This is a genomic window from Escherichia sp. GZ89 (assembly GCF_019366485.1).
GTDB classification, from domain to species: domain Bacteria; phylum Pseudomonadota; class Gammaproteobacteria; order Enterobacterales; family Enterobacteriaceae; genus Escherichia; species Escherichia fergusonii.
Map to the genome: position 1 here is coordinate 1 of NZ_JAEOHX010000006.1, position 57,671 is coordinate 57,671.

At 51.9% G+C, this 57,671-nt stretch carries 48 protein-coding genes and 1 riboswitch (1 of these 49 running past the window's edge); of the genes, 25 read left to right on the top strand and 23 right to left on the bottom strand.

Translation table 11 applies throughout. From position 1 onward, the window contains the following. Window positions 1–97: 97 nt before the first annotated feature. On the bottom strand, window positions 98–955 hold the full coding sequence (gene murI, locus K0335_RS11330) for a glutamate racemase (RefSeq protein ID WP_104920047.1): 858 nt from the start codon (window positions 953–955) through the stop codon (window positions 98–100). Further along, window positions 900–2,744 (bottom strand): TonB-dependent vitamin B12 receptor BtuB, encoded by a 1,845-nt coding sequence (gene btuB, locus K0335_RS11335; RefSeq protein WP_000591391.1) that lies wholly within the window; start codon window positions 2,742–2,744, stop codon window positions 900–902. Before btuB ends, murI begins: the two co-directional genes overlap by 56 nt. Window positions 2,745–2,808: 64 nt before the next feature. Then, window positions 2,809–2,999: riboswitch (cobalamin riboswitch) on the bottom strand. Window positions 3,000–3,112: 113 nt separating this feature from the next. On the opposite strand from btuB, the gene trmA reads away from it, so the two are divergent. Next, window positions 3,113–4,213 (top strand): tRNA (uridine(54)-C5)-methyltransferase TrmA, encoded by a 1,101-nt coding sequence (trmA, locus tag K0335_RS11340; RefSeq protein WP_000187029.1) that lies wholly within the window; start codon window positions 3,113–3,115, stop codon window positions 4,211–4,213. 39 nt (window positions 4,214–4,252) lie between these two features. Here trmA and K0335_RS11345 read toward each other — a convergent pair whose 3' ends face one another. The 4 genes from K0335_RS11345 to K0335_RS11360 form a co-directional block, all read right to left on the bottom strand. Continuing rightward, window positions 4,253–4,612 (bottom strand): YijD family membrane protein, encoded by a 360-nt coding sequence (locus K0335_RS11345; protein WP_000814368.1) that lies wholly within the window; start codon window positions 4,610–4,612, stop codon window positions 4,253–4,255. Next, window positions 4,612–5,262, bottom strand: coding sequence for an HTH-type transcriptional repressor FabR (gene fabR / locus K0335_RS11350; RefSeq protein WP_015953867.1), 651 nt, complete (start codon window positions 5,260–5,262; stop codon window positions 4,612–4,614). The genes K0335_RS11345 and fabR overlap by 1 nt, the downstream gene beginning before the upstream one ends. A gap of 103 nt (window positions 5,263–5,365) precedes the next feature. Beyond that, complete coding sequence (locus K0335_RS11355) at window positions 5,366–6,682, bottom strand: citrate-proton symporter (RefSeq protein ID WP_219393828.1); 1,317 nt, start codon at window positions 6,680–6,682, stop codon at window positions 5,366–5,368. Between the two features lie 43 nt (window positions 6,683–6,725). Next, complete coding sequence (locus tag K0335_RS11360; protein WP_219393829.1) at window positions 6,726–7,892, bottom strand: M20 aminoacylase family protein; 1,167 nt, start codon at window positions 7,890–7,892, stop codon at window positions 6,726–6,728. A 329-nt stretch (window positions 7,893–8,221) separates the two neighbouring features. Between K0335_RS11360 and sthA the strand changes: the two genes are divergently transcribed. Then, window positions 8,222–9,622, top strand: a complete 1,401-nt coding sequence (gene sthA / locus K0335_RS11365; RefSeq protein WP_104920045.1) for a Si-specific NAD(P)(+) transhydrogenase — start codon at window positions 8,222–8,224, stop codon at window positions 9,620–9,622. Here sthA and oxyR read toward each other — a convergent pair. The 4 genes from oxyR to argC all read right to left on the bottom strand — a co-directional run bounded on the left by oxyR (window position 9,605) and on the right by argC (window position 14,011). Beyond that, window positions 9,605–10,522: a DNA-binding transcriptional regulator OxyR gene (oxyR, locus tag K0335_RS11370; RefSeq protein ID WP_001025939.1), complete on the bottom strand. Its 918-nt coding sequence runs from the start codon at window positions 10,520–10,522 to the stop codon at window positions 9,605–9,607. The two genes, sthA and oxyR, sit on opposite strands and share 18 nt — an antisense overlap. A gap of 266 nt (window positions 10,523–10,788) precedes the next feature. Next, the gene (gene argH / locus K0335_RS11375; protein WP_160193796.1) at window positions 10,789–12,162 is read right to left on the bottom strand and encodes an argininosuccinate lyase; all 1,374 of its coding nucleotides are present in this window, start codon (window positions 12,160–12,162) and stop codon (window positions 10,789–10,791) included. A gap of 60 nt (window positions 12,163–12,222) precedes the next feature. Next, window positions 12,223–12,999: an acetylglutamate kinase gene (gene argB, locus K0335_RS11380; RefSeq protein WP_002432931.1), complete on the bottom strand. Its 777-nt coding sequence runs from the start codon at window positions 12,997–12,999 to the stop codon at window positions 12,223–12,225. 7 nt (window positions 13,000–13,006) lie between these two features. Beyond that, window positions 13,007–14,011, bottom strand: coding sequence for an N-acetyl-gamma-glutamyl-phosphate reductase (gene argC, locus K0335_RS11385; RefSeq protein ID WP_104920042.1), 1,005 nt, complete (start codon window positions 14,009–14,011; stop codon window positions 13,007–13,009). A gap of 153 nt (window positions 14,012–14,164) precedes the next feature. Between argC and argE the strand changes: the two genes are divergently transcribed. The 4 genes from argE (at window position 14,165) to K0335_RS11405 (ending at window position 21,324) form a co-directional block, all read left to right on the top strand. Then, window positions 14,165–15,316 (top strand): acetylornithine deacetylase, encoded by a 1,152-nt coding sequence (argE, locus tag K0335_RS11390; protein ID WP_000791753.1) that lies wholly within the window; start codon window positions 14,165–14,167, stop codon window positions 15,314–15,316. Window positions 15,317–15,661: 345 nt separating this feature from the next. Then, the gene (gene ppc / locus K0335_RS11395) at window positions 15,662–18,313 is read left to right on the top strand and encodes a phosphoenolpyruvate carboxylase (protein WP_001005538.1); all 2,652 of its coding nucleotides are present in this window, start codon (window positions 15,662–15,664) and stop codon (window positions 18,311–18,313) included. Window positions 18,314–18,509: 196 nt separating this feature from the next. Then, the gene (locus K0335_RS11400) at window positions 18,510–20,243 is read left to right on the top strand and encodes a phosphoethanolamine transferase CptA (protein WP_000556353.1); all 1,734 of its coding nucleotides are present in this window, start codon (window positions 18,510–18,512) and stop codon (window positions 20,241–20,243) included. 229 nt (window positions 20,244–20,472) lie between these two features. Then, complete coding sequence (locus K0335_RS11405) at window positions 20,473–21,324, top strand: AraC family transcriptional regulator (RefSeq protein ID WP_219393830.1); 852 nt, start codon at window positions 20,473–20,475, stop codon at window positions 21,322–21,324. Here K0335_RS11405 and K0335_RS11410 read toward each other — a convergent pair. From K0335_RS11410 to K0335_RS11430, 5 genes are read right to left on the bottom strand one after another with little or no spacing between them, the layout of a single operon-like run. Continuing rightward, entirely contained in the window at window positions 21,311–21,652 is a 342-nt protein-coding gene (locus K0335_RS11410) for a PTS fructose-like transporter subunit IIB (RefSeq protein WP_000323849.1), read from the bottom strand. The genes K0335_RS11405 and K0335_RS11410 overlap by 14 nt on opposite strands. A 1-nt stretch (window position 21,653) precedes the next feature. Next, window positions 21,654–22,532 (bottom strand): [formate-C-acetyltransferase]-activating enzyme, encoded by an 879-nt coding sequence (locus K0335_RS11415; protein ID WP_219393831.1) that lies wholly within the window; start codon window positions 22,530–22,532, stop codon window positions 21,654–21,656. After that, the gene (locus K0335_RS11420; protein WP_104920040.1) at window positions 22,498–24,795 is read right to left on the bottom strand and encodes a formate C-acetyltransferase; all 2,298 of its coding nucleotides are present in this window, start codon (window positions 24,793–24,795) and stop codon (window positions 22,498–22,500) included. Before K0335_RS11420 ends, K0335_RS11415 begins: the two co-directional genes overlap by 35 nt. A 50-nt stretch (window positions 24,796–24,845) precedes the next feature. After that, window positions 24,846–25,166 (bottom strand): PTS fructose-like transporter subunit IIB, encoded by a 321-nt coding sequence (locus K0335_RS11425; RefSeq protein WP_160193794.1) that lies wholly within the window; start codon window positions 25,164–25,166, stop codon window positions 24,846–24,848. A gap of 10 nt (window positions 25,167–25,176) precedes the next feature. Beyond that, on the bottom strand, window positions 25,177–26,256 hold the full coding sequence (locus K0335_RS11430) for a PTS fructose transporter subunit EIIC (RefSeq protein WP_001004472.1): 1,080 nt from the start codon (window positions 26,254–26,256) through the stop codon (window positions 25,177–25,179). Between the two features lie 308 nt (window positions 26,257–26,564). Between K0335_RS11430 and ptsP the strand changes: the two genes are divergently transcribed. The 4 genes from ptsP to K0335_RS11450 all read left to right on the top strand — a co-directional run bounded on the left by ptsP (window position 26,565) and on the right by K0335_RS11450 (window position 31,590). Beyond that, window positions 26,565–29,066, top strand: a complete 2,502-nt coding sequence (gene ptsP, locus K0335_RS11435) for a phosphoenolpyruvate--protein phosphotransferase (RefSeq protein ID WP_046082524.1) — start codon at window positions 26,565–26,567, stop codon at window positions 29,064–29,066. A gap of 11 nt (window positions 29,067–29,077) precedes the next feature. Beyond that, on the top strand, window positions 29,078–29,740 hold the full coding sequence (fsa, locus tag K0335_RS11440; RefSeq protein ID WP_000424876.1) for a fructose-6-phosphate aldolase: 663 nt from the start codon (window positions 29,078–29,080) through the stop codon (window positions 29,738–29,740). A 10-nt stretch (window positions 29,741–29,750) separates the two neighbouring features. Continuing rightward, window positions 29,751–30,854 carry a bifunctional L-1,2-propanediol dehydrogenase/glycerol dehydrogenase gene (gene gldA, locus K0335_RS11445; RefSeq protein ID WP_000373980.1) on the top strand — a complete coding sequence of 368 codons (1,104 nt, stop codon included), beginning with the start codon at window positions 29,751–29,753 and terminating at the stop codon, window positions 30,852–30,854. A 118-nt stretch (window positions 30,855–30,972) separates the two neighbouring features. After that, window positions 30,973–31,590 carry a DUF1287 domain-containing protein gene (locus K0335_RS11450; RefSeq protein WP_104920038.1) on the top strand — a complete coding sequence of 206 codons (618 nt, stop codon included), beginning with the start codon at window positions 30,973–30,975 and terminating at the stop codon, window positions 31,588–31,590. A 24-nt stretch (window positions 31,591–31,614) separates the two neighbouring features. Here K0335_RS11450 and yijE read toward each other — a convergent pair whose 3' ends face one another. From yijE to K0335_RS11470, 4 genes are all read right to left on the bottom strand, one after another. After that, window positions 31,615–32,520 carry a cystine transporter YijE gene (yijE, locus tag K0335_RS11455; protein WP_104920037.1) on the bottom strand — a complete coding sequence of 302 codons (906 nt, stop codon included), beginning with the start codon at window positions 32,518–32,520 and terminating at the stop codon, window positions 31,615–31,617. A 93-nt stretch (window positions 32,521–32,613) separates the two neighbouring features. Further along, complete coding sequence (gene katG, locus K0335_RS11460; protein ID WP_024256978.1) at window positions 32,614–34,794, bottom strand: catalase/peroxidase HPI; 2,181 nt, start codon at window positions 34,792–34,794, stop codon at window positions 32,614–32,616. Window positions 34,795–35,121: 327 nt separating this feature from the next. Then, a complete protein-coding gene (gene metF, locus K0335_RS11465; protein ID WP_000007523.1) occupies window positions 35,122–36,012 on the bottom strand; it encodes a methylenetetrahydrofolate reductase in 891 nt (296 codons plus the stop codon). Between the two features lie 382 nt (window positions 36,013–36,394). Beyond that, window positions 36,395–37,948 (bottom strand): bifunctional UDP-sugar hydrolase/5'-nucleotidase, encoded by a 1,554-nt coding sequence (locus K0335_RS11470; RefSeq protein WP_219393832.1) that lies wholly within the window; start codon window positions 37,946–37,948, stop codon window positions 36,395–36,397. A gap of 132 nt (window positions 37,949–38,080) precedes the next feature. Here K0335_RS11470 and K0335_RS11475 point away from each other — a divergent pair, with 132 nt between their 5' ends. Beyond that, complete coding sequence (locus tag K0335_RS11475) at window positions 38,081–39,211, top strand: cytoplasmic protein (protein ID WP_104920035.1); 1,131 nt, start codon at window positions 38,081–38,083, stop codon at window positions 39,209–39,211. On the opposite strand, the gene metL is transcribed toward K0335_RS11475, so the two are convergent. Together metL and metB are read right to left on the bottom strand one after the other, a co-directional pair. Beyond that, a complete protein-coding gene (gene metL / locus K0335_RS11480) occupies window positions 39,175–41,607 on the bottom strand; it encodes a bifunctional aspartate kinase/homoserine dehydrogenase II (RefSeq protein ID WP_000110761.1) in 2,433 nt (810 codons plus the stop codon). The two genes, K0335_RS11475 and metL, sit on opposite strands and share 37 nt — an antisense overlap. A 2-nt stretch (window positions 41,608–41,609) precedes the next feature. Continuing rightward, complete coding sequence (metB, locus tag K0335_RS11485) at window positions 41,610–42,770, bottom strand: cystathionine gamma-synthase (RefSeq protein WP_001353720.1); 1,161 nt, start codon at window positions 42,768–42,770, stop codon at window positions 41,610–41,612. A gap of 276 nt (window positions 42,771–43,046) precedes the next feature. Between metB and metJ the strand changes: the two genes are divergently transcribed. From metJ to K0335_RS11500, 3 genes are read left to right on the top strand one after another with little or no spacing between them, the layout of a single operon-like run. Continuing rightward, window positions 43,047–43,364 carry a met regulon transcriptional regulator MetJ gene (gene metJ, locus K0335_RS11490; protein ID WP_000852812.1) on the top strand — a complete coding sequence of 106 codons (318 nt, stop codon included), beginning with the start codon at window positions 43,047–43,049 and terminating at the stop codon, window positions 43,362–43,364. Between the two features lie 59 nt (window positions 43,365–43,423). Beyond that, window positions 43,424–44,032 carry a YiiX family permuted papain-like enzyme gene (locus tag K0335_RS11495; RefSeq protein WP_219393833.1) on the top strand — a complete coding sequence of 203 codons (609 nt, stop codon included), beginning with the start codon at window positions 43,424–43,426 and terminating at the stop codon, window positions 44,030–44,032. Window positions 44,033–44,038: 6 nt separating this feature from the next. After that, window positions 44,039–44,662 carry a TIGR02117 family protein gene (locus tag K0335_RS11500; RefSeq protein WP_000720776.1) on the top strand — a complete coding sequence of 208 codons (624 nt, stop codon included), beginning with the start codon at window positions 44,039–44,041 and terminating at the stop codon, window positions 44,660–44,662. A 54-nt stretch (window positions 44,663–44,716) separates the two neighbouring features. Here the strand turns inward: K0335_RS11500 and rpmE are convergent, their stop codons facing one another. Further along, window positions 44,717–44,929 (bottom strand): 50S ribosomal protein L31, encoded by a 213-nt coding sequence (gene rpmE, locus K0335_RS11505; protein ID WP_000710769.1) that lies wholly within the window; start codon window positions 44,927–44,929, stop codon window positions 44,717–44,719. A 202-nt stretch (window positions 44,930–45,131) separates the two neighbouring features. Here rpmE and priA point away from each other — a divergent pair, with 202 nt between their 5' ends. The 7 genes from priA to rraA all read left to right on the top strand — a co-directional run bounded on the left by priA (window position 45,132) and on the right by rraA (window position 53,084). Then, on the top strand, window positions 45,132–47,330 hold the full coding sequence (gene priA, locus K0335_RS11510) for a primosomal protein N' (protein ID WP_001361702.1): 2,199 nt from the start codon (window positions 45,132–45,134) through the stop codon (window positions 47,328–47,330). Between the two features lie 155 nt (window positions 47,331–47,485). Then, on the top strand, window positions 47,486–48,511 hold the full coding sequence (gene cytR, locus K0335_RS11515) for a DNA-binding transcriptional regulator CytR (RefSeq protein ID WP_219393834.1): 1,026 nt from the start codon (window positions 47,486–47,488) through the stop codon (window positions 48,509–48,511). Window positions 48,512–48,604: 93 nt separating this feature from the next. Beyond that, complete coding sequence (ftsN, locus tag K0335_RS11520) at window positions 48,605–49,549, top strand: cell division protein FtsN (protein ID WP_002431812.1); 945 nt, start codon at window positions 48,605–48,607, stop codon at window positions 49,547–49,549. Between the two features lie 92 nt (window positions 49,550–49,641). Then, window positions 49,642–50,172, top strand: a complete 531-nt coding sequence (gene hslV / locus K0335_RS11525; RefSeq protein WP_000208242.1) for an ATP-dependent protease subunit HslV — start codon at window positions 49,642–49,644, stop codon at window positions 50,170–50,172. A 9-nt stretch (window positions 50,173–50,181) separates the two neighbouring features. Continuing rightward, window positions 50,182–51,513 carry an HslU--HslV peptidase ATPase subunit gene (hslU, locus tag K0335_RS11530; RefSeq protein ID WP_001293345.1) on the top strand — a complete coding sequence of 444 codons (1,332 nt, stop codon included), beginning with the start codon at window positions 50,182–50,184 and terminating at the stop codon, window positions 51,511–51,513. Between the two features lie 66 nt (window positions 51,514–51,579). Then, window positions 51,580–52,506 (top strand): 1,4-dihydroxy-2-naphthoate polyprenyltransferase, encoded by a 927-nt coding sequence (gene menA, locus K0335_RS11535; RefSeq protein ID WP_002431813.1) that lies wholly within the window; start codon window positions 51,580–51,582, stop codon window positions 52,504–52,506. 92 nt (window positions 52,507–52,598) lie between these two features. Then, window positions 52,599–53,084 (top strand): ribonuclease E activity regulator RraA, encoded by a 486-nt coding sequence (gene rraA / locus K0335_RS11540; RefSeq protein ID WP_000872908.1) that lies wholly within the window; start codon window positions 52,599–52,601, stop codon window positions 53,082–53,084. A gap of 61 nt (window positions 53,085–53,145) precedes the next feature. Here rraA and zapB read toward each other — a convergent pair whose 3' ends face one another. Beyond that, entirely contained in the window at window positions 53,146–53,391 is a 246-nt protein-coding gene (zapB, locus tag K0335_RS11545) for a septal ring assembly protein ZapB (protein WP_001296623.1), read from the bottom strand. A 427-nt stretch (window positions 53,392–53,818) separates the two neighbouring features. On the opposite strand from zapB, the gene K0335_RS11550 reads away from it, so the two are divergent. The 4 genes from K0335_RS11550 to fpr all read left to right on the top strand — a co-directional run. Further along, window positions 53,819–54,664 (top strand): MIP/aquaporin family protein, encoded by an 846-nt coding sequence (locus K0335_RS11550; protein ID WP_000084279.1) that lies wholly within the window; start codon window positions 53,819–53,821, stop codon window positions 54,662–54,664. A gap of 22 nt (window positions 54,665–54,686) precedes the next feature. Then, window positions 54,687–56,195: a glycerol kinase GlpK gene (glpK, locus tag K0335_RS11555; RefSeq protein ID WP_000136798.1), complete on the top strand. Its 1,509-nt coding sequence runs from the start codon at window positions 54,687–54,689 to the stop codon at window positions 56,193–56,195. Between the two features lie 112 nt (window positions 56,196–56,307). After that, window positions 56,308–57,318: a class II fructose-bisphosphatase gene (gene glpX / locus K0335_RS11560; protein WP_001250644.1), complete on the top strand. Its 1,011-nt coding sequence runs from the start codon at window positions 56,308–56,310 to the stop codon at window positions 57,316–57,318. 96 nt (window positions 57,319–57,414) lie between these two features. Continuing rightward, a protein-coding gene (fpr, locus tag K0335_RS11565) for a ferredoxin--NADP(+) reductase (RefSeq protein ID WP_000796318.1) crosses the window boundary here: on the top strand, window positions 57,415–57,671 show its 5' portion. Its footprint extends 490 nt past the window's final position; only the first 257 of its 747 coding nucleotides appear in the window; it begins with the start codon at window positions 57,415–57,417; its stop codon lies beyond the right edge, outside the window.

The following is a 57,671-nucleotide window of genomic DNA, read 5'->3' on the forward strand; positions in this document are numbered from 1 at the left end:
GTTGTTCCGTGTCAGTGGTGGCGCATTATAGGGAGTTATTCCGGCCTGACAAGAGGAAATTTAAAATAATTTTCTGAATGCGCAACATTCAACCAAATCAGCCTGAAACTGCCAGTTTTTCGAGCGTTTTGAAGCCGTAACGCTGTAAAACGGGTAATAACTGTTCAGCTTCTGGCGTCATGGCCATGCAAAAGGCAATATTCGCATCGGCGGATTTTGCATCCGGGGCTTCATGTTCTAACAACCATGCCGTTCGGCGAGCAATCGCTGCGCCAGAATCCACCAGCCGTGTTCCCTCTGGCAGCACCTGTAACAGTTCTTCTTGTAGTAGAGGGAAATGGGTACACCCTAGTACAACGGTATCTGGCGGCTCTTTCATTCTTAACCACGGACGCAAGATACGTTTTAGCGCATCCAGAGAAACATCTTCGCCATGCAGCTTCGCTTCAGCCAACTCAACCATCTCTGCCGAGCCCAGCATTTCTATCTGGCATTCATTAGCGAAACGCGCGATCAGCTCATGAGTATAAGAACGTTTAACAGTTCCGCGGGTTGCCAGTAATCCGACAATGCCATTTGCCGTCAGACGTGCAGCAGGTTTAATCGCCGGCACGACACCAACAACCGGGAAGTCGAACTTTTCGCGTAATGCAGGAAGTGAAACGGTACTGGCGGTGTTGCAAGCGACCACAGCCAGCGCAAGGGGATAACGTTCTTGCACTGCGGTGACAATTGCCACCACTCGCTCAACAATAAACTCTTCGCTTTTTTCGCCATAAGGGAAAGCGACGTTATCGAAAGCATAAATGTAATGGAGATCCGGCAAGAGATGCCGGATCTCGTCATAGACCGACAACCCACCGACGCCGGAGTCAAACACCAGCACGGTGGGACGTGGTTCAGAAGGTGTAGCTGCCAGACAAGGTGTATTCCCGTCCTGCAGTTTGGTAGCCATAGACTGTCTCATAATCTTTGTCGAACAGGTTGGCTATTTTACCACGAACTGTCAGATGAGAGGTGACCGGATACGCAACCGCAAGATCCCACAAGCTCACACCGCCCATTTTGACTGACTTATAGGGCCAGGATGAGTAATCCGAATCGTATCGCGATCCCAGATATTGATAAGTTACACCCCAGTCAAAATCGAGCATTTGCCAGTCGAGCTGATACTTTACTTGCTGTTTAGGACGACGTTCTAACGGTTTGTCAGTTAAAGCATTTCTGGCATCCGTATAATCGTAGCTAACGGTATGCGCCAGTGGTCCAGTCTCGAAGTTTGCTGTAGATTCAATACCCTTAATATGCACCTTTGCGTCGTTATAATATCTTTCGCAGTTTTGGGTACAATTAATCATATCACTGATATCATTACGATATCCTGAAATACGCCAATTTACGCCTGCTGTTAAACCTTCAAATGCCCCTTCCCACTGTTTGCTTTTTTCTGGATCGAGATTCGGATTACCTTTGTAACCATATAACTGACCGAGATTTGGCGCTTTAAATGCAGTTCCATAGGAAGCGATAAAGCGATAACCTTCAATAAACTCCCATCCCACACTGGATTGCCATGTTGTGTGGCGATCAAATTGCGAGTTGTCGTCATTACGCACCGCGCCTTCTAACGTAAAATCGCCAAGTTTTTGCAATCCAGTCAGATAAATCCCCGTGTTACGCTGATCGTAACCTTTTGGCAAATATCCAGTTCCAGGAGTAGTGGATTGTTTTTGCCAGTCGATACCAGCTCCAACATCACCGTGACCGACCGTGACGCTATTTGTCCACTGGAGATTGTATTGTTTCATCTCATCCAGGTTAGCTGATGCGTCATAGCGTCCATAATGTGGATCGTAGTTGTAATCTTTACTATGGCTATAACTGGAAACAAGTTGAGATTGCAGTGTTTCGCCAGCGTAGCGAAGACCCGCATCCCAGCTTTGACTATAAAGTTTTCGTGTATCAATCAGCGGAGAACCGGGAGAGTACCAGGCGTCATATTTAGTTCGGTTATCATAGCCGTAGCCACGAACAAATCCGCTCCACGTATCAGAGAAGTTATGTTCAAGTTTGCCGTAGAGTGTTTTACTTAAAAAACCGTCTCTGTCTGACTGTGGCTGCATCCCAGTGTTGCCATAGGCAACGACATCAAATCCCTTGGTATAGGCATAATCACCAAGAAGTGTTACTCGAGTATTTTCGCCAATTTGTTGCTGAGTGGAAATATCGTAATTTTGATAACTATTACTTCCCCATCCTGCTGAAATTTCAGTACCAGTATTCTCACGGGAGGTAATAATATTTATCACACCGCCAATGGCATCTGAGCCATAAATCGCTGAACGTGGCCCACGGATATATTCGATACGCTGCACCAACGCGATCGGAAACTGGCTCAGGTCAGCCGATCCACTAACACCTGCTAAATTCAGACGTACGCCATCAATTAAAACCAGTGCATGGTTAGAGTTCGTGCCTCGAATAAAAATAGTTGAGAGCTGACCTTCTCCTCCATTTTGTGCAATTGCCACACCAGGCAAACGGCGGAGAACATCATTTACAGAGGAAACTTGCCATCGTTCAATATCCTCACGTGTCACGACAGTGACAGGAGCGAGCACGGCACTTAATGGTTCCTGAAAACGGTTAGCAGTAACGACGAGAGTATCCGGGCTGGTATCCTGTGCCCAAGCAGAAAATGCCGTGACGGAAAACGCCGTCAGCAGCGAAGCTTTTTTAATCATTGTAAAGCATCCACAATAGAAGAAGGATGCCGCAGGCTTCATCAATATTACGCGATGATGAGAACCAGATGCGACGTTAGCCGGCAGGTCTTCGGGCTTGGAGGGGTATATAAAATACTAAGAGATGATGACTTCCCACCGGATGGCAGTGTCCGCATAACGCAATCATCGCACCTTTCCTTACCGCTGCGCGTCAGCTCCAGATTTGCACTGGATTCCCTATTAACTCACAGGACCGGCGAGTGGATGCTACAGGTTGTAACAAGTTGCTGTCCAGACGTAGCTCACAAATAGGAATACATCAAGATCTGGACATCTGATGAGCAATCCCTACAATCGCCGCGTACATTTCATTTTCAGGATACATCATGACCCCCGAACACCTTCCAACAGAACAGTATGAAGCGCAGTTAGCCGAAAAAGTGGTACGTTTGCAAAGTATGATGGCGCCGTTTTCTGACCTGGTTCCGGAAGTGTTTCGCTCGCCGGTCAGTCATTACCGGATGCGTGCGGAGTTCCGCATCTGGCACGATGGCGATGACCTGTACCACATCATTTTCGATCAACAAACCAAAAGCCGTATCCGCGTGGATAGCTTCCCCGCCGCCAGTGAACTTATCAACCAGTTGATGACGGCGATGATTGCGGGTGTGCGTAATAATCCCGTTCTGCGCCACAAGCTATTCCAGATTGATTACCTCACTACGCTGAGCAATCAGGCGGTTGTTTCCCTGCTGTACCATAAAAAGCTGGATGATGAGTGGCGTCAGCAGGCGGAAGTCCTACGTGATGCACTGCGCGCGCAGAATCTGAATGTGCATCTGATTGGTCGGGCAACGAAAACCAAAATCGAGCTGGATCAAGATTACATCGACGAACGTCTGCCGGTTGCAGGGAGAGAAATGATCTACCGTCAGGTGGAGAACAGTTTCACCCAGCCGAACGCGGCGATGAATATTCAAATGCTGGAATGGGCGCTGGACGTGACCAAAGACTCAAAAGGCGACTTACTGGAGCTGTACTGCGGCAACGGTAACTTTTCATTAGCGCTGGCACGCAATTTTGATCGGGTATTAGCTACCGAAATCGCCAAGCCGTCGGTCGCTGCCGCGCAATACAACATTGCCGCTAACCATATTGATAACGTACAAATTATTCGTATGGCGGCAGAAGAATTTACTCAGGCGATGAATGGTGTGCGCGAGTTTAACCGCCTGCAAGGGATCGACTTAAAGAGTTATCAGTGCGAAACCATTTTTGTCGACCCACCGCGCAGCGGTCTGGACAGTGAAACCGAGAAAATGGTGCAGGCGTATCCGCGTATTTTGTACATCTCCTGCAATCCGGAAACGTTATGTAAGAATCTGGAAACATTAAGCCAGACGCACAAGGTTGAACGTCTGGCTCTGTTTGATCAATTCCCCTACACGCACCATATGGAGTGCGGCGTATTACTGACGGCGAAGTAAAATCCATGCCGGATAGCATCGCATCCGGCATGCCACCTATTATTCTGTAACTTCCTGCTTACGGTTACGCACTTTAGTGCCAATCCAGAAGACCAGAATTACCGACAGTACAGCCGGGAAGAAATTCGAGCCAATAGCCGGATATTCCGCACGAACCACAGTGCTATAAAGCAGAACACCGAGAATAAAACAGGCAGCAGCCAGTCCAGGCAACCCAACCGGCATAGTGCGATTAAGGTAACGTTGATGCAGGCAGTAAACTGTCAACACCAGGGAAATAATCGGAAATACTGAAAATGGCACAATCGAGCTAAACAGCGCCGAAAACGTGCCATTAATTGACAGGCCAGCCACCAGCGCCAGCAGTAGCGTACCTTTATCCTGATTAGATTGTTTCATTACTCGTCCTTCACATTTCCCGGAATAATTGCGGTTTTATCTTGCTCACGGCGATACCAGTAATAAGCCCCTTTCGAAATCATTCGCAGTTGCAGTACCAGTCGCTCTTCTAATTGCCGACGTTGCTCGACGCCGACATCCAACGCCTCGGCCCCCGCACTGAAGACAATCGTCACCATTGCTTCGGCTTGCGCTTCAGTAAACGCACGCGGCATATGGTTTTCGAGTTCCAGATAGTCCGCAAGTTCCGCAATAAAGTGCTGAATTTCACGCGCAACCGCAGCACGAAACGCGGCGGAGGTGCCGGAGCGTTCCCGCAATAATAACCGGAAGGCGTTAGGATTATTACCGATGAACTCCATAAATGTGGAGACCGAGGTACGGATCACACTCCCGCCTTTGGCGATACGCTGACGCGCCTGGCGCATGAGTTGGCGCAGCATCAAACCGCTTTCATCAACCATGGTCAGACCAAGCTCGTCTACGTCGCGGAAATGCCGATAAAAAGAGGTGGGAGCAATACCGGCTTCACGCGCCACTTCACGCAAACTCAGGCTGGCGAAGCTGCGTTCAGCACTTAATTGGCTAAATGCGGCTTCCACCAGCGAACGGCGGGTTTTTTCTTTTTGTTGCGCTCTTACGCCCATCACGATGTTTGAATCCTTGCCAATAGTACTGCGGGCACTATACCAGAGAATAAACTGACTGGATTGATTCAGTGTCGTTAATGAATGTTGAAGTCATAAAACATTGCTACTGCAATTCCTTAGTCGGTTCTTTCACGAACAGCAACGCCAGCATAGACAGCAATGTTCCCCCGCCCAGATACCACGCCGGAGCCGTCAGACTATCCAGCAACACGATAGATTGCGTAGCGAAATATTGAGCAAAACCGCCAAAGATTGCCACACCAATGCTATAAACCAGCGCAAAACCCAATGCCCGAATACGCTTAGATAACAGTTCGGAGATCAACAACATCACTGGTACACCGCCAAGAGTGGTAAAGCTGACCATCACAAAAACCACCGACAGCAACATGCCAGGACTTGGGTAATTCACCAACAGCCAGAACGAAGGCCAGCTACAAATCAACACCATCACACGTGAGATTAAAATCAACTTTTTACGTCCAACCGAGTCACACAGCATCCCCACTAACAGCGCCCCCGCAAACGTAATACCCCCTGCCAGTAACATCGCTGCATGAGAATAGTTTTGATTCATTCCTAAATACTTCGCTGCCCATGTACCGTAATAAAAGAGGGAGATATAGGTTGCGACTGTACTACCAATAGCGAGCAAGATACCGTTAGCGATAGTCGCTTTATGTTGCATAAGTAAGGAGAAGGCACTTTCGCTGGCTGCGGCCTTCTTATTATGTGCTGGCTCTGGAGCATCATTTTCCAGGCTCAGACGCAACCAACAGCCGACAGGCGCTAATAACACGCCAATAAAAAACGGCACACGCCAGCCCCATTCGGCCATTACGGTTTCTGAACCTGTCGCAAAGGGTAGCCATGCGCTTAAACCTAAAGCGACAACACCTCCAAAAGTTGTTGCCAGGCCTTGGGTCGCCAGCGACCAACTGCTGTAAAAACCGCGACGATTTGCCGGAGCTGACTCCACCAGTAGCGACATTGAAGCCCCAACTTCACCGCCTGCCGCAACGCCCTGAATCAAACGCGCCAGTACCAGAGTTGCCGTTCCCCAATAACCCGCCGTTTCATACGTCGGTGCGATGCCTATCATCAGTGTACCGAGGCTCATCAGGGCAATGGTGAACACCATCGCGGGTTTGCGTCCGAAGCGATCGGCCCAGGCGCCAACAATAATCCCACCGAGCGGACGCATAAAAAAGCTCACGCCGAAAGTGGCAAATGCCAGCAGAAGCGCGACGTTTTTATCAGCGCTGGGCGGGAAAAATAGTGTACTGATATAGACCACAAAAAAGTTGTAAACGCCAAAATCAAAAAATTCGAGCGCATTGCCAAACGCCGAGGCAAAAATCACCCGCCTGCCGCTGGGCTTTTTCTTCACACTCACGGTTTCATTTACGATCGCCGTCATTCCATATTCCTTGCCATAAAGAGTTGTTGTGTTGTTTTTTTATTTATTGCAGCCAGGCTTCAACCAGTGCGCTCCAGTAGCTGCTTGCCGGGACCAGGCTTGCATCGTTGAAGTCGTAACCTGGGTTATGCACCATGCAGGAACCTTCTCCAACGTCGCCATTACCGAATAACAGGAAACCGCCTTTTGGTTGGGCTTCCAGCATGAAAGAGAAATCTTCACTGCCCATCAGGGGCTTGATGCCAAACTCGGCCCGCTCTTCACCAAACGTTTTACACGCCACCTGCCAGGCGAAGCGCGCCATCTCCTCGTCATTCACTAATACCGGTGTACCGTTAACATGCGTAATCTCAGCCGTAGCGCCAAAGCTGACAGCCTGGGCCTGTGCCAGAGCAGGAATACGGGTCAGAAGAAGTTGCCGGGTGTCGCGGCTAAGAGAGCGAACGCTGATTTTCATCTCAGCACTGTCAGGAATGACGTTAGCCGCCTCACCCGCAACAATGCTGCCAACGGTAATTACCGCCGCTTCCAGCGGATCGACATTGCGCGACACAATGCTTTGTAATGCGGTGGTGATATGTGCCGCGACCAGCACCGGATCGATGGCTTTGTGCGGGATCGCACCGTGTCCGCCACAACCACGAACCGTAATATGGAACTGATCCATTGACGCCATTAGCGCCCCAGGCTGGAAATAAAACTTACCCACCGGCAGACCGGGCATGTTATGCATGCCGAAAATGACATCGCAGGGGAAACGGTCAAAAAGCCCCTCTTTAACCATGATCTCACCGCCGTTAATCATCTCTTCCGCAGGCTGGAAGATAAGACGTAACGTGCCGTTAAAACGGCGGGTTTCGGCCAAATAACGCGCGGCACCCAGCAGTATGGTGGTATGCCCGTCATGCCCGCAGGCGTGCATTAAACCAGGATGTTTACTGGCCCAGGGCTTGCCACTATTTTCATAAATCGGCAACGCATCCATATCTGCCCTCAGGCCAATACTTTTCTCTCCGTCGCCCACTTTTAACGTGGCCACTATCCCCGTCGTCGCCAGTCCTTGCTCTACTTCATAGCCCCACTTGCGCAGCTTTTCCGCCACCAACGCACTGGTTTTAAATTCCTGTAATCCCAGTTCCGGGTTTTCGTGGATCTGATGGCGGATCTCGCGCAGTTCTTCCTCAAACCCACGAATATAGTGTTCGATCATCGGCTATTCCTTTATTTACTTATAAACAGGCTAATTAACGGATTTTATTGATGGTATAAATACAAATACTCCATCAATATAAAATACTTATATATTTGTTTTATAAGAATATTTCATAAAGACAATAACAAAAAAGCACGCTTCGGCAAGATAAAACCATCAGCTATAAGAAAAAGCGATTAATAGGGAATTAATAAAATAAGAAGGAGGAAGACAAAGCAAAGGTCGCTCACGATATAGCCAGATAAATGACGGGGATCAATTGGCTTACCCGCGATAAAATGTTACCATTCTGTTGCTTTTATGTATAAGAACAGGTAAGCCCTACCATGCCACATTCCTACGATTACGATGCCATAGTAATAGGTTCCGGCCCCGGCGGCGAAGGCGCTGCAATGGGCCTGGTTAAGCAAGGTGCGCGCGTCGCAGTTATCGAGCGTTATCAAAATGTTGGCGGCGGCTGCACCCACTGGGGCACCATCCCGTCGAAAGCTCTCCGTCACGCCGTCAGCCGCATTATAGAATTCAATCAAAACCCACTTTACAGCGACCATTCGCGACTGCTCCGCTCTTCTTTTGCCGATATCCTTAACCATGCCGATAACGTGATTAATCAACAAACACGTATGCGTCAGGGATTTTACGAACGTAATCACTGTGAAATATTGCAGGGGAACGCTCGCTTTGTTGACGAGCATACGCTGGCGCTGGATTGCCCGGACGGCAGCGTCGAAACACTAACCGCTGAAAAATTTGTTATTGCCTGTGGTTCTCGCCCTTATCATCCAACAGATGTTGATTTCACCCATCCACGCATTTACGACAGCGACTCAATTCTTAGCATGCACCACGAACCGCGCCATGTACTTATCTATGGTGCTGGAGTGATCGGCTGTGAATATGCGTCGATCTTCCGCGGTATGGATGTAAAAGTGGATCTGATCAACACCCGCGATCGTCTGCTGGCGTTTCTCGATCAAGAGATGTCAGACTCTCTCTCCTATCACTTCTGGAACAGTGGTGTAGTGATTCGTCACAACGAAGAGTACGAGAAGATCGAAGGCTGTGAGGACGGTGTGATTATGCATCTGAAGTCGGGCAAAAAGCTGAAAGCCGACTGTCTGCTCTACGCCAATGGTCGCACCGGTAATACCGATTCGCTAGCGTTACAGAACATTGGGCTGGAAACTGACAGTCGCGGACAGCTGAAGGTCAACAGCATGTATCAGACCGCACAGCCGCACGTTTACGCGGTGGGCGACGTGATTGGTTATCCGAGCCTGGCGTCGGCAGCCTATGACCAGGGGCGCATTGCCGCGCAGGCGCTGGTGAAAGGTGAAGCCACCGCACATCTGATTGAAGATATCCCTACCGGCATTTACACCATCCCGGAAATCAGCTCTGTAGGCAAAACCGAACAGCAGCTGACCGCGATGAAAGTGCCGTATGAAGTGGGCCGCGCCCAGTTTAAACATCTGGCACGTGCACAAATCGTCGGCATGAACGTGGGCACGCTGAAAATTTTGTTCCATCGGGAAACAAAAGAGATTCTGGGCATTCACTGCTTTGGCGAGCGCGCTGCCGAAATTATTCATATCGGTCAGGCGATTATGGAACAGAAAGGTGGCGGCAACACTATTGAGTACTTCGTCAACACCACCTTTAACTACCCGACGATGGCGGAAGCCTATCGGGTAGCTGCGTTAAACGGCTTAAACCGCCTGTTTTAACACTTTATCGAAATGGCCATCCATTCTTGCGCGGATGGCCTCTGCCAGCTGCTCATAGCGGCTGCGCAGCGGTGAGCCAGGACGATAAACCAGGCCAATAGTGCGGCGTGGTTCCGGCTTAATGCACGGCAGATAAACAACCCCATCGCGTTTGCGCTCCGGCGGCACAGCCAGTGCAGGCAGTAAAGTAATCCCGCTACCTGCCGCCACCATGTTGCGCAGAGTTTCCAGGCTGGTCGCGCGGAAGTGTGTATCTTCATCCGCCCCGGCTTCAAAGCAGAAACCCATTGCCTGATCGCGCAAACAGTGACCATCTTCCAGCATCAGCAGCTTTTCCCCTGCCAGATCGGCCATCGGTACGCATTCGCGGTTCGCCCACGGGTGATCTTCATAGATGGCCAGCAACATTGGCTCATCAAACAACGGCACTTCAATAAATGCTTCACTCTCTTTCACCAGCGCGAGGATCACGCAATCGAGTTTGCCACTGTCCAGTTGCGCCAGTAACTGGTGGGTCTGTGCTTCATGCAGATACATTTCCAGCTTTGGAAAGGTCTGGTGCAGCATCGGGATAATATGCGGTAACAGGTAAGGCCCAACCGTTGGAATCAAACCAATATGCAGCGGCCCGGACATTGTCTCGCCCTGCTGGCTTGCCATCTCTTTAAGGACTTTCACCTCACGCAGCACAGTACGCGCCTGATCCACCAGCAGCATTCCCGCCTGGGTGAATAACACTTTACGGCTGGTCCGCTCCAGCAACATCACGCCCAGCTCATCTTCCAGCTTACGAATTTGCCCGCTAAGCGTCGGCTGGCTAACGTGGCAGGAATCTGCCGCACGCCGAAAATGACGGTGTTCAGCCAATGCCACCAGGTACTCAAGATCACGAATATTCATTATCCATCCTCCATCGCCACGATAGTTCATGGCGATAGGTAGCATAGCAACGAACGATTATCCCTATCAAGCATTCTGACTGATAATTGCTCACAGAAACGGAGCGGCACCTCTTTTAACCCTTGAAGTCACTGCCCGTTTCGAGAGTTTCTCAACTCGAATAACTAAAGCCAACGTGAACTTTTGCGGATCTCCAGGATCCGCTTTTTTTTGCCATAAAAAAGCCCGGCGATAAGCCAGGCTCAAATTTGTACATATAATTGTTCTTACCCCAACCGCGCTCGCGCAAAAGCAATCGCCTGCGCCACCTGCTGCGGGGAGACGCCGCCTTTTGCTGCACGCTTGTCGAGGCACGATTGCAGCGACAGAATCGGATAGACATCTTCGCCAATCACCTCGCTGAATTGCTGCAACTCGACGAGCGGCAGCTCTTCCAGCGGTTTGCCCTGACGAATGGCTTCCACCACCGCTTCACCCACAATATGGTGCGCCTCGCGGAACGGCACACCTTTCGCCACCAGGTAATCCGCCAGTTCAGTGGCGTTCGCATACCCCTGCTGCGCCGCTTCCTGGCAACGTGGGCGTTTCACCTGAATCCCGTCCAGCACCAGCGCCGCCATATGCAGGCAGTCCAGCCAGGTATCGAGCGCGTCGAACAGACCTTCTTTGTCTTCCTGCATATCTTTGTTATAGGCCAACGGCAGACCTTTCAGCGTCATCATCATGCCGGTCAACGCGCCCTGAACACGACCGCATTTACCGCGAATCAACTCCAGCGCATCCGGGTTTTTCTTCTGCGGCATTAATGATGAACCGGAAGTCACGCGGTCCGAAAGCTCCACAAACCCCGCTTCGCCGGTGTTAAAGAAAATCAGATCTTCAGCAAAACGCGACAGATGCACCATGCCGATAGCGGCAGCAGAAAGCAGTTCCAGCACATGATCACGGTCAGAAACGCTGTCGAGACTGTTACGGGTCGCTGAAGCAAAGCCCAGCCAGCCAGCTAACTGTTCACGGTCGATTTCATAAGCCGTTCCCGCCAGCGCGCCACAGCCTAACGGACTGACATCCAGACGCTTAAGCGCATCCTGCAAGCGGCTTTCATCACGCGCCAGCATCTCCACGTAAGCCAGGCACCAGTGCGCGAACGTCACCGGTTGAGCACGTTGCAGGTGGGTGTAACCTGGCATTACCGCGTCCTGATTGTTCTGCGCGGTCTCGACCAGAGCGGATTGTAACTGCCGGTTAGCCGTCAGCAACTCGCTAACGGTATCTTTGCACCACAGTTTCAGGTCAGTCGCTACCTGATCATTACGGCTACGCCCGGTATGCAGTTTTTTGCCTAACTGGCCCACTTTGTCGATAAGTTTGCCTTCTACCCAGCTATGGATATCTTCGGCGTCGCTTTCAAGGATTTGTTGTGGCCTGGCGCGAACATCTTCCAGCAGCACGTTCAGCGCCTCTTCCAGTTGCACTTGTTCTTCTGCGGTTAACACGCCTACCGTTACCAGCGCTTTGGACCAGGCCACAGAGCCAACAATATCCTGCTCCGCCAGACGGTAATCAAAGCGCAGTGAGTCGTTGAATTGTTTAAACCGTTGATCTACTGCCTGGGTAAAACGCCCGCCCCAAAGTGCCATAACTCTGTTTCCTTATTTTGAAATTCAATGCCAGAAAGCTACGTCTCCGGCCAACAAAACTTAAGCTAAAATCCGTGTACCAATAGGCATACCGTTAAACAGTGCCGGAAGCTGTTCCGCATGACGCCAGGAAGCGATATCTACCGGGCGGCCCAGCGTGCGCGCAGCATCCAGCGCCGCGTTCACTTTCACTATCATGCCGTCAGTAATAATGCCCTGCTCAATCAGTTGTTCTGCTTTCGCGGCGGTCATTTCGGCAATACGTTGCCCTTTGCCATCGAGAATACCGCTGACATCAGAGAGCAAAATCAGATCTGCGCCCAGCGTTGCCGCCAGCGCCGTCGCCGCCTGGTCGGCATTGACGTTCATCAGTTGCCCTTCGTCTGTTACGCCAATGGAGCTGACCACCGGCAGATAACCGTTTTCCAGCAACGTGTTGATAAGCTTAGGCGAACCTGGCTGCGCCAGTCCAACATGGCCTAACTCTTCATCGAGCTGGGTCACTTTTACGCTGTCGCCGTCACCGAGAAACAAGCCTACGGCTGCAATCTGATGTTTCTTCGCCCACGCCAGCAAGGTTTTATTTGCCGTTCCCGCCAGCGCCCCGGTGATAATGTCTATCTGATCCGCAGGCGTCACCCGCAGGCCATTTTTCTTTTTCACCGGCAGATTCAGCCCTTTCATCAGCTCATCCACCACGCAACCGCCGCCGTGGACAATCACCAGCGGACGCTGATGTGACTCGCGATAGTTCACCAGTGCGGTAAACAGACGTTCCAGTGCCTCTTCACTATCCAGCAGTACGCCGCCCAGTTTGATAATTAATGGATTCATCATTGCACCCCTAAATAAGAGACTGCGTTTCCGCATAGCCGAAACGAATATTGGCGCACTGCATCGCTTGCGCCGCTGCACCTTTCAATAAGTTGTCCTCGGTCGCCACGATAATCAGATGTTCCCCCTGAACGGCAAAACCGATATCGCAGAACGGCAGTCCGACGACATTTTTTAGCGCCGGAACGCCTTTGTGATACAGCCGCACCAGCGGTTTATGGGCATACGCCTGCTGTAACGCTTGCGCGACTTGCGCCTGGGCCACACCCGGTTTCAGGCGGCAGGTAATGGTTTCGAGAATGCCGCGCGGGAAATTGCCCAGATGTGGGGTGAAGATAACGTCAGCACCGAGGTGTGTGGCGATCTCTGGTTGATGGCGATGAGTAAAGACGCCATACGGTTGCAGGCTAACTTCACAAAAACTATTTGAAATCGCGGCCTTACGTCCTGCTCCGCTCACACCACTGGTGGCGTTGATAACCGGCCACTGATTGAGGTCAAGAAGATCGGCATCAATTAATGGTTTCAGCGCCAACTGTGCCGCCGTCGGATAACAGCCCGGCACCGCAATCAGATTCGCTTCTTTTAATTTATTGCCACACCACTCCGCAAGGCCATAGACCGCCTGCTCAAGCAATGCAGGGTATCGATGTGTAAAGCCGTAATATTTTTCATAGAAGGTGGCGTCGTTAACACGAAACGCGCCGGAAAGGTCGAACACCACACAGCCTGCTTCAAGAAATTGTGGGGCCAAATCATGGCTAACTTCATGGGCGGTGGCGAGAAACACCACGTCCACCCCTGAGCTAAACTCGCTGATATCCGACATCGGCTGTAACGGCAGATCAACGATGCCTTTTAGCTGCGGATGTAAATCGGAGATTAATTTTCCTGCATCATTGCTTTGCGCTGAGACGGTCAAAGCGGTTATGTTCATATGAGGATGGCGATTTACATAGGTCACTAGCTCTGCGCCAGCGTAACCACTGGCACCCACAATCAGCGTATTCAACATCGGGGCTATTCACCTTCTTATGTCTGTTTGCCTGGCTAAACGTAAAACATTCACCTTACGGCTGGTGGGTTTTATTACGCTCAACGTTAGTGTATTTTTATTCACAAATAATGCATGAATATTGATACTATCATGACCTGAGGTGTGTCAACAATGAAAAACAAATTACCGCCATTTATCGAGATTTACCGCGCTCTGATTGCCACACCATCGATTAGCGCAACGGAAGAAGCGCTCGATCAAAGTAATGCGGGTTTAATCACTCTACTGGCGGACTGGTTTAAAGATCTGGGCTTCAATGTGGAAGTACAGCCAGTACCCGGCACACGTAACAAATTCAATATGCTGGCAAGTACCGGACAAGGCGCAGGCGGCTTGCTGCTGGCCGGTCATACCGATACCGTGCCATTTGATGATGGGCGTTGGACGCGCGATCCATTCACCCTGACCGAGCATGACGGCAAGCTCTATGGTCTGGGTACGGCTGATATGAAAGGTTTCTTTGCGTTTATTCTTGATACGCTACGCGACGTTGACGTTACGAAACTGAAAAAGCCGCTCTATATTCTGGCGACCGCCGACGAAGAAACCAGTATGGCGGGTGCACGTTACTTCTCGGAAACCACCTCCCTGCGTCCGGATTGTGCCATTATCGGCGAGCCAACATCACTGCAACCTGTTCGAGCGCATAAAGGTCATATCTCCAACACGATTCGAGTAATGGGGCAGTCGGGGCACTCCAGTGATCCTGCTCGTGGTGTAAATGCTATTGAACTGATGCATGATGCCATCGGTCATATCCTGCAACTGCGTGACACTCTTAAAGAACGCTATCACTATGAGGCATTTACCGTGCCTTACCCCACGCTTAACCTTGGTCATATTCACGGCGGCGACGCAGCTAACCGTATCTGCGCTTGCTGTGAGTTGCATATGGATATTCGCCCTTTACCGGGAATGACGCTCAACGATCTCAATGGGTTACTCAACGAAGCGCTGGCTCCAGTGAGTGAACGCTGGCCGGGTCGCCTGACGGTAGAAGAGTTGCATCCTCCTATTCCGGGTTATGAATGCCCGCCGGACCACCAACTGGTTGAAGTGGTTGAGAAATTACTCGGCACACATACCGAAGTAGTGAATTACTGTACCGAAGCGCCTTTTATTCAAACGTTATGTCCGACGCTGGTGTTAGGACCGGGTTCAATCAACCAGGCCCATCAGCCTGATGAATATCTGGAGACGCGTTTTATCAAGCCGACCCGTGAGCTGATCACTCAGGTTATTCACCATTTCTGCTGGCATTAAAAAAACGAGTGATGCCCAATTGTAGTCGGATAAGGCGGTCCAGCCGCAGTAATGTCGGATAAGATGTTGACGCATCTTATCCGACCTACTGTCATTCATATTTTGGTGATAATCGGAGCGTTTTTTTAACATTTCCATAAGTTACGCTTATTTTATTCGTCGTGAATGAAATGGCGTAAATTCTTACTGTTCATTCATTTGCTGAAGCGATTTCGCAGCAATTGACGTTCCTGGTTTTACGTGGCTTTATAAAAGACGGCCTATAGCAAAGTCCTGGATTTTTCCTGCCGCTACGGCGTGAAAAGTACCGGACATATACAAAATAGATGGGGTGTCTGGGGTAATATGAACGAACAATATTCCGCGTTGCGTAGTAATGTCAGTATGCTCGGCAAAGTGCTGGGAGAAACCATTAAGGATGCGTTGGGAGAGCACATTCTTGATCGCGTTGAAACAATTCGTAAGTTGTCCAAATCTTCACGCGCTGGCAATGACGCCGATCGCCAGGAGTTACTCACCACATTACAAAATTTATCGAACGACGAGCTATTGCCCGTCGCCCGCGCTTTTAGTCAGTTTTTGAATCTGGCTAATACTGCTGAGCAATACCACAGCATTTCGCCAAAAGGCGAGGCTGCCAGCAACCCGGAAGTGATTGCCCGCACCCTGCGTAAACTGAAAAATCAACCAGACCTCAGTGAAGCTACAATCAAAAAAGCTGTCGAATCACTGTCGCTGGAACTGGTCCTCACCGCACACCCGACTGAAATCACCCGTCGTACACTGATCCACAAAATGGTGGAAGTGAACACCTGTTTAAAGCAACTGGATAACAAAGATCTCGCTGATTACGAACGTAACCAATTGATGCGTCGTCTGCGTCAGTTAATCGCCCAGTCCTGGCATACGGATGAGATTCGAAAACAACGACCAAGCCCGGTAGATGAAGCCAAATGGGGCTTTGCAGTAGTGGAAAACAGCCTGTGGCAAGGCGTACCAAACTATCTGCGCGAGCTGAACGAACAACTGGAAGAAAATCTTGGCTATAAGCTGCCGGTAGATTTTGTTCCGGTCCGTTTTACTTCGTGGATGGGCGGCGACCGCGACGGCAACCCGAACGTAACCGCCGATATTACCCGTCATGTGTTGTTGCTCAGCCGCTGGAAAGCAACCGATCTGTTCCTGAAAGATATTCAGGTGCTGGTCTCTGAACTGTCGATGGTTGAAGCAACCCCTGAACTGCTGGCGCTGGTTGGCGAAGAGGGCGCCGCAGAGCCGTATCGCTATCTGATGAAAAATCTGCGCTCCCGCCTTATGGCTACTCAGGCCTGGCTGGAAGCACGTCTGAAAGGGCAAAAACTACCGAAGCCGGAAGGTTTACTGACACAAAACGAAGAGCTTTGGGAACCACTTTATGCGTGTTACCAGTCGTTGCAGGCTTGCGGTATGGGCATTATTGCCAACGGCGATCTGCTCGACACTCTGCGCCGCGTAAAATGTTTCGGCGTACCGCTGGTACGTATTGATATCCGTCAGGAGAGCACCCGTCATACCGAAGCGCTGGGCGAACTGACCCGCTACCTCGGCATCGGCGACTACGAAAGCTGGTCAGAGGCCGACAAACAGGCGTTCCTGATCCGCGAACTGAACTCCAAACGCCCCCTTCTGCCGCGTAACTGGCAACCGAGCGCCGAAACGCGCGAAGTACTTGATACCTGTCAGGTAATTGCTGAAGCACCGCAAGGTTCCATTGCCGCCTACGTGATCTCGATGGCAAAAACGCCGTCCGACGTACTGGCTGTACACCTGCTGCTGAAAGAAGCGGGTATTGGATTTGCGATGCCGGTTGCACCGCTGTTTGAAACCCTTGATGACCTGAACAACGCCAACGATGTCATGACCCAGTTGCTCAATATCGACTGGTATCGCGGCCTGATTCAGGGCAAACAGATGGTGATGATTGGCTATTCCGACTCAGCAAAAGATGCGGGCGTGATGGCGGCTTCCTGGGCGCAATATCAGGCACAGGATGCATTAATCAAAACCTGCGAAAAAGCGGGTATTGAACTGACGCTGTTTCACGGTCGCGGCGGTTCCATTGGTCGCGGCGGCGCACCTGCCCATGCGGCGCTGCTGTCACAACCACCAGGAAGCCTGAAAGGCGGCCTGCGCGTGACCGAACAGGGCGAGATGATCCGCTTCAAGTACGGTCTGCCTGAAATCACCGTTAGCAGCCTTTCGCTGTATACCGGGGCGATTCTGGAAGCCAACCTGCTGCCACCGCCAGAGCCGAAAGAGAGCTGGCGTCGCATTATGGATGAGCTTTCGGTTATCTCATGCGATGTCTACCGCGGCTACGTGCGTGAAAACAAAGATTTTGTGCCTTACTTCCGCTCTGCCACGCCGGAGCAGGAACTCGGCAAACTACCGCTGGGTTCACGTCCGGCAAAACGTCGCCCGACCGGTGGCGTTGAGTCACTGCGCGCTATTCCGTGGATTTTTGCCTGGACACAAAACCGCCTGATGCTCCCCGCCTGGCTGGGCGCGGGTACGGCGCTACAAAAAGTGGTGGAAGATGGTAAACAGAGCGAGCTGGAAACAATGTGCCGCGACTGGCCTTTCTTCTCAACGCGTCTGGGAATGCTGGAGATGGTATTCGCCAAAGCGGATCTGTGGCTGGCGGAATATTATGATCAGCGGCTGGTCGCAAAAGAGCTTTGGCCGTTAGGCAAAGAGCTACGCAATCTGCTGGAAGAAGATATTAAAGTGGTGCTGGCAATTGCTAACGACTCCCACCTGATGGCTGATCTGCCGTGGATTGCCGAGTCAATTCAGTTGCGTAATATCTACACCGACCCACTGAACGTACTACAGGCAGAGCTGCTGCACCGCTCACGTCTTACCGAACAAAACGGCAAAGAGCCTGATCCACGCGTTGAGCAAGCCCTGATGGTCACCATTGCCGGGGTTGCTGCTGGTATGCGTAACACAGGTTAACAGCACTGCCTCTATAAACCCTCGTGCAATCGCACGAGGGTTTCTTGAAATACTGCTGTCATATCCATGTAGTTTTCAATATATTTCTGTCTGCATTTTATTCAGCTTTTGGATATCTGTTGATGTACTCAGGTTTCAGATCTCCTTAAGGTTATTTCGCTACTGTTGGCGTTTTTTTTGAAGACAGGTTTCTATTATGCATTCCACTCAACTCCAGGCTAAAGCCCCTTTTAGCTGGAAAGCCCTGGGCTGGGCATTACTCTATTTTTGGTTTTTCTCCACACTTCTTCAGGCCATCATTTATATCACCGGCTACAGCGGCACCACTGGTATCCGTGACTCCCTGTTGTTCAGTTCCCTTTGGTTAATCCCCGTTTTTCTCTTCCCTAACAGAACAAAAATTATCGCTGCGGTGATTGGCGTAATGCTCTGGGCGGCCTCGCTGGCAGCACTCAGTTATTATGTGATTTATGGTCAGGAATTTTCGCAAAGCGTCCTGTTCGTCATGTTCGAAACCAACGCCAACGAAGCCAGCGAATATTTAAGCCAATATTTTAGTCTGAAGATTGTGCTGATTGCGCTGGCTTATACGGCGGTGGCAATCCTGCTCTGGACACGTCTGCGCCCGGTCTACATTCCTTCGCCCTGGCGTTATCTCATTTCGTTTGCCCTGCTTTACGGCTTGATCCTGCATCCGATCACCATGAACACCATCATCAAAGGCAAACCGATTGAAAAAACGCTGGATAGTCTGGCATCGCGCATGGAACCCGCAGCACCATGGCAATTTATTACCGGCTACTACCAGTACCGCCAGCAACTTAACTCGCTGACCAAATTACTCAACGAAAACAACGCGCTGCCGCCACTGGCTAATTTCAAAGATGAATCGGGTAACGAACCGCGCACCCTGGTACTGGTGATTGGCGAATCAACCCAGCGTGGCCGCATGAGCCTGTACGGTTATCCGCGTGAAACCACGCCGGAGCTGGATGCGCTGCATAAAACCGACCCGAATCTGAGCGTGTTCAATAACGTGGTCACATCGCGTCCGTATACCATTGAAATCCTGCAACAAGCGCTGACCTTTGCCAATGAAAAGAACCCGGATCTGTATCTGACGCAGCCGTCGCTGATGAACATGATGAAACAGGCAGGTTATAAAACCTTCTGGATCACCAACCAGCAGACGATGACCGCCCGCAATACCATGCTGACGGTATTTTCGAAGCAGACCGACAAGCAGTACTACATGAACCAGCAACGTACGCAGAGTGCGCGTGAATACGACACCAACGTGCTGAAGCCGTTCCAGGAGGTGCTGAAGGACCCTGCGCCGAAGAAACTGATCATCGTTCATCTGCTGGGTACGCATATCAAATACAAATACCGCTACCCGGAAAATCAGGGCAAGTTTGATGGCAATACCGATCATGTTCCGCCTGGATTAAGCGCAGAAGAGCTGGAGTCATATAATGATTATGACAATGCTAACCTGTATAACGACCATGTGGTTGCCAGCCTGATTAAAGACTTTAAAGCAGCAGATCCGAACGGTTTCCTGGTGTACTTCTCTGACCACGGCGAAGAGGTTTACGACACGCCACCGCACAAAACTCAGGGGCGTAATGAAGACAACCCGACGCGCCACATGTACACCATTCCGTTCCTGCTGTGGACGTCAGAAAAATGGCAGGCCACGCATCCGCATGATTTCTCGCAGGATGTTGATCGGAAATACAGCCTGGCGGAACTGATCCACACCTGGTCAGATTTAGCAGGCTTATCTTACGACGGTTACGATCCAACCCGTTCAGTGGTGAATCCGCAGTTCAAAGAAACCACTCGCTGGATTGGTAACCCGTATAAGAAAAACGCACTGATCGACTACGACACTCTGCCGTATGGCGATCAGGTGGGTAATCAGTAATTATCAGCCTGGTGCTATTTGCCGGATGCGACGCCTGAATGAAGCGTCTTATCCGGCCTACAGATCGCGGCAGTAGGCCCGATAAGGCGTCTACGCCGCATCCGGCAATACAAGGCGACTGAAACCGCCGCAATGTTTACATCGACCCCCCATCAGGCCACACTTTTCAGGTGGCCTTTTTTCATAATGCCAGTTACTGTTTTCCCGTCTACATACCTAAGGGAATAACATGTATCACGACGTCAGCTATCTGCTCTCCCGCCTGATAAACGGCCCGCTGTCGCTGCGCCAGATTTACTTTGCCAGCAGCAACGGTCCGGCGCCCGATCTTGCGTATCAGGTCGATTTTCCACGGCTGGAAATAGTGCTGGAAGGTGAATTTGTTGATACCGGCGCTGGCGCAACGTTAGTTCCCGGCGATGTGCTGTACGTTCCCGCTGGCGGCTGGAATTTCCCACAATGGCAAGCCCCCGCTACCACCTTTAGTGTGTTGTTTGGCAAACAACAACTCGGCTTCAGCGTCGTGCAATGGGATGGTAAGCAGTATCAAAATCTGGCGAAGCAACACGTCGCCCGACGCGGCCCGCGCATTGGTTCTTTTCTGCTACAAACGCTCAATGAAATGCAAATGCAGTCGCAGGAGCAGCAAACGGCCAGACTTATCGTCGCTAGCCTGCTTAGCCACTGCCGCGATTTGCTCGGCAGCCAAATCCAGACCGCCTCACGTAGCCAGGCACTATTTGAAGCTATTCGCGATTATATCGACGAACACTATGCCACCGCGCTTACCCGCGAATCTGTCGCACAGGCGTTCTATATTTCGCCAAATTACCTCTCGCACCTGTTTCAAAAAACGGGGGCCATTGGATTTAACGAATACCTGAATCACACGCGACTGGAACACGCTAAGACGTTATTGAAAGGCTATGACCTGAAGGTAAAAGAAGTGGCGCACGCCTGCGGCTTTGTTGACAGCAACTACTTCTGCCGTCTGTTTCGTAAAAACACCGAACGCTCGCCGTCGGAATATCGTCGGCAGTACCACAGCCAACTGACAGAGAAACCGACTACTCCAGAATAAGATGGGTTTGCTGCGGCGCAGAAAGCACTTTGCGCACTGCGCTCATCACCCGCTGTGGCTCACGCAGGAACGCGTAGATGCTGCATTGCACGTAGCGGCAATGTTCAAATCGCTCAGCACCGGCAAGTTCAATATCCGTAATCAACAGCGCAACATCCGCCCGGCGGATATCCTCGTCCGCTAAACGATTCTCCGTTCCCAAAGCACCCTGAGTTTCAATGCTGACGCCCCACTTCTCTAACTGGCACAACTTTTCCAGCCGTTCCGCCGCCATATAAGTATGCGCCACGCCACTGACGCAGGCGGTTACTGCCACCAGGTATGCCATTTTAACCTCCCACGGTAACCTGAAATCCGGCCCGTTCTGCCATTTCGCGCATCGTTGCCACATCGGCTGACGACGGCGCTGGCACCTCTTTCATCGACCATGTTTTCCCCAGCAGACGGTATTTTGGTTCGCCGTACTGATGAAACGGTAACAGATGGATCTGCCTGATATTCAGCGGGATCAGCACGTCCAGCGCCTGCTGCATATTCTCCCGGCTGAGCGTGAAACCAGGGATCAGTGGCAAGCGCGGGATCACATTAACACCTTCGCTCACCAGCAAACGCAGGTTCTCCAGCACGCGCGGCAGGTTCATCTTCACCACATCCCGCGCCTGAGTTGCATCCATTATTTTTAAATCGAACAACACTTCATCGCACAATTTCGCCAGCGGTAACAGCTTGCTGGCTGGCGCGTCTCCGGCAGTTTCGATGGCGCATGACACACCCCACAACCGAAGCCGCTGTAAAAAACGGGTAGCAAACTCCGCCTGCATTAACACTTCGCCGCCAGAAAGCGTGACGCCGCCGCCGGACGTGCGAAAGAAAATGTCATCTTTCATCACTTCCCGTTCCAGCGCGTCAAGGCTGATATCGCGACCAATCCGTTCAAACTCCCCGGACGGGCATTCATCCGCATCACGCAAACATTTTGCGCAGTGCAGACATTTCGCTTCTCTGCGTACCGTCTGGATTTTGCCGGAGATCGACTCCGGATTAGCACACCACGGGCAAAGATGCGGACAGCCTTTAAAAAAGACCACCGTACGAATGCCCTCGCCGTCATTCAGTGAATAACGCTGAATGTTGAAAATGCGCGCCACATCATTGCGGCGCGTTTCCACAACGTTACAGCTGATGCGCTGTCCGGCGGATGATGTCATCCTGGATCTCCTTCGACAATTCAACAAAGAAGGCGCTGTATCCGGCAACGCGCACCACCAGCCCGGCATAATCTTGTGGGCGCTGTTGCGCTTCCCGCAACGTGTCGGCGTTCACCACGTTAAACTGAATATGCTGCAACTTAAGCTGGGTAAACGCCCGTAAGAAGTCGGCCAGTTTGCGTAATCCCGCTTCACCTTCCAGGGTCGCCGGAGTGAATTTCACGTTCAGCAACGTACCGTTAGAAAGCAGCGTGTTATCGAGCTTGCTGACTGATTTCAGTACCGCCGTTGGTCCTTGTGCATCCTGGCCCAGCATGGGAGACAAGCCACCGTCTGCCAGTTGTTCCCCGGCAAAACGGCCGTCTGGCGTCGCACCAACCACCGATCCCAACGGGACGTGAGCAGAAACGGTATACGATCCCGGCGTGAAGTAGCCACCGCGCGGGTTCTGGTATTTTTCCACTTCTTTGCAGTAATGACGCAGGAGTTCAGCGCTAATGTTATCCACCTCGTCGATATCGTTACCGTATTTCTCAAAGCGGTTAATTAAGCGAGCGCGGACTTTTTCGCCTTCTGGCGTTGCGAAGTTGGCTTTTAATACCGACAGCAATTCGTCAAAACTTAAACGCTGTTGCTCAAAAACCATCCCTTTCAACGCATGGAGAGAATCGCTCAGGTTGGCGATACCGATCCCCTGTACGCCGGAGAAGTTATAACGCGCGCCGCCATCGGTAATATCGCGGCCTTTTTCCAGACAATCGCTGATAAACGACGAGAGCAGCGGTACAGGAGCCCAGTCACGGTGACCGATATCACAAATATTGCTGCCTTCAACCATCAGGGTGATGTAGTGGCTGATCTTGGCGCGGATCTGTTCCAGCAAACCTTCATAACTCAGCGCAGCATTGCCTTCATTTTCATGCAAGCAGATTTCCATCACTTTCAGCAGGTTAAACATCGCGATGTCATGCAAGCCGTAGGTTCTGCCAGGAATAGATAATTCCACGCAGCCCACTACGGAATAGTCGCGCGCATCTTCCAGCGAAACGCCACGGTTGAGGAACGCTGGCACCACCACTTCATCGTTAAAGATTTGCGGAATCCCCGTGCCGAGGCGGATGGTTTCTGCGGTTTTCATCAGGAAAGGCGTGTCGATCAAGGCGTTAGTGCGCACGCCGAGGTTCGGTTGCGGCAATTGCACGCTTTGATAAGCATCGAGACAGAGGAACGAAAGCACGTTCACTGCGCTACGTCCGTTCTCGGTTAACCCACCGAGCAGGGCGGTATAGCCGGTCGGGAAACCTGCGAAATAGCGCGCGCTGCTGGTGGAGCGCAACAGCACGATGTCATTGCATTTCACCCATAAAGATTCGAGCAGTTCTTTCAGGAACGCCGGATCTTCGCCCTGGGTTAATGATGCCTGATAGAAAGGCAACATATACTGGTCGAAGCGCCCTAAAGACAGCGAGCTGGCGTTGGATTCGTATTGCAGAATGATGTTCATGTACCAGAACAACTGGCACGCCTGCCAGAATGTCTGCGGCTTATGTTCGGCGTTATGGCGGGAGATCTCCGCGATAGTCAGCAGTTCTTCGCGACGCTGGGCATCGGTGCAGTTTGCCGCCATCGTTTCCGCCAGTTCGGCGTAACGCAAAATGTGTTTCTGCGAGGCTTCGAGCAATAACAGCGCAGCCTGATAAAAGTGATTCTCCGGCTGTTGCTGGCAATGTTGCTGCATCTGCGCCACCAGCTCACCCAGCCCGTGATTCAGCAGGCGCGGGTAATCAATAATGATGTGCCCCTGGCCTTTATCTGTCTGGTTGATACTGAAAATCTGCGTGCTGGTCGCGGCTTTTACTTCATCCGTCATCTGCCCGTTAATAAAATCTTTCATCGAACGTTTTTCCCAGTATGGGAACAGCTCTTCGCGGTAGATACGTTTATCTTCTTCACTAATGGCGAAGCGGTCCTGCGGTCGCGTCGGAAATTGATCCAGCTCTTTCAGCAACCAGTAAGGGTCCATTTCCGGCGACATAATCCCGGCGCGCGGTTTTACGGTACGGTTACCAGCAATCAGTTCTTCATCACGAATCGAAATTTCAACATGTTCAAGGATATACGCTGTTGCTTTCGCCCGGCGCAATATCACTGGTTCGCCTTCGGTTTGCCGATGGCTGGCGGTATAAAGCAGCGCCCGCTCCAGCGAGATTTCACGGGTATTGGCAAACAGTGCAGTTTTGAGGCGAGAGATACGATTCGTCATGAGGAACTCCTGTGGGAAAGCGACCCCGCCCTTGCGAGCGGGATAAGAACTTAAGCGGTTTGCGCCAGGTGAGCTTCAATTTTTCTCATAATGGCGTCAGCGCGTTTTACCGCGTCGCTGATGTTGACACGCACGATGGTCTTGCCAGCAAAACGCTCTTCAAACTTGATGCCGATATCTTTGGTCAGAATCACCATATCGGCGCTCGCCACGTCTTCCGCTGTCAGTTCATTTTCCAGACCAATTGACCCCTGGGTTTCTACTTTCACTTCCCAGCCTTTCGCTTTCGCGGCGCTTTCCAGTGCCTCTGCTGCCATATAAGTATGGGCAACACCTGAAGGACATGCGGTTACTGCAATAATTTTCGTCATGGCTCGTTCCTCAATTAATTTCAAAATCCAAATCCAGGTCGTCTTCTTTTTCATCAGATGAAGACCCATTTTTACGCGCCAGACTTTTCAGCACGTTCACACAAACTGCTGTCACTACTGCCCCGACAGCCACTGCTGCGATATAACCCAGCTTGCCTTCAACCACAGGCAGCACAATCAGACCACCCCAGCCTGCATAGCACTGCGCACCGACCAGCGCCGCAGTTACCGCACCACAAACAGAACCGACCATGATGGAAGGAATGACACGCAGCGGATCGGCAGCGGCGAAAGGAATCGCCCCTTCGGTGACACCAACGCACCCCATCACCAGCGCCGCTTTGCCGGTTTCACGCTCTTCTGCAGAGAAATTTTTACGACCAATCAGCGTCGCCAACCCCATACCCAGCGGTGGAACACAGATCCCCACGGCAGCAATGGCCACCACGGTATAAACGCCCTGAGCCACACAGATCAGCATGAAGGCATAGGCCACTTTGTTAACCGGGCCGCCCATATCAAAGGCCAGCATCAATCCCATGATCACCGCCAGCATCACTACGCTGCCTTGTTGCATGCCCTGAAGCCACTGGGTCAGGCTGTTGGTCAACGCCCCCACCGGCTCGCCCAGTCCCCACATCATGACACCAGCGGTAATCAGTGTGCCGACGATCGGAATGATGAAGATTGGCATCACCGAGCGCAGAACTTTATGTACCGGAATTTTCTTCAGGTAATGCACCACGATGCCGCCGATAATCCCGGCGATCAGCGCGCCAAAGAAGCCCGCACCAAAGCTGTTACCAACCCAGGCACCGATAGCGCACGGAGCCAGCGCAGAGCGTTCTGCAATGGAATAGCCGATGTAAGCGGCGAGGAAAGGCACCATCAGCGTCAAGCCTGCAACGCCGATATCAAACAGTTTTTTCAGATTCGGATCGGCTACGGCATCCGGCACTGCACCTTTGCCGTACAACATGACGGAAACCGCCAGCAAAATACCGCCCGATACCACGAAGGGAATCATGTGTGAAACGCCCGTCATTAAATGCTGACGGGTATTTTTCAGGATCTGCACCAACTCATTCATAAGCTGCTCCCGGGCTTGCGAAAGCCCATGTCCATATTTTTGATGAAGGAAACAATAGGCAATCGCAGGCAGAGCAAACAGTGGATAAAAAGGCCATTTACTGGACTTTTGTAATATCAGTACAAAAATGCGATCCGCCTCATAACTTGCGATAACCCGGAAGCCTGCCGCAAAACGGCGTCTTGTGAGACGCGTCGCAAATTGACGGTTACATTACATTTGTCCAGCTTTTGGCAGTTTTGTCACATGGCAGGCCGTTGCCGTGCGCTCTTATCCTGTAAACAGAAAACCGTACCGGGAGAGAGGCAATGGCCCTGATTGTGGAATTTATTTGTGAGCTGCCTAACGGCGTACATGCACGTCCGGCAAGCCACGTTGAAACGCTGTGTAATACTTTTTCATCACAAATTGAGTGGCATAACCTGCGCAGTGACCGTAAGGGCAACGCCAAAAGCGCTCTTGCGCTGATTGGCACCGATACGCTGGTGGGCGATAAGTGCCAGTTACTGATTTCCGGGGCCGATGAACAGGAAGCGCACCAGCGTTTAAGCCAATGGCTGCGTGATGAATTTCCCCACTGCGATGCGCCACTGGCAGAAGTTAAATCTGACGAACTGGAGCCGCTGCCGGTTTCACTGACCAATCTGAATCCGCAAATTATCCGCGCTCGCACCGTGTGCAGCGGTAGCGCAGGCGGCATTCTGACGCCGATCTCTTCTTTAGATCTCAATACGCTGGGTAACCTCCCCGCAGCCAAAGGCGTTGACGCCGAGCAATCCGCGCTGGAAAACAGCCTGACACTGGTACTGAAAAACATTGAGTTTCGTCTGCTGGATAGCGACGGTGCTACCAGCGCGATTCTGGAAGCGCACCGATCCCTGGCTGGCGATACTTCCCTGCGCGAACATTTACTGGCAGGCGTCAGCGCCGGATTAAGCTGTGCCGAAGCAATTGTTGCCAGCGCGAATCACTTTTGTGAAGAGTTTTCCCGTTCCAGCAGCAGCTACCTGCAAGAACGTGCGCTGGATGTGCGCGATGTCTGCTTCCAGTTACTCCAGCAAATCTACGGTGAGCAACGCTTTCCGGCACCGGGCAAGCTGACGCAGCCCGCCATTTGTATGGCTGATGAACTGACCCCTAGCCAGTTCCTCGAACTGGATAAAAATCACCTCAAAGGTCTGTTGCTGAAAAGTGGCGGCACTACCTCACACACGGTGATCCTTGCCCGTTCGTTCAACATTCCGACACTGGTTGGTGTGGATATTGATGCCCTTACTCCGTGGCAGCATCAAACGATTTATATCGACGGTAATGCCGGGGCGATTGTAGTCGAACCGACAGACGCGGTGGCGCGTTATTATCAACAAGAAGCCCGCGTGCAGGACGCACTGCGTGAGCAACAACGTGTCTGGCTGACCCAACAAGCCCGTACCGCTGACGGTATCCGCATTGAAATTGCCGCTAACATCGCTCACTCCGTCGAAGCGCAGACCGCATTCGGCAATGGTGCGGAAGGCGTTGGTTTGTTCCGCACTGAAATGCTCTATATGGATCGCACCAGCGCACCGGGCGAAAGCGAGTTGTACAACATTTTTTGTCAGGCGCTGGAGTCCGCCAACGGACGCAGCATTATTGTGCGCACTATGGATATTGGCGGTGACAAACCCGTTGATTATCTGAATATTCCCGCAGAAACTAACCCGTTCCTCGGTTATCGGGCCGTGCGTATTTATGAAGAGTACGCGTCGTTATTTACCACGCAGCTACGGTCGATCCTCCGTGCCTCCGCTCATGGCAGCCTGAAAATTATGATCCCGATGATCTCTTCAATGGAAGAGATCTTATGGGTGAAAGAAAAACTGGCGGAAGCTAAACAGCAGCTGCGTAACGAACACATTCCGTTTGATGAGAAGATCCAGCTCGGCATTATGCTGGAAGTGCCGTCAGTGATGTTCATCATCGATCAATGCTGTGAAGAGATTGATTTCTTTAGTATTGGTAGTAATGACCTGACGCAATATCTGCTGGCAGTGGATCGCGATAACGCTAAGGTAACTCGTCACTACAACAGCCTGAATCCGGCATTCTTACGAGCGCTTGATTACGCCGTGCAGGCAGTGCATCGCCAGGGCAAATGGATTGGTCTGTGCGGTGAACTGGGGGCGAAAGGTTCCGTGCTGCCGTTGCTGGTCGGTTTAGGGCTGGATGAACTGAGCATGAGCGCACCATCAATTCCAGCGGCGAAAGCGCGGATGGCGCAACTTGATAGCCGTGAGTGCCGCAAGTTGCTCAACCAGGCCATGGCCTGCCGCACTTCGCTGGAAGTGGAACACCTGCTGGCGCAATTCCGCATGACGCAACAGGACGCACCGCTGGTCACCGCCGAGTGCATCACGCTTGAAAGTGACTGGCGCAGCAAAGAAGAAGTGCTCAAAGGCATGACCGATAACCTGCTGCTGGCGGGCCGCTGCCGCTATCCGCGTAAACTGGAAGCCGACTTGTGGGCGCGTGAGGCCGTTTTCTCTACCGGTCTGGGCTTTAGTTTTGCCATTCCCCACAGCAAATCGGAACATATTGAGCAGTCCACCATCAGCGTGGCGCGTCTGCAAGCGCCGGTGCGCTGGGGAGATGATGAAGCGCAATTCATCATCATGTTAACACTGAACAAACACGCCGCAGGCGATCAACATATGCGCATTTTCTCGCGCCTCGCTCGCCGCATCATGCACGAAGAATTCCGTAACGCGCTGGTTAACGCCGCCTCTGCCGACGCTATCGCCAGCCTGCTGCAACATGAACTGGAACTTTAAAAGGAAACATCATGGAACTGTATCTGGACACCGCTAACGTCGCAGAAGTCGAACGTCTGGCACGCATATTCCCGATTACCGGGGTGACAACTAACCCGAGCATTATCGCTGCCAGCAAGGAGTCCATCTGGGAAGTGCTACCGCGTCTGCAAAAAGCGATTGGTGATGAGGGCATTCTGTTTGCTCAGACCATGAGTCGTGACGCGCAGGGGATGGTGGAAGAAGCGAAGCGCCTGCGCGACGCCATTCCGGGCATCGTGGTGAAAATCCCGGTGACTTCCGAAGGTCTGGCCGCCATTAAGATGCTGAAAAAAGAGGGTATTACTACACTTGGCACCGCTGTATATAGTGCCGCTCAAGGGTTACTGGCCGCACTGGCAGGGGCAAAATACGTTGCTCCGTATGTTAACCGCGTAGACGCCCAGGGCGGTGACGGCATTCGTACGGTTCAGGAGCTGCAAGCGCTGTTGGAAATGCACGCGCCAGAAAGCATGGTGCTGGCTGCCAGCTTTAAAACACCGCGTCAGGCGCTGGATTGTTTGCTGGCAGGATGTGAGTCCATCACCCTACCTTTAGATGTAGCGCAACAAATGCTCAATACGCCTGCGGTAGAGTCAGCTATAGAGAAGTTTGAACACGACTGGAAAGCTACATTTGGCAATATCAATCTCTAAGGGAACTATTATGGACCGTATTATTCAATCTCCAGGTAAATACATCCAGGGTGCTGATGTCATTAATCGTCTGGGCGAATACCTGAAACCACTGGCAGAACGCTGGTTAGTTGTTGGTGATAAATTTGTATTAGGATTTGCTCAGGCTACCGTAGAGCAAAGCTTTAAAGATGCCGGGCTGGTTGTTGAAATCGCACCGTTTGGCGGCGAATGTTCACAAAATGAGATCGACCGTCTGCGCGGCATCGCGGAGACTGCCCAGTGTGGCGCAATTCTCGGTATCGGTGGTGGTAAAACCCTCGATACCGCTAAAGCACTGGCTCACTACATGAGTGTACCGGTTGCAATCGCACCGACCATCGCCTCTACCGACGCACCGTGCAGTGCGTTGTCTGTTATCTACACCGACGACGGCGAGTTTGACCGCTACCTGTTGCTGCCAAACAACCCGGAACGCGTTATTGTTGATACCAAAATTGTTGCTGGCGCGCCTGCACGTCTGTTAGCAGCGGGTATCGGTGATGCGCTGGCAACCTGGTTTGAAGCACGCGCCTGTTCCCGTAGCGGCGCTACCACTATGGCGGGCGGTAAGTGTACCCAGGCAGCTCTTGCGCTGGCTGAACTGTGCTACAACACTCTGCTGGAAGAAGGCGAAAAAGCGATGCTTGCCGCCGAACAGCATGTAGTAACCCCTGCGCTGGAACGCGTGATTGAAGCGAACACCTATTTAAGCGGTGTAGGCTTTGAAAGTGGTGGTCTGGCTGCGGCGCACGCAGTTCATAACGGCCTGACCGCTATTCCAGATGCGCATCACTATTATCACGGTGAAAAAGTGGCATTTGGTACACTGACGCAGCTGGTACTGGAAAATGCTCCGCTGGAAGAGATCGAAACTGTTGCCGCCCTGTGCCATTCCGTTGGCCTGCCGATCACGCTGGCGCAACTGGATATTAAAGAAGATATCCCGGCGAAAATGCGCATTGTTGCGGAAGCATCTTGTGCAGAAGGTGAAACCATCCACAACATGCCTGGCGGCGCAACACCAGATGAAGTATATGCCGCGCTGCTGGTAGCCGACCAGTACGGTCAGCGTTTCCTGCAAGAGTGGGAATAATCCACACCAAACTCCCGCGTCAGCGGGAGTTTTTTATCCGCTTCCGGACATTTCCCTCACAGAACATTCAAACGCTCTGAAGGTCGAATCTGTGAATATTTTTTCACGGACGAAACAGATGAAAGCTTCACTGGCGTTGTTCAGTCTTCTGACGGTATTTACCAGTTACTCCTTAAAATCTCCCGCTGTCCCACCAACCGTGGTACAAATCCAGTCCAACACCAATCTTGCCATCGCAGACGGTGCCAGACAGCAAATTGGCAGCACGCTATTTTACGATCCGGCGTATGTGCAGCTTACTTATCCTGGCGGTGATGTCCCGCAAGAACGCGGCGTATGTTCCGATGTGGTGATCCGCGCCCTGCGCAGCCAGAAGGTCGATTTGCAAAAACTGGTTCACGAAGATATGGCGAAGAATTTTGCCGATTATCCGCAAAAGTGGAAGTTAAAGCGCCCGGACAGCAACATCGATCACCGTCGGGTGCCTAATCTGGAAACCTGGTTTACCCGCCACGATAAAACGCGCCCCACCAGCAAAAACGCCAGTGACTACCAAGCGGGCGATATTGTCTCCTGGCGATTAGATAATGGGCTGGCACATATTGGGGTGGTTTCAGATGGCTTCGCCCGCGACGGTACGCCGCTGGTGATACATAACATTGGCGCAGGCGCGCAGGAAGAAGACGTGCTGTTTAGTTGGCAGATGGTGGGGCACTATCGGTATTTTGCTAAATGAGCGCTCGCCCCACCTGTAAAAAATTCAGATCCTTTTTACGCTGACGGCTTCTTTTTTCTTACGGCTCACCAGCGCCAGTGCCAGCACAATCAGCACAATGCCGCTACCTTCAACGGCCCCCGGATTTTCACCGAGCAGCCACCAGGAAAAGAGTACGCCGCAAACAGGAACTGCTAACGTGCTTAGGCTGGCGATACTGGCGGGTAAGTTTTTCAATACAAACAGCCATAAGCTCCAGGCCAGCGCTGTCGCCAGAATCGCACTGTAGGCCAGCGCCCAGAACACGGTGGGCTGCCAGTCAATTTCACGTTGCGGCACCAGTAAAGCGACCACGCTCATCACCAGCGCCGCATACAGCATCTGCCAGGATGTTAGCGACAATAAATCCACGCGCGGATGGCGGGCATACAGACGTTTAGCAACAATCGCGCTCGCCCCCCAACTGACACCGGAGAGGATTGCCAGCATGGCGCTTTTCATCGAGGAGAAATCGAGCTGCCACGGTTGTAACACCAGCAGTAAGCCAACGGCGGCAATAAGAATCGCGAAATATTGTCCGCGTCGCAGGCGTTCACCGAGAAACAACGCGGCGAAAATCACCACCCAGAACGGCATGGTATAGCTCAGGATCGCCACCTTCCCCGCTCCGCCGCTGACCAGCGCCCATTGTGCCAGGCCAATCATTCCGCAGGTTTGTAACAGGGCAATGGCTAAGGTGTATTTAAACGGTGTCGGGCGCATGCCGCGACCACGTAATAAAAGGACGATGAATAAAACGAGAGCGCCGAAAATGCAGCGTAAAGCGGTAAAGTCGAAGGCACCGATGTAGCTGGTGACTTGCTTCATGAAAATCCAGCTATAACTCCAGATAAGTGTGAGCACAACCAGGCCACTGATTGCCAGTGGGTTGCTCTTTCCTGCGGCAGACATGAGAGATCCAGTGTGTAGTTTTCCTGTGGACACTATACGCCGGTAAAGAAACTTCAGCGACTGCCTGAAAGACAGTCGCTGAAGAAGGTCAGATTACAGCAGGTCGAAACGGTCGAGGTTCATCACTTTCACCCATGCCGACACGAAGTCTTTAACAAATTTCTCGTGGGCATCACTGCTGGCATAAACTTCCGCCACCGCACGCAGGACTGAGTTAGAACCAAAGACCAGATCCGCACGGCTGGCCGTGTATTTAACTTCGCCGGTTTCACGGTCACGGCCTTCGAACAGCTCTTTCGATTCGTCGGTCGCTTTCCACTCGTAACGCATGTCCAGCAAGTTCACGAAGAAGTCATTGCTCAATACACCAACGCGGTCAGTGAAGACACCGTTTTTGCTGCCATCGAAGTTGGCACCCAGTACGCGCATCCCGCCCACCAGCGCGGTCATTTCCGGCGCGGTCAGCGTCAGTTGCTGGGCTTTATCAATCAGCAGTGACTCGGTGGTGGAAACGTCCAGACGAGCGCGATAGTTACGGAAACCGTCAGCAATTGGTTCCAGCAGTTCGAACATTTCAATGTCAGTCTGATCCTGACGCGCATCAACGCGGCCCGGCGTAAACGGTACATGAATGCTCAAACCTGCGGCGCTTGCGGCTTTCTCTACGCCAACCACACCAGCCAGCACAATGATATCCGCCAGCGAAGCTTTGCCAGACTCTTTCTGAATTTTCTCCAGAACTGGCAGAGCACGAACGGCTGCTGCGTTCACATCCCAGTCGCGCTGAGGCATTAATGCCAGACGCGCACCGTTGGCACCACCACGTTTGTCGCCACCACGGAAGGTTGAAGCAGACGCCCAGGCCACCGACACCAGCTCACTAACAGACAGACCAGAATCTGCAATCGCGAATTTCAGATCGATAATGTCCTGCTCGGTCGGGTTGTAGATCGGCTGCGGCAGCGGATCTTGCCAGATCAGATCTTCTTTCGGTACTTCCGGCCCGATGTAGCGAGATTTCGGCCCCATATCCCTGTGCGTCAGTTTGAACCAGGCACGGGCAAAGGCTTCGTTGAACGCCTGCGGATCGTTGAGGAAGCGACGAGAGATCTTCTCGAACTCAGGATCAAAACGTAGCGTCAGGTCGGTGACCAGCATTGTCGGTTTACGTTTCTTCGACGGATCAAACGGATCCGGGATAATTTCCGGTGCGTCTACCGCTTCGAACTGGATTGCGCCAGCCGGGCTGCGGGTCTGTACCCACTCATATTTGAACAGGTTCTCGAAGAAATAGTTGCTCCACTGGGTCGGTGTCTGAGTCCAGACCACTTCCAGACCAGAGGTGATGGCATCTGCGCCAACGCCGCTGCCGTAAGTGCTCGCCCAGCCTAAACCTTGTTCTTCAATCGGTGCAGCTTCTGGATCAGGACCTACGTTAGAAGTCGGACCGGCACCGTGGGTTTTACCCAGTGTATGACCACCCGCAATCAGCGCCACGGTTTCTTCGTCGTTCATGCCCATGTTGCCGAAGGTCGCGCGGATGGCCGCAGCCGCAGAGAGCGGTTCACCGCTGTGATCCGGGCCTTCCGGGTTAACGTAAATCAGGCCCATCTCGGTTGCGCCCAGCGGTGCTTTCGCCAGCGCTTCCGGATGACGGTGAGTCAGCCAGGCTTTTTCATCACCCCAGTTAACGTCCAGATCCGGTTCCCAGACGTCTTCACGACCGGCACCAAAACCGAAGGTACGGAAGCCGGAGTTTTCCAGCGCCACGTTACCCGCGAGGATAAACAGGTCGGCCCAGGAGATTTTCTGACCATATTTCTGTTTGATTGGCCACAACAGGCGACGCGCTTTATCGAGGCTTACGTTATCCGGCCAGGAGTTCAGCGGTGCAAAACGTTGCTGACCACGACCCGCGCCGCCGCGACCGTCGATTGAACGGTAAGTACCCGCGCCGTGCCAGGCCATACGAATAAACAGACCGGCGTAGCTGCCCCAGTCGGCGGGCCACCACGGTTGAGATTCTGTCAGCAGGGCTTTCAGATCTTTTTTCAGGCCGTAGTAATCTAATTTGCTGAATTCTTTGCGGTAGTCAAAGTCCTCACCCAGCGGGTTAGAACGATTAGAATGTTGGTTTAACAGGTCAACACGGAGTTGATTTGGCCACCAGTCGCGCGTGGTTGTGCCCCCACCCGCGCTCTGGTCGTGACCGCCCTGATGGAACGGGCATTTGCCAGTGGCTGTCGTGTTATGGATATCGTCTGACGTGCTCATCAATGTGCTCCCCTCTACAGTGTTACCGTTACGATACACAGCGTTAGAGAGAAGTTATAATTGAATTAATCCACGGATGCGATAGTTGAGATCTTACATATTGTTGGTTAAAGAGATGTAGATCAAATTGATCGTAATTAAGACTTTTTGATTATGTCCGATTTCGGACAAATGCTTTATAAAAAAGGTTTTAGCTTCGTATTCTTCAAGAAATGAGGGAGAAAACAAGGCTGACTACCTTATTTTCTCACTCGCATTTCGAGGCAGCATTTTGTGCTCTGTTTAAAATTTGTGATCACAGTGTGATTTTCACAAAAGGCACACTATTTATAAACCAGGACGAACACCCAGCGTATGGCAAATCGCATAACTCATTTCAGCGCGGTTAAGCGTATAGAAGTGGAAATCTTTCACTCCTTCACGGCTTAAAATCTTCACCATATCCATCGCGATATTTGCGCCCACCAGCTTGCGGGTTTCAGCATCGTCATCCAGGCCGTCGAACATTTGTGCCATCCACGCCGGAATACGCACGTTAGTCATGTCGGCAAATTTCTTCGCCTGTTTAAAGTTCGAAACCGGCAAAATGCCCGGAATAATTTCCACATCAATGCCTGCCGAGACGCAGCGATCGCGAAAACGCAGGTAGCTTTCAACATCGAAGAAGAACTGAGTAATGGCGCGGTTGGCTCCGGCATCCACTTTTCGTTTCAGGTTAAGCAAATCTGCCTGGGCGCTTTTCGCTTCCGGATGCACTTCCGGATACGCCGCCACTGAGATATCGAAATCCGCGACCTCTTTTAACAACGTCACCAGGTCAGAAGCATACATTTCTGGCTTACCACTTCCCGGCGGCAGGTCGCCACGCAGCGCCACGATATGGCGAATACCGTTGTTCCAGTAGTCGCGTGCAATGGTGCGCAGCTCGTCGGGCGTCGCATCAATACAGGTAAGATGTGGTGCTGCTTCCAGACCAGTGCGATCTTTAATGCCTTTAATAATGCTGTGCGTACGGTCGCGCTCGCCGGAGTTCGCGCCATAGGTCACCGATACAAACTTCGGTTTCAGACTGCTAAGGCGATCGATGGAGTTCCACAGGGTCTGCTCCATTTCACTGGTACGCGGCGGGAAAAACTCGAACGAAACGTTAATCTGCCCCTGGACTTCTGCCAGACTCTGATTCAGGGCATCCCGCTGGCTGGCGTGAAAAAAGCTCATACCTTACCTCATCAATCGCTTGTAGTTATATGTTGTGTTGTGCACATCTATCCGTTTAGACGTCCAGATGTAAAGATGAAGGAAAAGCTGAAGGGCGTCAACCGAAAAATGACCAATGATGGTGAGGAAAAATCAGGGAAGATGAAAAAAACTCATCTTAATTAGAGGTAATAAAGAGATTTCTTTATAGCGCAATCAACCTCACTCGTTTTGACTGATATACAGGCAACACAACGGCACCTGTTCTCATTCGAAAAACAACGCCCTGCCACCGGATGGTGATGCTAAAGCATCTGATTCGGCCTGCGCTCTCGTGTAGGCCGAATACAGAATCTGCGAAATCAACGGGTAACAAACAGTAGGGTCAACTCAGTGCGTACTTTTATTTAATATCTTTCACGCGCATACCGTTGATCTGTTCATCCGTGATGGTGTTACCCGCTTTAAAGTAATCAACCACCGCGTGATAAACGTAATAACCGCCCGTCGTATTGCGCGCTTTACCCTCGGTAAACGCGGTAAAACCATCTCCACCATCAGCAAGGAAACTCTGAGTGGCAATGTGGTAAACCGTCGCATCTTCAATCGGTTTGCCATTCAGAGTCAGCGAGATAACCCGCTGACCAACCGGCTTGCTGCTGTCGTACTTCATTTCCAGGCCTTTCGATACCTGTAAAACGCCATTACTTAAACTTGCGCCGTGTTCCATCAAACTGCGTAATTGTTTACCCGTGAGTTCCATCGTCACCAGTTCGTTGGGGAACGGGAAGGTACTGATGACGCCACCCATCGTAATTGCACCCGCCGGGATCTCATTGCGAATCCCACCAGAGTTGGTTAACGCCAACTGGGTATTTTTACCCGCCGCTGCCAGCAAAGCGTCTGCCGCCAGGTTCCCGAGAGAAGCTGATTCACCATAGGCACGTTTTAGTTCAACCGGCGATTGCGCCACCGTTTGTTGCACCACTTCATCCAGCTTTTTATTCCAGCCTTCGATCACCTGTTTTGTTTGCGCATCGGGCTTCCACTCATCGGCGTAAATGGTTTTAAGCTCGAAGTTTTTCACCGTAAAAGTGTGCGGCTTCTCTTTGTAGTCGAGAACCAGTTTACCCACATCAATCCCGCCGCTGTCAGTGGAAAGGATGAGCGTATTGCCGACTTTAATCGGTTCTGGCGTACCCACATGTGCATGTCCGGTGATCAAAATATCCAGCCCTTTCACCTGACTTGCCGTCTGAATATCTTTATCCAGTGCGCGGCGCACATCTGTGCCTCCCATACTGGACTGGCGGGCCGGAACACCTTCGTGAATCAGCGCAACGGTCAAATCAACCTTGCCTTTGAGTTCATCGATATAACGTTGTAGCCATTTAATTTCATCACGCGCCTCAATACCCACTCGCGTTGCCGCAGATACCGTATCATTAAAGGCAAATACACCGTGCAAACCAATCACGCCAATTTTCACGCCGTCTTTTTCAATGATGGTATAGGGCTTATCCCAGAATGATTTACTGCTGTTCTGATAAAAAACATTACCCTGCACAATCGGGAATTTTGCCTGACTCAACTGTAATAACGTATTGTCCCAGCCGTGATCAAATTCATGATTACCTATAGTGACCGCATCGAACGGCATGGTATTCATAATATCGATAATCGCCTTGCCTTTAGTCAGGCTGCTGATATACGGCCCGGTAAAATAGTCACCCGCATCAAAAAACCAGGTCACTTTGTTTTTAGCTTTTTCTTGTTTAACAAGCGTAGTGATATTTGCCCAGCCGCCAATATCCCGTTTACCGTCAGCAATCCACGGCACTTTATAAGGCTCTACATGTGCATGGAGGTCGTTGGTATAAATAATGGTGACATCTTTGGCGCAGGCCCAAAACGGCAGTGTTAATGCGATACCCGCAGCAAGCATTTTAATTTTCATAAATAGTCCCTTTCAGTGAGATAAAGGATTGCTACATTACGTTCTGAAAGAGTTATTTATGTGAGAGTAATCACATCCATAAGGGAGCGTTGCCGGACAAAATCAACGACCTTGTGAAATCGTTGGTGAAATATGTCGACTCTGTTTACGATTAATGCCTGCAAGTCGTTTGGTTGCCGTAATTTAGGACTACCAATATCTCCTGATTATAGCTGGCCTGATTATCGACTGGGTTATCCGGCATTGCACTGTCGGGCATGCGGAAGTTACCCGCCTTTGTTTGACGAGCAACAATTTCGTGACTGGCTGTCAGTTCACTTATCTACTTTTGCAACTGAGAAAGGCCATTTCTGCCCGGTATGTTATGGCACTGAGACGATTTGTTATGGTCACAATCCACAGGGATCGCAACGCATTCAATGTCGTAACTGCAAAAAAGTCTGGACGCCCAAACAATATCAGAAAGAAATAACGCCTCCCGAAATAATCGAAACGGTTGCTCTTCTGGTGCCATTTCAGGGAGCCAGCGGCGGGCAGAAACTGTATGTTTTAATGAGTTTTGATGCTCTTCGCGGTAATATTCTTCATCTTTCTACTAATTACACTCAGCATCAAGCTGGAGAAAGTTTGCATTATCGATACAGAGGAAATACAGAACCTGAGTTACACGACAATAGTATTGTACAACGCGTTGATATGCGCGAAACACAATTTCTACGGCGCAGTCAGTTTGATGAAATTCAATATGGCTGCGCAGCGCTCAAGCGCAATGCTAAAGGCGCTATTCTGCGTCCGGTTATCACTGCACACGGGCATTTCAGAGTACTGAATATTTTATTCCCTACAGTAAAAACACATGTAATTTCACACGAGTGTTTTTTAAGAGGTGCCATTATTACGGCCTGGGCAGATCTCTTTCGCCAACAGCAAGGTGAAATTTGGTTTATTGAAGAGGAAATAGCTGACGATACCGATAATATGCCCTTGAGTTTTCAGGGAACAACTTATCACGGTTGGTGGAAAAATCAGTGGCAACTCTGGGGTCAGGGAAAAAATCGTAAAATGGTATGTTCATTAACGGGCGGAAAGAGCAGCAAAGCCAAAATGCTCTCTTTAGCAACCAGCAGACATTTTATCCACTGGCTACATAAACAAGCCGTATTTACTCACAGCACCCCGCTTTCCGCAGGGCGCGTAACGAAAATACTGCTTTCTCTGGCTCAGGATTACAACAACTGCGCCAGACGGTTAATATCCGACTGAATTGCCCCAGCGGTGACGTCGCGTCCCGCGCCTGGCCCACGGATCACCAGCGGATTATCGCGATACCAGCGGCTTTCGATGGCAAAGACGTTATCGCACGGTAGTAGTGATGCCAGCGGATGGTCTTCACGCACCGCTTCCACGCCTACTCGCGCTTTGCCGTTGGCATCGAAACGCGCCACGTAGCGCAACACCAGCCCCATTTCACGGGCCGCTTCCAACCGTTGTACCATCTGCTCATTAAGTTCATCACCATTTTCAAAGAAATGGTCGATGCTTCCCCCTTCGCAATGGGTTGGCACCAGTGATTCAACACGCACCTGGTCCGGTTCAATGTTGTAACCCGCTTCACGCGCCAGAATCACCAGCTTGCGCATCACGTCTTTGCCGGAGAGGTCATCACGCGGGTCAGGCTCGGTTAAGCCCTGCTGCCACGCCTGATCCACCAGCTCGGTAAACGGCACGCTACCGTCGAATTGCAGGAACAGCCAGGAGAGTGTGCCGGAGAAGATCCCGCTGATCGACAAAATAGTGTCGCCGCTGTCGATCAGATCGCGCACGGTATGGTTGATCGGCAAACCTGCGCCGACGGTGGCGTTGTATAGCCAGTGACGCCCGGTTTTTTCGAACGCGTCGTGGATCTGGCGATATTTATTGCTGTCGCTCGCTCCCGCCAGTTTGTTGGCACTGATGACGTGGAAACCGTGGCTGGCGAAATCGAGGTATTGATCGGCCAGTTGCTGACTGGCGGTAACGTCCAGCACCACTAAATCATCATACGGATGGGCACGCATCCACAGGAACAGCGACTCTTCATCCTGCTCGACGGCTTCATCATTAAAGAAGGCTAGCGCGCGGCTGGCGTCCAGCCCGTCATAGCTCAACAGGCTACGGCGGCTATCTACCACGCCTGCCAGCACAAATTCAAAGCCGGTGCGCGCCGAGAGCGTGCTCTGCTCACGGGCGAACAGTTCCAGCCAGCGGGAACCGATATTGCCCTTACCGAACAATACCAGGCCGATGCGTTTTTCTGCGCGGAAGACGGACTGATGCAGCCCCTGAATCAGGCTTTCGGTCGGCCCGGTGCGCAGTACTGCCACCAGGCTGATGCCGTCATCGGACTGCCAGGTAAATTCGACCGGCTGGCCTTTCAGTTGCTGCCAGAAGCGGTGGCAATGCAGCGGGTTGCGGGTGACGCCTGCACCAACCATCGCCACCAGCGCCAGCCCCTGGCGCAGACGCAGTTCGCCGGGTAATCCTGCTTCGTCGAGGATTTTCAGCGCACTGTCGGCCACTTCCGAGGTGTAGCAAAATTGCAGCAACTGGCGATCATTATGTACGCCAACCGCCAGTGGGCGCACCTGAGCACGTTTCAGGATTTGGTCGATCTCTTTATGCGCCAGTTTGAAATCCTGACTGGCGGGCACCTGAAACTCAATCAAACAAACATCATCGTGGCTGGTGACAATACGCGCGCCAGTACCGGAAGCCAGCACGCGTTCAATGCGCGTGGAACCTTGATCCGGCGTGTAGCTACAGCGCAGTTGTAGGTCGATTTCACTACCGGATACTGGCTGTAAAGTACGGGCGTGAAGAACGGGGGCCGCCAGACGCGCCAGTTCGCTGGCTTCATCAAGACGCAGCAATGGCAGCAGACAGGCATCTTTCACTTTACGCGGGTCGGCACTATATACCCCGGCGACATCGCTCCAGATGGTTACGCGGGAAACACCCGCCAGCGCACCGATTTGTGTCGCGGAATAGTCGGAACCGTTACGCCCCAGCAGCACCGTTTCACCTGCGTTGTTACGGCTGATAAATCCGGTCACCACCAGGCGTTTGCCCGGATGTTGCACCAGCAGTTGTTGCAGCAATGGGTACGAAAGGCCTTCATCAACCTGTGGCTGCGCGGCACGTTCAGCGCGTAAAAACTCGCGGGCATCAAGCCAGGCTGCAGGCAATCCTTGTTGATTAAGCACCGCAGACATTAAGCGTGCCGACCACACTTCACCGTGGCCCACCACTTCCGCATACACCGCATCGTTAATACCGCTGTCGAGCAACGCCGCCAGGCGCTCAAGATCGCTGATAAAGGCACTAATGAGGCTATCGGCTTCTTCGGCGGGTAGCAGGCCGCTAATCAGATCGCACTGATAACGACGTAGCGTTTGTTGAACCTGATGCGCAGAGAGACGATCGGTCTGGCTTAGTTTCAACCAGTTAATCAACTGGTTAGTGGTGCTACCGGCGGCGGAAACCACCATCATATCGTCGGGCTGAGAGTACTCCGCCATAATGCCCGCGACACGCAAATAACACTTCACATCAGCCAGACTACTGCCACCAAATTTATGCAGTTGACGACCTTTCGCCCCTGCCTGCGCAATCACACTCATTTTTACCCCTTGTTTGCAGCCCGGAAGCCATTTTCCAGGTCGGCAATTAAATCTTCGCCATCTTCAATACCGGTGGAGATACGCAGCAGCGTCTCGGAGATCCCGGCGGCAGCACGCGCTTCTGGTGCCATGCCTGCATGTGTCATGGTTGCGGCGTGAGAGATTAAACTTTCCACTCCCCCTAATGATTCCGCCAGCGTAAACAACGACAACCCGCCCAGGAAACGACGCAGCGTCTGCTCATCGCCATCCAGTTCAAAACTCAACATTGCGCCAAAGCCTTTTTGCTGGCGCGCGGCAATTTCATGCCCCTGATTTTCCGGCAGCGACGGGTGATACAGTTTTTTCACCAACGGCTGGGTTTGCAGATATTTCACAATCGCCTGCGCGTTGCGCTGCGCCAGCTCCATACGCGGCACCAGCGTTCGCAACCCGCGTAGCAGCAGATAGCTGTCAAACGCGCCGCCCGTCACACCAATATTGTTTGCCCACCAGGCCAGTTCGGTGACAACGTCCGGGTCTTTAGCAATCACCACGCCAGCCACTACATCTGAGTGACCGTTCAGATATTTCGTGCATGAATGCAACACCAGATCGGCACCCAATGCCAGTGGATTTTGTAATGCCGGGCTTAAGAAGGTGTTATCCACCACGCTCACCGCCCCGACTTCCCTTGCCAGATGGCAGATTTTCGCAATATCCACGACGCGTAACAATGGATTACTTGGGCTTTCTACCAGTACTAGTTTGGGTTTTTCTGCCAGTGCAGCCTGCAATGCCTGCTCATCTCCTTGATCAACAAACAGCACGCGATAACAGCCGCGTTTCGCCAGGCTGTCGAACAGGCGATAGCTGCCGCCGTAGCAGTCGTGCGGTGCAACCAGCAAATCGCCAGGTTTCAAAAAGACGGTTGTTACCAGGTGGATGGCAGACATGCCGGTATTAGTCAGCACTGCACCAGCACCGCCTTCCAGTTCTGCCAGCGCACGCTGAACCACATCGCGCGTTGGGTTGCCGCGACGCGAGTAATCATGCGCGCGCGGTTCATTAAATCCGGTAAAGTTATAGGTGCTGGAAAGATGGATTGGAGGGACAACGCAACCATACTGTTCGTCGTCATTTAACCCGCTACGCACTGCGATGGTGGCCTGTTTACGCGTCATGTGATGAAGTTCCCTGGGCTTTGTCGGTGAAATCTCAGGCACCAGAGTAAACATTGTGTTAATGGACGTCAATACATCTGGACATCTAAACTTCTTTGCGTATAGATTGAGCAAATCCCAAATAGCCGTTAAAATTATATGCATTATCACGCCAACAGGTGCATTACACGATGTCACGGTAACGCCTGTACGGTAAACTATGCGGGTTTACGGTCAGTACCCATATTAACTGTGTGGTCTGATCTCAATTTATTGACGAAGAGGATTAAGTATCTCATGGCTGAATGGAGCGGCGAATATATCAGCCCATACGCTGAGCACGGCAAGAAGAGTGAACAAGTCAAAAAGATTACGGTTTCCATTCCTCTTAAGGTGTTAAAAATCCTCACCGATGAACGCACGCGTCGTCAGGTGAACAACCTGCGTCACGCTACCAACAGCGAGCTGCTGTGCGAAGCGTTTCTGCATGCCTTTACCGGGCAACCTCTGCCGGATGATGCCGACCTGCGTAAAGAGCGCAGCGACGAAATCCCGGAAGCGGCAAAAGAGATCATGCGTGAGATGGGGATTAACCCGGAAACGTGGGAATACTAAAGCGGAAAAGAGCGGCGCGGAGTTAACCAGCCGCTTTTTTCATACATGGACGTTTAACTATGAAATACAGGCTACTGATCCTCAGCCTGCTGGTTTCTGTGCCTGCCTTTGCCTGGCAGCCGCAAACTGGCGACATCATCTTTCAAATCTCTCGCTCATTGCAAAGTAAAGCGATCCAACTGGCGACCCATTCCGATTACAGCCACACCGGTATGCTGGTGATGCGTAACAAAAAGCCCTACGTTTTTGAAGCGGTCGGCCCGGTGAAATACACCCCGCTCAAGCAGTGGATCGCCCACGGTGAAGATGGCAAATACATTGTTCGCCGCGTTGAAGGCGGACTGAATACCGAACAACAGCAAAAACTGGCGCAAACGGCAAAACGTTATCTCGGCAAACCGTACGATTTCAGCTTCTCGTGGAGTGATGATCGCCAGTACTGTTCGGAAGTAGTGTGGAAGGTTTACCAGAACGCACTGGGAATGCGCGTGGGTGAACAGCAAAAACTGAAAGAGTTCGATCTCAGCAACCCGCTGGTTCAGGCGAAGCTCAAAGAACGTTACGGGAAAAATATTCCGCTTGAGGAAACGGTGGTCTCGCCACAAGCCGTTTTCGATGCGCCACAACTCACCACAGTCGCCAAAGAATGGCCGCTGTTTTCGTGGTAATGGATGATGAAAAAAATAATTCCCGCCGTAGTCTGTTTGTTGCTTTGTAGTTGCACGACCTTTCCGCAAGCTGTCGCTCCGGTAAACAATGACTTTGCAGGTCAGCATAATATTTATATTGTCAGTCACGGCTGGCATACCGGGATTGTGGTGCCCGCTGCAAACGTTAATCGCGTTTTACCGCAACTCGACGCGAGATTTGCGCAACCAAAATGGTATGAAATCGGCTGGGGCGATAAAGGCTTTTATCAGGCACAGGAAATTACCAGCAGCCTGACACTACAGGCGATGTTCTGGTCTACTGGCGCAGTAATGCATGTGGTGGCGTTCTCTGCCCCACCTGAACGCTATTTTCCTGGCAGTGAAGTTAAGCCACTGACAATTAACAACGGTCAACTTTCGACCTTAATGTTATTTATTGGTCGGAGCTTTTCCCGTAGCGACGCGGGAAATATTATTCCGCTCAAAAAAGGCATTTATGGTGACAGCCAGTTTTATGCCGCGAATGGTCGCTATGGGATTTTAAATACCTGTAATAAATGGACGGCAAAAGGGTTACAAAGCGCGGGGATAGAGATTGAACCAGCTTTAAAATTGACGGCAGGAAGTGTGATGAGCGCAATGCCTTAAAGTTTTTCAGGCACAAAAAAAGCGCCGTGCGGCGCTTTTTTCGGAAATCCGGTCTTATTTGCTGCCCGGGATGTTGAAACGCTTGTTGAAGCGGTCAACACGGCCACCGGTAGCAACATCACGCTGTTTGCCAGTGAAGAACGGGTGGCACTTGCTGCACACGTCGAGGTTCAGATCATGACCAACGGTGGAGCGGATTTTCATTACGTTACCGCAAGAGCAGCTAGCAGTAATTTCTTCGTATTTCGGGTGAATATCTTTTTTCATGGGAAAACCTCGGTTTAAGGCCGCGTCGCTCTTCCAGCCCTAACGCCAGACACCACGCGATGTTTAAAGTATAGTTTGACACGATCATTTCGTATCAAAGGCGCCGAATCATACAGAAATTAACCAGCGTATGCAAACTGATCCGCACTCCTCTACGGCAATGTGTATACTGTTCCACCGAATTTCAAGTCAGGATGATGCTATGCCCGTTGCTCACGTTGCCTTGCCCGTTCCGCTTCCTCGTACCTTTGACTATCTGCTGCCAGAAGGCATGACGGTTAAAGCCGGGTGTCGCGTGCGCGTGCCGTTTGGCAAACAGCAGGAGCGTATCGGGGTTGTGGTGTCAGTTAGCGACGTCAGCGAGCTGCCGCTTAACGAGCTGAAAGCGGTAGTAGAAGTGCTGGACGTTGAGCCGGTATTTACTCACTCCGTCTGGCGATTACTGCTATGGGCCGCGGATTACTATCATCATCCGATTGGCGATGTGCTGTTTCATGCCTTGCCGATTTTACTGCGCCAGGGGCGGCCTGCGGCGAACGCGCCGATGTGGTATTGGTTTGCCACTGAACAAGGTCAGGCAGTGGATCTGAACAGCCTGAAACGCTCACCCAAGCAACAACAGGCGCTGGCAGCGTTACGGCAAGGCAAAATCTGGCGTGATCAGGTTGCCACGCTCGAATTTAATGATGCCGCGTTGCAGGCGCTGCGCAAAAAAGGTCTGTGTGATTTAGCAAGTGAAACACCAGAGTTTAGCGACTGGCGCACGAACTATGCCGTTTCTGGTGAACGGTTGCGATTGAATACCGAACAGGCCACCGCTGTTGGCGCAATTCATAGCGCGGCAGATACTTTTTCTGCCTGGCTGCTGGCGGGTGTTACCGGTTCCGGTAAAACGGAAGTCTATTTAAGCGTGCTGGAAAACGTGCTCGCTCAGGGCAAACAGGCGCTGGTGATGGTGCCGGAAATCGGCCTGACACCGCAAACTATTGCCCGTTTTCGTGAGCGGTTTAATGCGCCAGTGGAAGTTCTGCATTCCGGCCTGAACGACAGCGAGCGTCTTTCGGCGTGGTTGAAAGCGAAAAATGGTGAGGCGGCGATTGTGATCGGCACCCGCTCCGCGCTGTTTACGCCGTTTAAAAATCTCGGTGTGATTGTCATTGATGAAGAGCACGACAGTTCCTACAAGCAGCAGGAAGGCTGGCGCTATCATGCCCGCGACCTGGCGGTGTATCGTGCGCACAGCGAGCAAATCCCGATTATTCTTGGCTCCGCAACGCCCGCGCTGGAAACGTTATGCAACGTCCAGCAGAAAAAATACCGCCTGCTACGCCTGACCCGTCGGGCAGGGAATGCGCGTCCGGCAATTCAACACGTGCTGGATTTAAAAGGTCAGAAGGTGCAGGCTGGTCTGGCTCCGGCGTTAATCACCCGTATGCGCCAGCATTTACAGGCCGACAACCAGGTTATCCTCTTTCTTAACCGCCGTGGCTTTGCGCCTGCCTTGCTGTGCCACGACTGCGGCTGGATTGCCGAATGCCCACGTTGCGATCACTACTACACGCTGCATCAGGCGCAACAGCATTTGCGCTGTCACCACTGTGACAGTCAGCGTCCGGTGCCGCGCCAGTGCCCTTCCTGCGGTTCCACGCACCTGGTCCCCGTGGGGCTGGGCACCGAACAGCTTGAACAGACGCTTGCGCCGATGTTCCCCGGCGTGCCCATTTCTCGTATCGACCGCGATACCACCAGCCGCAAAGGGGCGCTTGAACAACAACTGGCGGAAGTGCATCGCGGCGGCGCGAGGATTTTGATCGGCACGCAAATGCTGGCGAAAGGTCACCACTTTCCGGATGTGACGCTGGTGGCATTACTGGACGTAGACGGCGCGCTGTTTTCTGCCGATTTTCGCTCGGCAGAGCGTTTTGCCCAACTTTATACCCAGGTGGCTGGCCGTGCCGGACGTGCGGGTAAACAGGGCGAAGTAGTGCTGCAAACGCACCATCCTGAACATCCGCTGTTGCAAACGTTGCTCTATAAAGGCTACGACGCCTTTGCCGAACAGGCGCTGGCTGAGCGGCGAATGATGCAACTGCCGCCATGGACCAGCCATGTGATTGTGCGTGCGGAAGATCATAACAATCAGCACGCGCCATTGTTCCTGCAACAACTGCGTAATCTCATCCTCTCCAGCCCGCTGGCAGACGAGAAACTCTGGGTTCTCGGCCCGGTTCCGGCGCTGGCTCCTAAACGTGGCGGTCGCTGGCGCTGGCAAATTTTGTTGCAGCACCCTTCCCGCGTACGCTTACAGCACATCATCAATGGTACGCTGGCGCTTATTAATACAATACCGGATTCCCGCAAGGTGAAATGGGTGCTGGATGTCGATCCCATCGAAGGCTAATGCGCAAACGTTGCGAGGCGGATCGAAAAATTTAATATTCATCACACTTTTAATGAAAATTCTGTAACCGCTTCCACTAACTATCTGATAAAAATGTGTCGAAAACGAGTTAAACAAGGATTGTTCTGCGCCAGAGTTTCAGGCGAGGAGAGAAAGTGAAGCTGAAGAAGCAGGTGACTGCCGCTACAATGAAAGATGTTGCACTGAAGGCAAAGGTCTCCACTGCAACTGTGTCCCGCGCGTTAATGAATCCAGATAAAGTCTCCCAGGCAACACGTAGCCGGGTTGAACAGGCCGCCAGGGAAGTAGGGTATTTGCCGCAAACTATGGGGCGAAACGCGAAACGTAATGAATCACGCACCATTCTGGTGATTGTCCCGGATATTTGCGATCCCTTCTTTCATGACGTTATCAGGGGTGTTGAAGTCACAGCTGCCGAACAGGGATATCTGGTATTAATTGGCGATTGCGCCCATCAGAATCAGCAAGAAAAGACGTTTATCAATTTAATTGTTACTAAACAAATCGATGGCATGGTGCTGTTGAGTTCCCGCTTGCCATTTAACGCCAGCGTAGAAGAGCAGCGTAATTTACCGCCGATGGTGATGTCGAACGAATTTGCCCCGGAACTGGAGTTACCTACAGTTCATATCGACAACCTTACGGCATCATTTAACGCAATCAATTATTTGCTCAGTCTTGGGCATCGGCGTATCGGTTGTATCGCCGGGCCGGAAGATATGCCCTTCTGCCACTATCGCTTACAAGGGTACGTGCAGGCGTTGCGTCGTAATGCCATCACCGTTAATCCACACTATATTGCCCGCGGTGATTTTACTTATGAGGCAGGTGGCAATGCGTTAAAGCAACTGCTCGATCAACCAGAACCGCCAACAGCTATCTTTTGCCATAGCGATGTCATGGCTGTTGGGGCTATCTCCAGTGCTAAACGTATGGGGCTGAAAGTCCCGGATGATGTGTCAATTATGGGATTCGACAATATCGCCCTGGCCGAACATTGTGATCCGCCACTGACCACTATCGCCCAACCGCGTTACGAGATTGGTCGTGAAGCCATGCTCTTATTACTGGAACAAATTCATGGCCACGATGTGAGTAATGGATCCCGATTAATGGGCTGCGAACTGATCGTTCGTGAATCCACACGCGCTTTAACATAAAGTCACTGGCTTTAAGACTTCCGTGTCTGGTCAAAGGCCCGTCGCTTAAGTAACATGGCGGGCTGATGAACGAATAAATACAGCGAAACGATAGTGGCACAACGAGATTATGTACGTCGCGGCCAACCGGCTCCTTCGCGGCGCAAAAAGAGCACTTCACGGAAAAAGCAACGCAACATGCCTGCGGTATCACCGGCAATGGTCGCTATTGCCGCTGCAGTTCTTGTGACCTTTATCGGCGGTCTGTACTTCATTACCCATCACAAGAAAGAAGAGTCCGAGACGCTGCAAAGTCAAAAAGTGACCGGAAACGGACTCCCCCCCAAACCAGAAGAGCGCTGGCGTTACATTAAAGAGCTGGAAAGTCGCCAGCCTGGTGTGCGTGCGCCAACAGAACCTTCTGCAGGTGGCGAAGTGATCAATCCTGACCAGTTAACGCCTGAACAGCGGCAGCTACTGGAGCAAATGCAGGCTGATATGCGCCAGCAGCCGACGCAATTGGTTGAAGTTCCATGGAATGAACAGACGCCAGAACAGCGTCAGCAAACGCTTCAACGTCAGGCACAGCAGCGTCAGATTCAGGCGGCTCAACAGCAGCAGCGACAGGCTGAGCAGGCATATCAGCAACCGCGTACCGCGCAAGCTCAGCAACCACCGCGCCAGACGCAGCAGACACGCCAGGCGGCTCAGCAGCCGTACCAGGATCTCCTGCAAACGCCAGCACACACTGCCGCGCAGCCTAAGTCACAGCAAGTCGCGCCTGTTAGCCGGGCCGCTGATGCGCCAAAACCAACGGCTGAGAAGAAAGACGAACGTCGCTGGATGGTGCAGTGTGGCTCGTTTAAAGGTGCCGAGCAGGCAGAAACCGTACGTGCGCAATTGGCTTTTGAAGGGTTTGATTCCAAAATTACCACCAACAATGGCTGGAATCGTGTGGTGATTGGCCCGATTAAAGGGAAAGAAAATGCCGACGGCACCCTGAATCGCCTGAAGATGGCGGGTCACACAAACTGTATTCGACTCGCTACCGGGGGTTGAAACCCTCAAAATCCCCCCCATCTATAATTGCATTATGCCCCGCACAATTGTGCGGGGTTTGAATTCTGTATTCCTAACCAAGGGGTCTGCTCGTGACAACTATAGTAAGCGTACGCCGTAATGGCCACGTGGTAATCGCCGGTGATGGTCAGGCCACACTGGGTAACACCGTAATGAAAGGCAACGTGAAAAAAGTTCGCCGCCTGTATAACGATAAAGTGATCGCGGGCTTTGCTGGCGGTACTGCGGATGCCTTTACGCTGTTCGAACTGTTTGAACGTAAACTGGAAATGCATCAGGGCCATCTGGTTAAAGCCGCTGTTGAGCTGGCGAAAGACTGGCGTACCGATCGCATGTTGCGCAAACTTGAAGCACTGCTGGCAGTCGCGGATGAAACTGCATCGCTTATCATCACCGGTAACGGTGACGTGGTGCAGCCAGAAAACGATCTTATTGCTATCGGCTCCGGCGGCCCTTACGCCCAGGCTGCGGCGCGCGCGCTGTTAGAAAACACTGAATTGAGTGCTCGTGAAATTGCTGAAAAGGCGTTGGATATTGCAGGCGACATTTGCATCTATACCAACCATTTCCACACCATCGAAGAATTAAGCTACAAAGCGTAAGGATCTCCCATGTCTGAAATGACCCCACGCGAAATCGTCAGCGAACTGGATAAACACATCATCGGCCAGGATAACGCCAAGCGTTCCGTGGCGATTGCACTGCGTAACCGCTGGCGTCGCATGCAGCTTAACGAAGAGCTGCGCCATGAAGTGACCCCGAAAAATATCCTGATGATCGGCCCGACCGGTGTCGGTAAAACTGAAATCGCTCGTCGTCTGGCTAAGCTGGCGAATGCGCCGTTCATTAAAGTTGAAGCGACCAAATTCACCGAAGTGGGCTATGTAGGTAAGGAAGTGGATTCTATTATTCGCGATCTGACCGATGCCGCCGTGAAAATGGTACGCGTCCAGGCTATTGAGAAAAACCGTTATCGCGCTGAAGAACTGGCAGAAGAACGTATTCTCGACGTGCTGATCCCACCGGCTAAAAACAACTGGGGACAGACCGAACAACAGCAGGAACCGTCCGCTGCTCGTCAGGCATTCCGCAAAAAACTGCGTGAAGGCCAGCTCGATGACAAAGAAATCGAGATCGATCTTGCCGCAGCACCGATGGGCGTTGAAATTATGGCGCCTCCGGGAATGGAAGAGATGACCAGCCAGCTGCAGTCCATGTTCCAGAACCTGGGCGGTCAGAAACAAAAAGCGCGTAAACTGAAAATCAAAGACGCCATGAAGCTGCTGATTGAAGAAGAAGCGGCGAAACTGGTGAACCCGGAAGAGCTGAAGCAAGACGCTATCGACGCTGTTGAGCAGCACGGGATCGTGTTTATCGACGAAATCGACAAAATCTGTAAGCGCGGCGAGTCTTCCGGTCCGGATGTTTCTCGTGAAGGCGTTCAGCGTGACCTGCTGCCGCTGGTAGAAGGTTGCACCGTTTCCACCAAACACGGGATGGTCAAAACTGACCACATTCTGTTTATCGCTTCTGGCGCGTTCCAGATTGCGAAACCGTCTGACCTGATCCCGGAACTGCAAGGCCGTCTGCCGATCCGTGTTGAGCTGCAGGCACTGACCACCAGCGACTTCGAGCGTATTCTGACCGAACCGAATGCCTCTATCACCGTGCAGTACAAAGCACTGATGGCGACCGAAGGCGTGAATATTGAGTTCACTGAGTCGGGCATTAAGCGTATCGCGGAAGCGGCATGGCAGGTAAACGAATCCACCGAAAACATCGGTGCTCGCCGTTTACACACCGTTCTGGAGCGTTTGATGGAAGAGATCTCCTACGACGCCAGCGATTTAAGCGGTCAATCTATCACCATCGACGCAGATTATGTGAGCAAACATCTGGATGCGTTGGTGGCAGATGAAGATCTGAGCCGTTTTATCCTATAATCGCGTTCAATCATTTTCATCATTGTTTGATGGGGCTGAAAGGCCCCATTTTTATTGGCGCGTATTATGACTGAACAACAAATTAGCCGAACTCAGGCGTGGCTGGAAAGTTTACGACCTAAAACCCTCCCCCTCGCCTTTGCTGCAATTATCGTCGGGACGGCGCTGGCATGGTGGCAAGGTCACTTCGATCCGCTGGTCGCCCTCCTGGCACTGATTACCGCCGGACTGCTGCAAATTCTCTCTAACCTCGCCAATGATTACGGCGATGCGGTAAAAGGCAGCGATAAACCTGACCGCATTGGACCACTGCGCGGCATGCAAAAAGGTGTGATTACCCAGCAAGAGATGAAACGGGCGCTGATCATCACTGTCGTTCTGATTTGCCTCTCCGGGCTGGCACTGGTTGCAGTGGCATGTCATACACTCGCCGATTTTGTTGGTTTCCTGATTTTGGGTGGGCTTTCAATTATTGCCGCGATCACCTACACCGTAGGCAATCGCCCATATGGATATATTGGCCTCGGTGATATTTCTGTCCTGATTTTCTTTGGCTGGCTAAGTGTGATGGGAAGCTGGTATTTGCAGGCGCACACTCTGATTCCGGCGCTGATCCTTCCGGCGACGGCGTGTGGGTTGTTAGCAACAGCGGTACTGAATATTAATAACCTGCGCGATATCAATAGCGACCGGGAGAATGGCAAAAACACGCTGGTGGTGCGTTTAGGGGAAGTGAACGCACGTCGTTACCATGCTTGTCTGCTGATGGGCTCGCTGGTGTGTCTGGCACTGTTTAATCTGATCTCTTTACATAGCGTTTGGGGCTGGCTGTTCCTGTTGGCGACACCGCTGCTGGTGAAACAGGCGCGCTATGTCATGCGCGAAATGGAACCTGCCGCGATGCGCCCAATGCTGGAACGCACAGTAAAAGGGGCATTATTGACTAACCTTTTGTTTGTTTTAGGGATTATCTTAAGCCAGTGGTTGGCATAACTGACAAATATCAATTAACAATTGATGATTTTGCCAACAACCCACATAGCGCGATATACTGAAAATTCTCGCAGCAACTGAATGTTAAGCCTATGAAATACGATACTTCCGAGCTTTGTGACATCTATCAGGAAGATGTCAACGTCGTGGAACCGTTGTTCTCCAACTTTGGCGGACGGGCGTCGTTTGGCGGACAAATCATCACGGTAAAATGTTTCGAGGACAACGGGTTGCTGTACGATCTGCTCGAACAGAATGGCCGTGGTCGTGTTCTTGTCGTTGATGGCGGTGGTTCTGTTCGTCGCGCACTGGTCGATGCTGAGCTGGCGCGTCTGGCAGTACAAAATGAATGGGAAGGCCTGGTCATTTACGGCGCGGTGCGTCAGGTAGATGACCTGGAAGAGCTGGATATCGGCATCCAGGCAATGGCCGCAATTCCGGTCGGTGCCGCAGGCGAAGGCATTGGCGAAAGCGATGTCCGCGTCAACTTTGGCGGTGTCACTTTCTTCTCTGGCGACCATCTCTATGCCGACAATACCGGGATTATTCTTTCTGAAGATCCGCTGGATATTGAGTGATAAAAAAGGCACCGCAAGGTGCCTTATACCGCAAAGTAATTACGCGAAAGAAGAAGCGTAATCAGACCTCTTCCATGCGACCCAGCAGGGCCTGCAGACGTTCCTGCCAGCCGTTCTGCTGTTCTTTCAGATGGTTGTTCTCACGCTCCAGCTCTTCGCGCTGATGCTGGGCATTTTGAACTTCCTGCGACAGTGAGTTGTTTTTTTCTTTCAGCTCTTCGATTTCCATCTGCAACAGAGTGATGGTATCAATCGCCTGCTGTACTTTTGCTTCCAGTTTCTCAAACACTTCTAATGACATTGTCATACCTCTCCTGAATTGCAAGGCGTTGATGGATATCCACTTGATCCCGTCCCGATAACCGGTGACGCCTTAATAAAAACGAGACACTAACTTTAACTCCGATTGTATGAAGCCACGCTATCGCTGTCCAGCGGCATCCCGCGCAGATTGCGGTTTGCAACACTTTTCATCCTTCTCCTGGCGACATAATCAAAATAAATCAATTTCATTAACATATTTGTTAAACAAATAATCATCGCCAGGCACCGCAAAGAAAATCATCCTCGCTAAATCGCGCGATATCGCTCATTATTTGACATAGCACACACATTTAGAGTTCGATATTTCTCGTTTTTGCTCGTTAACGATAAATTAACAGTGTACCTTCAGCCAAAGCGAAGATTCCTACCACTTCGCATACATAAATAAGTCTACAATTCAGGATCCGATTATGAGTCAAACCTCAACCCTAAAAGGCCAGTGTATCGCTGAATTTCTCGGTACCGGGTTACTGATATTCTTTGGTGTTGGCTGCGTTGCCGCCCTAAAAGTGGCTGGCGCAAGCTTTGGTCAGTGGGAAATTAGCGTTATCTGGGGATTAGGTGTAGCAATGGCGATCTACCTGACGGCTGGCGTTTCCGGGGCTCATCTGAACCCTGCGGTGACCATTGCACTGTGGCTATTTGCCTGTTTCGACCGTCGCAAGGTGATCCCTTTTATTATTGCGCAATTTGCCGGGGCTTTTTGCGCAGCGGCATTAGTGTACGGGCTTTATTACAATCTCTTCGCAGACTTCGAACTGACGCATCATATTGTTCGTGGCAGCATTGAAAGTGTTGATCTGGCGGGCACTTTTTCAACTTACCCCAATCCTCATATCAATTTTGTGCAGGCCTTCGCAGTGGAAATGGTGATTACCGCTATCCTGATGGCTCTGATTCTGGCGCTGACGGACGATGGTAATGGCGTACCTCGTGGCCCGCTGGCTCCCTTACTTATTGGATTACTGATTGCGGTGATTGGCGCTTCTATGGGGCCACTCACCGGATTTGCAATGAACCCCGCACGTGATATCGGGCCGAAAGCCTTTGCCTGGTTAGCTGGCTGGGGAAACATTGCGTTTACTGGCGGTAAAGATATTCCTTACTTTCTGGTGCCACTGTTTGGCCCTGTGGTTGGCGCGATTGTCGGTGCGTTCGCCTATCGCAAGCTAATAGGCCATCATTTACCGTGTGATACCTGCAAGGTGGAAGAAAAGGACGCCACTGTACCTACACAACAAAAAGCTTCGCTGTAATGTGACTACGGGACAACTAAACATGACTGAAAAAAAATATATCGTCGCGCTCGACCAGGGCACCACCAGCTCCCGCGCGGTCGTGATGGATCACGATGCCAATATCATTAGCGTGTCGCAACGCGAATTTGAGCAAATCTACCCAAAACCGGGTTGGGTAGAACACGACCCAATGGAAATCTGGGCCACCCAAAGCTCCACGCTGGTAGAAGTGCTGGCGAAAGCCGATATCAGTTCCGATCAAATTGCAGCTATCGGTATTACGAACCAGCGAGAAACCACTATTGTCTGGGAAAAAGAAACCGGCAAGCCTATCTATAACGCCATTGTCTGGCAGTGCCGTCGTACCGCCGAGATCTGCGAGCATCTCAAACGCGATGGCATGGAAGAGTACATTCGTAACAACACCGGTCTGGTGATTGACCCGTACTTCTCTGGCACCAAAGTGAAGTGGATCCTCGACCATGTGGAAGGCTCTCGCGAGCGTGCTAAGCGCGGCGAACTGCTGTTTGGCACCGTTGATACCTGGCTTATCTGGAAAATGACTCAGGGCCGTGTCCACGTCACCGATTACACCAACGCCTCTCGTACCATGTTGTTCAACATCCATACCCTGGACTGGGACGACAAAATGCTGGAGGTGCTGGATATTCCGCGCGAGATGCTGCCAGAAGTGCGTCGTTCTTCCGAAGTGTACGGTCAGACTAACATTGGTGGTAAAGGCGGCACGCGTATTCCAATCTCCGGGATCGCCGGTGACCAGCAGGCGGCGCTGTTCGGTCAGTTGTGCGTGAAAGAAGGGATGGCGAAGAACACCTATGGCACTGGCTGCTTTATGCTGATGAACACCGGCGAGAAAGCGGTGAAATCAGAAAACGGTCTGCTGACCACCATCGCCTGTGGCCCAACTGGCGAAGTAAACTATGCGCTGGAAGGTGCGGTGTTTATGGCAGGCGCATCCATTCAGTGGCTGCGCGATGAGATGAAGCTGATTAATGACGCCTACGATTCCGAATATTTCGCCACCAAAGTGCAAAACACCAACGGTGTGTATGTGGTTCCGGCCTTTACCGGGCTGGGTGCGCCATACTGGGATCCGTATGCGCGCGGGGCGATTTTCGGTCTGACTCGTGGAGTGAACGCTAACCACATTATACGCGCGACGCTGGAGTCTATTGCTTATCAGACGCGTGACGTGCTGGAAGCTATGCAGGCCGATTCTGGCATTCGTCTACACGCCCTGCGCGTGGACGGCGGCGCAGTGGCAAACAATTTCCTGATGCAGTTCCAATCCGATATTCTCGGCACGCGCGTTGAACGCCCGGAAGTTCGCGAAGTCACCGCATTGGGTGCGGCCTATCTTGCTGGTCTGGCGGTAGGCTTCTGGCAGAACCTCGACGAGCTGCAAGAGAAAGCGGTGATTGAGCGCGAGTTCCGTCCTGGCATCGAAACCACCGAGCGTAATTACCGTTACGCTGGCTGGAAAAAAGCGGTTAAACGCGCGATGGCGTGGGAAGAACACGACGAGTAATCCGCTATCGTCCATAGCCTGAAATCGTGCGGGGGCAACCCCGCACACATCAATAATCCAGCCCTTCCCCTGTGCTACACTTCGCGCCATTCCTTACTGCTTAGAGTTTGCTATGAGACGAGAACTTGCCATCGAATTTTCCCGCGTCACCGAATCTGCGGCGCTGGCTGGCTACAAATGGTTAGGACGCGGCGATAAAAACACCGCGGACGGCGCGGCGGTTAACGCCATGCGTATTATGCTCAACCAGGTCAACATTGACGGCACCATCGTCATTGGTGAAGGTGAAATCGACGAAGCACCGATGCTCTACATTGGTGAAAAAGTCGGTACCGGTCGCGGCGATGCGGTAGATATTGCTGTTGATCCGATTGAAGGCACGCGCATGACGGCGATGGGCCAGGCTAACGCGCTGGCGGTGCTGGCAGTAGGCGATAAAGGCTGCTTTCTCAACGCGCCGGATATGTATATGGAGAAGCTGATCGTCGGACCGGGAGCCAAAGGCACCATTGACCTGAATCTGCCACTGGCAGATAACCTGCGCAATGTTGCGGCGGCGCTCGGCAAACCGTTGAGCGAACTGACGGTAACGATTCTGGCTAAACCACGCCACGATGCCGTTATCGCAGAAATGCAGCAACTCGGCGTGCGCGTGTTTGCCATTCCGGATGGAGACGTCGCGGCCTCAATTCTCACCTGTATGCCAGACAGCGAAGTTGACGTGCTGTATGGCATTGGTGGCGCGCCGGAAGGCGTGGTTTCTGCGGCGGTGATCCGCGCATTAGATGGTGACATGAACGGTCGTCTGCTGGCGCGTCATGACGTTAAAGGCGACAACGAAGAAAATCGCCGCATTGGTGAGCAGGAGCTGGCACGCTGCAAAGCGATGGGCATCGAAGCGGGTAAAGTGTTGCGTCTGGGCGATATGGCACGCAGCGATAACGTCATCTTTTCCGCCACCGGTATTACCAAAGGCGATCTGCTGGAAGGCATTAGCCGCAAAGGCAATATCGCGACTACCGAAACGCTGCTGATCCGCGGCAAGTCACGCACCATTCGCCGCATTCAGTCCATCCACTATCTGGATCGTAAAGATCCAGAAATGCAGGTGCATATTCTCTGAGTGATTTGATCGATTGAGCCTTCCAGTCCTTCGGGACTGGAATTTTTTTGTTCGGAGAACGAAGATAAGGCAAGTCAATCAAAACAGGAGAAAAACATGGCTGATTGGGTAACAGGCAAAGTCACTAAAGTGCAGAACTGGACCGATGCCCTGTTTAGTCTCACCGTTCACGCTCCCGTGCTTCCGTTTACCGCCGGGCAATTCACCAAACTTGGCCTTGAAATTGACGGTGAACGCGTTCAGCGTGCCTACTCTTACGTTAACTCGCCCGATAATCCCGATCTGGAGTTTTACCTGGTGACCGTCCCCGATGGAAAATTAAGCCCACGATTAGCGGCACTGAAACCGGGCGA

Coding starts and splice junctions, on each gene's coding strand:
- murI (WP_104920047.1), bottom strand. CDS start 955: ATGGCTACCAAACTGCAGGACGGGAATACACCTTGTCTGGCAGCTACA.
- btuB (WP_000591391.1), bottom strand. CDS start 2,744: ATGATTAAAAAAGCTTCGCTGCTGACGGCGTTTTCCGTCACGGCATTT.
- trmA (WP_000187029.1), top strand. CDS start 3,113: ATGACCCCCGAACACCTTCCAACAGAACAGTATGAAGCGCAGTTAGCC.
- K0335_RS11345 (WP_000814368.1), bottom strand. CDS start 4,612: ATGAAACAATCTAATCAGGATAAAGGTACGCTACTGCTGGCGCTGGTG.
- K0335_RS11355 (WP_219393828.1), bottom strand. CDS start 6,682: ATGACGGCGATCGTAAATGAAACCGTGAGTGTGAAGAAAAAGCCCAGC.
- K0335_RS11360 (WP_219393829.1), bottom strand. CDS start 7,892: ATGATCGAACACTATATTCGTGGGTTTGAGGAAGAACTGCGCGAGATC.
- sthA (WP_104920045.1), top strand. CDS start 8,222: ATGCCACATTCCTACGATTACGATGCCATAGTAATAGGTTCCGGCCCC.
- oxyR (WP_001025939.1), bottom strand. CDS start 10,522: ATGAATATTCGTGATCTTGAGTACCTGGTGGCATTGGCTGAACACCGT.
- argH (WP_160193796.1), bottom strand. CDS start 12,162: ATGGCACTTTGGGGCGGGCGTTTTACCCAGGCAGTAGATCAACGGTTT.
- argB (WP_002432931.1), bottom strand. CDS start 12,999: ATGATGAATCCATTAATTATCAAACTGGGCGGCGTACTGCTGGATAGT.
- argC (WP_104920042.1), bottom strand. CDS start 14,011: ATGTTGAATACGCTGATTGTGGGTGCCAGTGGTTACGCTGGCGCAGAG.
- argE (WP_000791753.1), top strand. CDS start 14,165: ATGAAAAACAAATTACCGCCATTTATCGAGATTTACCGCGCTCTGATT.
- ppc (WP_001005538.1), top strand. CDS start 15,662: ATGAACGAACAATATTCCGCGTTGCGTAGTAATGTCAGTATGCTCGGC.
- K0335_RS11400 (WP_000556353.1), top strand. CDS start 18,510: ATGCATTCCACTCAACTCCAGGCTAAAGCCCCTTTTAGCTGGAAAGCC.
- K0335_RS11405 (WP_219393830.1), top strand. CDS start 20,473: ATGTATCACGACGTCAGCTATCTGCTCTCCCGCCTGATAAACGGCCCG.
- K0335_RS11410 (WP_000323849.1), bottom strand. CDS start 21,652: ATGGCATACCTGGTGGCAGTAACCGCCTGCGTCAGTGGCGTGGCGCAT.
- K0335_RS11415 (WP_219393831.1), bottom strand. CDS start 22,532: ATGACATCATCCGCCGGACAGCGCATCAGCTGTAACGTTGTGGAAACG.
- K0335_RS11420 (WP_104920040.1), bottom strand. CDS start 24,795: ATGACGAATCGTATCTCTCGCCTCAAAACTGCACTGTTTGCCAATACC.
- K0335_RS11425 (WP_160193794.1), bottom strand. CDS start 25,166: ATGACGAAAATTATTGCAGTAACCGCATGTCCTTCAGGTGTTGCCCAT.
- K0335_RS11430 (WP_001004472.1), bottom strand. CDS start 26,256: ATGAATGAGTTGGTGCAGATCCTGAAAAATACCCGTCAGCATTTAATG.
- ptsP (WP_046082524.1), top strand. CDS start 26,565: ATGGCCCTGATTGTGGAATTTATTTGTGAGCTGCCTAACGGCGTACAT.
- fsa (WP_000424876.1), top strand. CDS start 29,078: ATGGAACTGTATCTGGACACCGCTAACGTCGCAGAAGTCGAACGTCTG.
- gldA (WP_000373980.1), top strand. CDS start 29,751: ATGGACCGTATTATTCAATCTCCAGGTAAATACATCCAGGGTGCTGAT.
- K0335_RS11450 (WP_104920038.1), top strand. CDS start 30,973: ATGAAAGCTTCACTGGCGTTGTTCAGTCTTCTGACGGTATTTACCAGT.
- yijE (WP_104920037.1), bottom strand. CDS start 32,520: ATGTCTGCCGCAGGAAAGAGCAACCCACTGGCAATCAGTGGCCTGGTT.
- katG (WP_024256978.1), bottom strand. CDS start 34,794: ATGAGCACGTCAGACGATATCCATAACACGACAGCCACTGGCAAATGC.
- metF (WP_000007523.1), bottom strand. CDS start 36,012: ATGAGCTTTTTTCACGCCAGCCAGCGGGATGCCCTGAATCAGAGTCTG.
- K0335_RS11470 (WP_219393832.1), bottom strand. CDS start 37,948: ATGAAAATTAAAATGCTTGCTGCGGGTATCGCATTAACACTGCCGTTT.
- K0335_RS11475 (WP_104920035.1), top strand. CDS start 38,081: ATGTCGACTCTGTTTACGATTAATGCCTGCAAGTCGTTTGGTTGCCGT.
- metL (WP_000110761.1), bottom strand. CDS start 41,607: ATGAGTGTGATTGCGCAGGCAGGGGCGAAAGGTCGTCAACTGCATAAA.
- metB (WP_001353720.1), bottom strand. CDS start 42,770: ATGACGCGTAAACAGGCCACCATCGCAGTGCGTAGCGGGTTAAATGAC.
- metJ (WP_000852812.1), top strand. CDS start 43,047: ATGGCTGAATGGAGCGGCGAATATATCAGCCCATACGCTGAGCACGGC.
- K0335_RS11495 (WP_219393833.1), top strand. CDS start 43,424: ATGAAATACAGGCTACTGATCCTCAGCCTGCTGGTTTCTGTGCCTGCC.
- K0335_RS11500 (WP_000720776.1), top strand. CDS start 44,039: ATGAAAAAAATAATTCCCGCCGTAGTCTGTTTGTTGCTTTGTAGTTGC.
- rpmE (WP_000710769.1), bottom strand. CDS start 44,929: ATGAAAAAAGATATTCACCCGAAATACGAAGAAATTACTGCTAGCTGC.
- priA (WP_001361702.1), top strand. CDS start 45,132: ATGCCCGTTGCTCACGTTGCCTTGCCCGTTCCGCTTCCTCGTACCTTT.
- hslU (WP_001293345.1), top strand. CDS start 50,182: ATGTCTGAAATGACCCCACGCGAAATCGTCAGCGAACTGGATAAACAC.
- menA (WP_002431813.1), top strand. CDS start 51,580: ATGACTGAACAACAAATTAGCCGAACTCAGGCGTGGCTGGAAAGTTTA.
- rraA (WP_000872908.1), top strand. CDS start 52,599: ATGAAATACGATACTTCCGAGCTTTGTGACATCTATCAGGAAGATGTC.
- zapB (WP_001296623.1), bottom strand. CDS start 53,391: ATGACAATGTCATTAGAAGTGTTTGAGAAACTGGAAGCAAAAGTACAG.
- K0335_RS11550 (WP_000084279.1), top strand. CDS start 53,819: ATGAGTCAAACCTCAACCCTAAAAGGCCAGTGTATCGCTGAATTTCTC.
- glpK (WP_000136798.1), top strand. CDS start 54,687: ATGACTGAAAAAAAATATATCGTCGCGCTCGACCAGGGCACCACCAGC.
- glpX (WP_001250644.1), top strand. CDS start 56,308: ATGAGACGAGAACTTGCCATCGAATTTTCCCGCGTCACCGAATCTGCG.